This is a genomic window from Deltaproteobacteria bacterium (genome assembly GCA_016210045.1).
GTDB lineage: Bacteria > UBA10199 > UBA10199.
The window spans coordinates 57,672-115,342 of the sequence record JACQUX010000018.1; the positions used below are offsets into that span (position 1 = coordinate 57,672).

Annotated in this window: 53 protein-coding genes and 4 tRNA genes (2 of these 57 cut by a window edge); 11 read left to right on the forward strand and 46 right to left on the reverse strand. The window is 59.3% G+C overall.

The genetic code is table 11. The features are described 5' to 3' along the window. Positions 1-284: the start of an AI-2E family transporter gene (locus tag HY696_05585; GenBank protein MBI4237875.1), read on the reverse strand. It extends 763 nt beyond the left edge of the window; only the first 284 of its 1,047 coding nucleotides appear in the window; its start codon is at positions 282-284; its stop codon lies off the left edge, out of view. A gap of 109 nt (positions 285-393) precedes the next feature. On the opposite strand from HY696_05585, the gene HY696_05590 reads away from it, so the two are divergent. Next, positions 394-464 (forward strand) — tRNA-Gly (locus tag HY696_05590). A gap of 322 nt (positions 465-786) precedes the next feature. Here HY696_05590 and HY696_05595 read toward each other — a convergent pair. Continuing rightward, a complete protein-coding gene (locus HY696_05595; protein MBI4237876.1) occupies positions 787-1,203 on the reverse strand; it encodes a type II toxin-antitoxin system VapC family toxin in 417 nt (138 codons plus the stop codon). Continuing rightward, entirely contained in the window at positions 1,200-1,472 is a 273-nt protein-coding gene (locus HY696_05600) for a type II toxin-antitoxin system prevent-host-death family antitoxin (protein MBI4237877.1), read from the reverse strand. The genes HY696_05595 and HY696_05600 overlap by 4 nt, the downstream gene beginning before the upstream one ends. Before the next feature lie 96 nt (positions 1,473-1,568). Between HY696_05600 and HY696_05605 the strand changes: the two genes are divergently transcribed. Continuing rightward, positions 1,569-2,618, forward strand: a complete 1,050-nt coding sequence (locus HY696_05605; GenBank protein ID MBI4237878.1) for an FHA domain-containing protein — start codon at positions 1,569-1,571, stop codon at positions 2,616-2,618. 11 nt (positions 2,619-2,629) lie between these two features. Here the strand turns inward: HY696_05605 and HY696_05610 are convergent, their stop codons facing one another. Both HY696_05610 and polA read right to left on the reverse strand, forming a co-directional pair. Beyond that, positions 2,630-4,342: a hypothetical protein gene (locus HY696_05610; protein MBI4237879.1), complete on the reverse strand. Its 1,713-nt coding sequence runs from the start codon at positions 4,340-4,342 to the stop codon at positions 2,630-2,632. 99 nt (positions 4,343-4,441) lie between these two features. Further along, positions 4,442-7,120, reverse strand: coding sequence for a DNA polymerase I (polA, locus tag HY696_05615; GenBank protein ID MBI4237880.1), 2,679 nt, complete (start codon positions 7,118-7,120; stop codon positions 4,442-4,444). 99 nt (positions 7,121-7,219) lie between these two features. On the opposite strand from polA, the gene HY696_05620 reads away from it, so the two are divergent. After that, positions 7,220-9,175 (forward strand): zinc-dependent metalloprotease, encoded by a 1,956-nt coding sequence (locus HY696_05620; protein MBI4237881.1) that lies wholly within the window; start codon positions 7,220-7,222, stop codon positions 9,173-9,175. Here HY696_05620 and HY696_05625 read toward each other — a convergent pair. The 6 genes from HY696_05625 to icd all read right to left on the reverse strand — a co-directional run bounded on the left by HY696_05625 (position 9,135) and on the right by icd (position 16,922). Next, the gene (locus HY696_05625) at positions 9,135-11,405 is read right to left on the reverse strand and encodes a hypothetical protein (protein ID MBI4237882.1); all 2,271 of its coding nucleotides are present in this window, start codon (positions 11,403-11,405) and stop codon (positions 9,135-9,137) included. The genes HY696_05620 and HY696_05625 overlap by 41 nt on opposite strands. A gap of 213 nt (positions 11,406-11,618) precedes the next feature. Then, positions 11,619-12,365, reverse strand: a complete 747-nt coding sequence (gene sdhB / locus HY696_05630; GenBank protein ID MBI4237883.1) for a succinate dehydrogenase iron-sulfur subunit — start codon at positions 12,363-12,365, stop codon at positions 11,619-11,621. 16 nt (positions 12,366-12,381) lie between these two features. After that, positions 12,382-14,118 (reverse strand): succinate dehydrogenase flavoprotein subunit, encoded by a 1,737-nt coding sequence (gene sdhA, locus HY696_05635; protein ID MBI4237884.1) that lies wholly within the window; start codon positions 14,116-14,118, stop codon positions 12,382-12,384. Next, complete coding sequence (locus HY696_05640; protein MBI4237885.1) at positions 14,118-14,744, reverse strand: succinate dehydrogenase; 627 nt, start codon at positions 14,742-14,744, stop codon at positions 14,118-14,120. The genes sdhA and HY696_05640 overlap by 1 nt, the downstream gene beginning before the upstream one ends. Beyond that, positions 14,725-15,657, reverse strand: a complete 933-nt coding sequence (gene mdh / locus HY696_05645; GenBank protein MBI4237886.1) for a malate dehydrogenase — start codon at positions 15,655-15,657, stop codon at positions 14,725-14,727. The genes HY696_05640 and mdh overlap by 20 nt, the downstream gene beginning before the upstream one ends. Before the next feature lie 11 nt (positions 15,658-15,668). Then, the gene (icd, locus tag HY696_05650; GenBank protein MBI4237887.1) at positions 15,669-16,922 is read right to left on the reverse strand and encodes an NADP-dependent isocitrate dehydrogenase; all 1,254 of its coding nucleotides are present in this window, start codon (positions 16,920-16,922) and stop codon (positions 15,669-15,671) included. A gap of 243 nt (positions 16,923-17,165) precedes the next feature. Between icd and HY696_05655 the strand changes: the two genes are divergently transcribed. From HY696_05655 to HY696_05665, 3 genes are all read left to right on the forward strand, one after another. Continuing rightward, positions 17,166-18,668: a hypothetical protein gene (locus HY696_05655; protein MBI4237888.1), complete on the forward strand. Its 1,503-nt coding sequence runs from the start codon at positions 17,166-17,168 to the stop codon at positions 18,666-18,668. Positions 18,669-18,751: 83 nt separating this feature from the next. Then, a complete protein-coding gene (locus HY696_05660) occupies positions 18,752-18,994 on the forward strand; it encodes a CopG family transcriptional regulator (GenBank protein MBI4237889.1) in 243 nt (80 codons plus the stop codon). A 73-nt stretch (positions 18,995-19,067) separates the two neighbouring features. After that, positions 19,068-19,565: a PIN domain-containing protein gene (locus tag HY696_05665; GenBank protein MBI4237890.1), complete on the forward strand. Its 498-nt coding sequence runs from the start codon at positions 19,068-19,070 to the stop codon at positions 19,563-19,565. Here the strand turns inward: HY696_05665 and HY696_05670 are convergent. The 5 genes from HY696_05670 to HY696_05690 all read right to left on the reverse strand — a co-directional run bounded on the left by HY696_05670 (position 19,528) and on the right by HY696_05690 (position 25,480). Next, complete coding sequence (locus tag HY696_05670; GenBank protein ID MBI4237891.1) at positions 19,528-21,582, reverse strand: hypothetical protein; 2,055 nt, start codon at positions 21,580-21,582, stop codon at positions 19,528-19,530. The two genes, HY696_05665 and HY696_05670, sit on opposite strands and share 38 nt — an antisense overlap. 83 nt (positions 21,583-21,665) lie before the next feature. Then, positions 21,666-21,884: a hypothetical protein gene (locus HY696_05675; protein MBI4237892.1), complete on the reverse strand. Its 219-nt coding sequence runs from the start codon at positions 21,882-21,884 to the stop codon at positions 21,666-21,668. A gap of 19 nt (positions 21,885-21,903) precedes the next feature. After that, complete coding sequence (gene nadA, locus HY696_05680; protein ID MBI4237893.1) at positions 21,904-22,881, reverse strand: quinolinate synthase NadA; 978 nt, start codon at positions 22,879-22,881, stop codon at positions 21,904-21,906. After that, entirely contained in the window at positions 22,878-24,785 is a 1,908-nt protein-coding gene (ligA, locus tag HY696_05685; GenBank protein ID MBI4237894.1) for an NAD-dependent DNA ligase LigA, read from the reverse strand. Before ligA ends, nadA begins: the two co-directional genes overlap by 4 nt. A 44-nt stretch (positions 24,786-24,829) precedes the next feature. Beyond that, positions 24,830-25,480, reverse strand: coding sequence for a histidine phosphatase family protein (locus HY696_05690; GenBank protein MBI4237895.1), 651 nt, complete (start codon positions 25,478-25,480; stop codon positions 24,830-24,832). Between the two features lie 90 nt (positions 25,481-25,570). Here HY696_05690 and HY696_05695 point away from each other — a divergent pair, with 90 nt between their 5' ends. Beyond that, complete coding sequence (locus HY696_05695) at positions 25,571-28,132, forward strand: insulinase family protein (GenBank protein MBI4237896.1); 2,562 nt, start codon at positions 25,571-25,573, stop codon at positions 28,130-28,132. 355 nt (positions 28,133-28,487) lie between these two features. Here the strand turns inward: HY696_05695 and HY696_05700 are convergent, their stop codons facing one another. From HY696_05700 to HY696_05770, 15 genes are all read right to left on the reverse strand, one after another. Further along, a complete protein-coding gene (locus HY696_05700) occupies positions 28,488-29,567 on the reverse strand; it encodes a mechanosensitive ion channel family protein (GenBank protein MBI4237897.1) in 1,080 nt (359 codons plus the stop codon). A gap of 12 nt (positions 29,568-29,579) precedes the next feature. Beyond that, positions 29,580-30,713, reverse strand: coding sequence for an aminopeptidase (locus tag HY696_05705; protein ID MBI4237898.1), 1,134 nt, complete (start codon positions 30,711-30,713; stop codon positions 29,580-29,582). Between the two features lie 20 nt (positions 30,714-30,733). Further along, positions 30,734-32,302 (reverse strand): hypothetical protein, encoded by a 1,569-nt coding sequence (locus HY696_05710; protein MBI4237899.1) that lies wholly within the window; start codon positions 32,300-32,302, stop codon positions 30,734-30,736. Beyond that, complete coding sequence (locus HY696_05715; protein MBI4237900.1) at positions 32,299-32,664, reverse strand: hypothetical protein; 366 nt, start codon at positions 32,662-32,664, stop codon at positions 32,299-32,301. The genes HY696_05710 and HY696_05715 overlap by 4 nt, the downstream gene beginning before the upstream one ends. Then, positions 32,664-33,329, reverse strand: coding sequence for a type 4a pilus biogenesis protein PilO (gene pilO, locus HY696_05720; GenBank protein MBI4237901.1), 666 nt, complete (start codon positions 33,327-33,329; stop codon positions 32,664-32,666). The genes HY696_05715 and pilO overlap by 1 nt, the downstream gene beginning before the upstream one ends. Continuing rightward, positions 33,329-33,889: a PilN domain-containing protein gene (locus HY696_05725; GenBank protein MBI4237902.1), complete on the reverse strand. Its 561-nt coding sequence runs from the start codon at positions 33,887-33,889 to the stop codon at positions 33,329-33,331. The genes pilO and HY696_05725 overlap by 1 nt, the downstream gene beginning before the upstream one ends. A gap of 9 nt (positions 33,890-33,898) precedes the next feature. Further along, positions 33,899-34,933, reverse strand: a complete 1,035-nt coding sequence (gene pilM, locus HY696_05730) for a pilus assembly protein PilM (protein MBI4237903.1) — start codon at positions 34,931-34,933, stop codon at positions 33,899-33,901. Further along, the gene (locus HY696_05735) at positions 34,930-35,769 is read right to left on the reverse strand and encodes a tetratricopeptide repeat protein (protein MBI4237904.1); all 840 of its coding nucleotides are present in this window, start codon (positions 35,767-35,769) and stop codon (positions 34,930-34,932) included. The genes pilM and HY696_05735 overlap by 4 nt, the downstream gene beginning before the upstream one ends. A gap of 3 nt (positions 35,770-35,772) precedes the next feature. Next, positions 35,773-36,636: an AAA family ATPase gene (locus HY696_05740; GenBank protein MBI4237905.1), complete on the reverse strand. Its 864-nt coding sequence runs from the start codon at positions 36,634-36,636 to the stop codon at positions 35,773-35,775. A 157-nt stretch (positions 36,637-36,793) separates the two neighbouring features. After that, positions 36,794-37,207: a type II secretion system protein gene (locus HY696_05745; protein ID MBI4237906.1), complete on the reverse strand. Its 414-nt coding sequence runs from the start codon at positions 37,205-37,207 to the stop codon at positions 36,794-36,796. A 183-nt stretch (positions 37,208-37,390) separates the two neighbouring features. Next, the gene (locus tag HY696_05750; GenBank protein MBI4237907.1) at positions 37,391-37,810 is read right to left on the reverse strand and encodes a type II secretion system protein; all 420 of its coding nucleotides are present in this window, start codon (positions 37,808-37,810) and stop codon (positions 37,391-37,393) included. A gap of 6 nt (positions 37,811-37,816) precedes the next feature. After that, on the reverse strand, positions 37,817-39,007 hold the full coding sequence (locus HY696_05755; GenBank protein ID MBI4237908.1) for a type II secretion system F family protein: 1,191 nt from the start codon (positions 39,005-39,007) through the stop codon (positions 37,817-37,819). A 26-nt stretch (positions 39,008-39,033) separates the two neighbouring features. Then, complete coding sequence (locus HY696_05760) at positions 39,034-40,737, reverse strand: type II/IV secretion system protein (protein MBI4237909.1); 1,704 nt, start codon at positions 40,735-40,737, stop codon at positions 39,034-39,036. A 20-nt stretch (positions 40,738-40,757) separates the two neighbouring features. Continuing rightward, on the reverse strand, positions 40,758-42,071 hold the full coding sequence (locus HY696_05765) for a hypothetical protein (protein ID MBI4237910.1): 1,314 nt from the start codon (positions 42,069-42,071) through the stop codon (positions 40,758-40,760). After that, positions 42,068-43,549 (reverse strand): exo-alpha-sialidase, encoded by a 1,482-nt coding sequence (locus HY696_05770; protein ID MBI4237911.1) that lies wholly within the window; start codon positions 43,547-43,549, stop codon positions 42,068-42,070. Before HY696_05770 ends, HY696_05765 begins: the two co-directional genes overlap by 4 nt. Before the next feature lie 258 nt (positions 43,550-43,807). Between HY696_05770 and HY696_05775 the strand changes: the two genes are divergently transcribed. Continuing rightward, positions 43,808-44,596, forward strand: a complete 789-nt coding sequence (locus HY696_05775) for a hypothetical protein (GenBank protein ID MBI4237912.1) — start codon at positions 43,808-43,810, stop codon at positions 44,594-44,596. Positions 44,597-44,825: 229 nt separating this feature from the next. Here the strand turns inward: HY696_05775 and HY696_05780 are convergent. From HY696_05780 to rph, 4 genes are all read right to left on the reverse strand, one after another. After that, positions 44,826-44,910 (reverse strand) — tRNA-Ser (locus HY696_05780). 267 nt (positions 44,911-45,177) lie between these two features. Beyond that, positions 45,178-45,251: transfer RNA gene (locus HY696_05785), tRNA-Pro, on the reverse strand. Then, positions 45,242-45,880, reverse strand: coding sequence for an RdgB/HAM1 family non-canonical purine NTP pyrophosphatase (gene rdgB / locus HY696_05790; protein ID MBI4237913.1), 639 nt, complete (start codon positions 45,878-45,880; stop codon positions 45,242-45,244). Before rdgB ends, HY696_05785 begins: the two co-directional genes overlap by 10 nt. Positions 45,881-45,889: 9 nt before the next feature. Continuing rightward, positions 45,890-46,609 carry a ribonuclease PH gene (rph, locus tag HY696_05795; GenBank protein ID MBI4237914.1) on the reverse strand — a complete coding sequence of 240 codons (720 nt, stop codon included), beginning with the start codon at positions 46,607-46,609 and terminating at the stop codon, positions 45,890-45,892. A 125-nt stretch (positions 46,610-46,734) separates the two neighbouring features. On the opposite strand from rph, the gene HY696_05800 reads away from it, so the two are divergent. From HY696_05800 to HY696_05810, 3 genes are all read left to right on the forward strand, one after another. Continuing rightward, positions 46,735-47,334 carry a hypothetical protein gene (locus HY696_05800; GenBank protein ID MBI4237915.1) on the forward strand — a complete coding sequence of 200 codons (600 nt, stop codon included), beginning with the start codon at positions 46,735-46,737 and terminating at the stop codon, positions 47,332-47,334. Between the two features lie 95 nt (positions 47,335-47,429). Beyond that, the gene (locus tag HY696_05805; protein MBI4237916.1) at positions 47,430-48,239 is read left to right on the forward strand and encodes a hypothetical protein; all 810 of its coding nucleotides are present in this window, start codon (positions 47,430-47,432) and stop codon (positions 48,237-48,239) included. A 42-nt stretch (positions 48,240-48,281) separates the two neighbouring features. Then, entirely contained in the window at positions 48,282-49,430 is a 1,149-nt protein-coding gene (locus tag HY696_05810; protein MBI4237917.1) for a hypothetical protein, read from the forward strand. A gap of 21 nt (positions 49,431-49,451) precedes the next feature. On the opposite strand, the gene dnaB is transcribed toward HY696_05810, so the two are convergent. From dnaB to lon, 11 genes are all read right to left on the reverse strand, one after another. Beyond that, a complete protein-coding gene (gene dnaB, locus HY696_05815; GenBank protein MBI4237918.1) occupies positions 49,452-50,783 on the reverse strand; it encodes a replicative DNA helicase in 1,332 nt (443 codons plus the stop codon). Positions 50,784-50,788: 5 nt separating this feature from the next. Further along, the gene (locus tag HY696_05820) at positions 50,789-51,235 is read right to left on the reverse strand and encodes a 50S ribosomal protein L9 (protein MBI4237919.1); all 447 of its coding nucleotides are present in this window, start codon (positions 51,233-51,235) and stop codon (positions 50,789-50,791) included. Between the two features lie 26 nt (positions 51,236-51,261). Beyond that, a complete protein-coding gene (locus HY696_05825) occupies positions 51,262-51,600 on the reverse strand; it encodes a 30S ribosomal protein S18 (protein ID MBI4237920.1) in 339 nt (112 codons plus the stop codon). 6 nt (positions 51,601-51,606) lie between these two features. Beyond that, entirely contained in the window at positions 51,607-52,044 is a 438-nt protein-coding gene (rpsF, locus tag HY696_05830; protein ID MBI4237921.1) for a 30S ribosomal protein S6, read from the reverse strand. Then, on the reverse strand, positions 52,031-52,630 hold the full coding sequence (locus HY696_05835) for an aminoacyl-tRNA hydrolase (GenBank protein MBI4237922.1): 600 nt from the start codon (positions 52,628-52,630) through the stop codon (positions 52,031-52,033). Before HY696_05835 ends, rpsF begins: the two co-directional genes overlap by 14 nt. Beyond that, positions 52,627-53,310 (reverse strand): 50S ribosomal protein L25, encoded by a 684-nt coding sequence (locus tag HY696_05840; protein MBI4237923.1) that lies wholly within the window; start codon positions 53,308-53,310, stop codon positions 52,627-52,629. The genes HY696_05835 and HY696_05840 overlap by 4 nt, the downstream gene beginning before the upstream one ends. A 26-nt stretch (positions 53,311-53,336) precedes the next feature. Then, a complete protein-coding gene (locus HY696_05845) occupies positions 53,337-54,287 on the reverse strand; it encodes a ribose-phosphate pyrophosphokinase (GenBank protein ID MBI4237924.1) in 951 nt (316 codons plus the stop codon). An 18-nt stretch (positions 54,288-54,305) separates the two neighbouring features. Next, positions 54,306-54,377, reverse strand: a tRNA-Gln gene (locus HY696_05850). Between the two features lie 21 nt (positions 54,378-54,398). Next, positions 54,399-55,262, reverse strand: coding sequence for a 4-(cytidine 5'-diphospho)-2-C-methyl-D-erythritol kinase (locus tag HY696_05855; protein MBI4237925.1), 864 nt, complete (start codon positions 55,260-55,262; stop codon positions 54,399-54,401). A 134-nt stretch (positions 55,263-55,396) separates the two neighbouring features. After that, positions 55,397-55,615, reverse strand: coding sequence for a cold shock domain-containing protein (locus HY696_05860; protein MBI4237926.1), 219 nt, complete (start codon positions 55,613-55,615; stop codon positions 55,397-55,399). A 106-nt stretch (positions 55,616-55,721) separates the two neighbouring features. Then, positions 55,722-57,671 carry the 3' portion of an endopeptidase La gene (lon, locus tag HY696_05865; protein ID MBI4237927.1) on the reverse strand. The gene runs 492 nt beyond the window's last position, so the window shows 1,950 of its 2,442 coding nt (coding positions 493-2,442); its start codon lies beyond the right edge, outside the window — the gene reads right to left on this strand; the stop codon is at positions 55,722-55,724.

Genomic DNA, 57,671 nt, shown 5'->3' on the forward strand with positions numbered 1-57,671 from the left:
TCGCTCAAATTTTGGGAGAAGTGGATCACTTCCACGGTGATCGTCGCGACGATCCCACCGAGTGGGATCATGATCAGGCCGCACGTCGCCCCCACCGCGACGGCCGCGGCAAGATAGCGCCGCCCCCGCAACCACTGCTCGATCCGCACGTAGTACGGCTGCAGGACCATGACCACGACTAACGCCAACGCGGCCGGCTTCCAAAAGCGCTGCATCATGACCGCACCGCCGACCAGCAGGGCGATCAGGAAGAGGAGGAAAATCGTTTGTGGATTGCGGCGCATGGACGACCTCATTACCGAACTGGGTTCCAGCCCGCAAGTGGGAAGGCACTCCGGCCACTCCTCCTTGACAGCCCTCGGGGGACGTTCTAGGAACGCCGCAATTGAACGCGCGGGCGTAATTCAATGGTAGAATGACAGCTTCCCAAGCTGTATACGTGGGTTCGATTCCCATCGCCCGCTCCCAATACAAATGGGGCCTCTCGGAGGCCCCATTTGTATTGGGATTGGATAGGGGAATCGAACATATAAACTATTCGACGACCGAGGCGGGCACCGACCGCCGCAGGCGGTTGGTCGCCGAGGAAGTACCCGCAGCGCGCCAGCGCGGAGGGTACGACCGAGCCGGGGCACCCGCGCAGCGGGTCGGCGACCAAGTACCCGGAGGCCGCCAGTGGCGGCCGCAGGGTATTCCCATCGCCCGCTCAGAAATTTGCCCCGCAAATTTCTCCTCCATTCTCCATTTTCGAAAATAGAAAATAGAGGGAATTCGCCTACGGCGAATTCACACGCCAATCACCTTCAATCCATGCGCATGCGCGGCAGTGGCCAGTTGCGTGTCGTGGGTGGCGAGGAACAGATCGGGGCGGCGATAATTTTTCCAGGCCATCGCACTCGCTAAATGGATGGCATCGAGCGATCCGACCGGTGACAAGAACTGTTGTTCGGCGCGCTGCAACACTAATTCGGTGACGGGGAGGATTCCGATTTGCTGAAGTAACCGCCGACACCGCGCCAGGAGATCAATCGACTCTGCGTATGTCAATTGGCCTGTGATTTGACCTCGATGAATGACCCGAAAGCACTCCAGTTGTAACAACCGACTCGACACCGCCTCGGCAATCCGTCCCCACTCCACGAGCGGCTTCGGCTCCTCAAACAACACCCGGAGCAACACGGAGCTGTCAACATAACAATTCATCGTCGCCGTCGATCTTTGATCAGTTCCTCCACAGGATCGAAACGCTTTTGCAACTTCAGTGGGGGGAATTTGAGTTTGGCGAGTCCGGCATAACCCCCCGGAGGCGGCACTACATCGAACGGTTCCGTATCCTTGGCCTCGCCCTGATACGGAACCACGCGCCCGATCGGCGTTTCTCGATCCATCACGACGATTTCCGCGCCCTTCCGCACTTTGCGTAAGTACGCGCTGAGGTTGTTGCGCAATTCACCGATCTTGACCTTGATCATAGCCATATTTAGCCAAATTACGCCATTCGTGTCAACACCTGGGATTTCCTTGACGTCCATTGACAGCGGCCGTTCCTGCCAGGTAGGCTAGTGTGTATGGAATTTCCGATGAACGAACGGTTAGTCCAAGAAACGCTGCGACTGAAAGAAGAGCGGCGCGTCGTCCGCGAGCGCATTGCCAAAATCCAGGCCCAACGCAGCGAAGTGCGACCGGCCGTGTACGATCGCGTGCATGGCGATTACACGGCGCGGGATCGGGAAATTTCTGCGGGTTTGCAGGCCAAAAAAGTGGAAGTCGATCACGAACTCGCGGGGCTGTACGAAACACGCGCCAAATTGAGTGGCAACGTTGATAGTCATCGGGAACAGCTGGAAGAAATCCATTTCCGCCACGGTCTGGGCGAATACGACGACACGGCCTTCCAAGAAAAAGCGGATACGGTGGGAGAAAAGCTCGCGAAGTTTGAAACGTTGCTGAACGCGGCCGACACCAACATTCGCAGCTATGAACGGCTGTTTGCTGATGAGCCGGATCTGGCCGGTGTAACCGATCAGGCGACACGACCGCTGACCGCGCCGCCCGAAACGCCGCTGACCGATCTACTGGCAGATGTCGTGGCAGACGACGACGTCATGCCCGATCCACTGGAAGCGGAGGAATCCGCCGATCCGGTCGAAGGGACGGTCGAAGAGCCGGATTACCGGCTCGACGCGTCGGCCGGAAACTATTTCGGACACGGCGCCGCCGAAGCCTCCGACCCGCCGCGCGGCTCCACCAGCGAAACATCCGTCTTCCGCGTGGGCGGCGCCGAGGCCGACACCGAGGCCGGCACGGAACGGACGCCCCAGCTGCAACACACCGGTCCGCTATTGCGCGTGGCACAAGGTGCTGGGGTCGGCGGTTCGTATCCGGTATTACGCGAAACGACGATCGGCCGCACCGACGCGAATACGGTGGTCCTCAAAGAAGCGAAGGTGTCGCGCCAACACGCGAAGATCACGGCCAAAGGGAAACAGTGGATCCTCACGGACTTGCAAAGCTCCAACGGCGTCTTCGTGAACGGCGAGCAAATCACAGCACCCGTCACACTCAAAGACGGCGACCAAATCCAAATCGGCGACTCGACGCTTGAATTTATGGTGTAGAGCGGGCTGCCCTATTGGCAAATGCCCTCATCGCAGGAAGTTCCGCCGGGACAATACGTAGGCGCACTGGCGCTGAACACGCCGTCAGGACCGCAATCGACTTGGATCAGCTGCGGCCCAACGCAATAATCGGGAATCGTCTGCCCCGCGCTATCGGTAACATAGCCGAGAGTCTCGACAGCATTCGTCGCATCGGAATCCGTGCATGGATGACAGTGATCGGTAATGCAAAATGTCCCGTCCGGACACGCCACGGGCTTGTAGCTGGCGAAACCACCCTCTTTCAAGCAATACGTTTCCGCGCTAGTCCAGGGATCGGCGCATTGATCGACAAAGATACCGGAGTTTGGCACTGGCTTTCCCTGGTACAGAAACTGGACATAGTCGTGCGTCGTGGGATCGTTACTGCCTCCATCCGTCTCTTCACACGTCTGTTGCCCCGATTGACAGGCATCTGCGACGCACACCGTGCCCGGCGGACATGCACTGGGTGCCCCCTGGAGGTCTCCCGCATCGCACCAATACTGCCAAATGGATGTCGTCAACGGTTGACCGTACAGTGCGCTGACATCGCCTTCCAGCAGCGCAATGCACCAATCGGCCGCATCTCCGAGCGGCAACATGACGGTGCCTGGCAGTAGTGGATCTTGGTCGGGGTCCGTCTCGCCGGTGCACTGCAGTGGACCACTCTCGCTACACGCACCTGCAGCGCAGGTGGTCCCATCAGGGCAATCCGTGACAATCGCATTGTCTTCAATCCGTTGCTGTTCCTCAATCACATTGTCCGTGAGCATCGTGGGACATTGATATTGTTTGACCTGCGTTGCGCTGACACACTGGTCGGGAAAGGTGCTGCTATCGCCATTGGAAAACGCGAAAAACATATGTCCGGCATCGGAAGCGATGGCCCCGGGATCGGAATCCAGACAACGCGCGTCTCCACAAATGCCCGCTACACAAGTTTCTCCGGACGGACAGGGGAGCACATCGTGCTGTTCCTGTCCGAAATGATCGCAGGTAATGAATTCTATGTTCGTCGCGCCGACACAGAGACTCATGGACGTACTCTGTTCCCACGTCCAGAGATGCGCTCCCGCCGGCACGGTCTCGGGAGTCGGATCCTCACACCCATCGATCGGGGGTTCAGTGCAGCGGCCTTCGGCACAAGGACACGTCACAAATTTCACCAGATCCGTCTCCGCCGTGTCGCCGCCCCGATAATACGTACACACACTTTCTTGCAGCAGGTTCGGCGTTTTGCAGGTGTCCGGCACGATCTCCCAATGATCTTGCTTCCAATAACTGAGACTTCCCTTGTGCAAATAGTCGCGCTCGTCGGTGTCAATGCACTGGAACTGCTCGGGCGGAATGTTGACCTCCGGCGGCGGTGCCGATTGCACTACTTGGGTATCGGGCAGCGAGGCATCGGTCGGCACAACGAATCCGGTGTCGACAAAGTCGCCATCGAGTCGTCCACTGCAACCACTGGTCAAGAGTTGAAATTGGATACGCCACTGACGGGCCGTTGCATCCGGACACAGCCGGAAAGGCCGCTCGGCACCAGCCGCTGGGGACAATGCGACATCCAGACACGGCTGCGCTGCCACCGGCATCACGGTAATCGGGCCATCAATGTGCGTCCGATAGTCGCTGCGCGCTAAAACGTCGACCGCGCGCATACCAAGGTCTGCGGCCGCTCCGCGCGTGAGTGGCAATTCAGACATATAGTGCCTCCTGCACCTATATCGGCACCACGTCGCGAAAGTTGCGAAAAAAATCCACCGGCACTCCTCAGGCCACCGACTCAGCCCAACACGGAACGCTTAGGAAATCCCCCCCCAATTGGGGCCGGTGGCGAGGTTGACTTGGAGGGGGACGCGCCAGACGGCGCCGGACGGGAGGCGGACGTCTTCCATCGCGGTGCGGACGACGGGGATCAGGCAATCGAGGTCGGCCTGCGGGACTTCGAAGACGAGTTCGTCATGGACTTGGAGCAGCAGGCGGGCGTTCGCGCATGCGGTGGGGAGGCGGCGGGCGATCGCGACCATCGCCACTTTAATGATGTCGGCGGCAGTGCCTTGGATCACGGTGTTGAAGGCCATCCGTTCGGCGTTGGCGCGGACGGCGGCGTTGTGGCTGCCGAGTTCGGGGAGGAAGCGGCGGCGACCGTACAACGTGCTCACTTTTCCGGCGTGGCGGGCATCCGCCAACACTTGTTCCCGATAGGCCGCGACGCCCGGATATTGGGTGAAATATTGGTCGATGTATTGTTGCGCCGCGGCCGGTGCTAGGCCCAACTGCTGCGCCAGTCCGTACGCGGTCTGGCCGTAGATCACGGCGAAGTTGATCGTCTTCCCGACCATCCGTTGGACACTACTGACTTGGTCCGGCGCGACGCCGAACAACGACGCGGCCGTTTCGGCATGGACGTCGCGATCCGCAGCAAACGCCGCAACGAGGCGCTGATCTTCGCACGTATGCGCCAACACGCGCAGTTCGATTTGCGAATAATCGGCCGCCAGCAACACGTGGTTCGGCGCGGCCACGAAGGCCTCGCGGATTTGGCGCCCTTCGTCGGAACGGATCGGGATGTTTTGCAAGTTCGGGTCACTCGATGAGAGTCGTCCGGTCGCGGCCACTGTCTGATTGAATGACGTATGAATACGGCCGGTCGTCGGATCGATCAGTTTCGGTAACGCGTCTAAATAGGTGGAGAGGAGTTTTGCCAACGAGCGGTGTTCCAGGATCAAGCGCGGCAGCGGATGTTGTGCAGCGAGGCGTTCCAACACATCCGCGTGGGTGGCGTAGCCGGTCTTGGTCCGCTTGGCGCCGGGGAGTTGCAGTTTTTCGAACAAGATCACGCCCAACTGTTTCGGCGACGCGATGTTGAAGGCCTCTCCGGCGGCGCTGAAAATTTCCGCCTCGACGCGGCTCAGGCGTTCGCGCAAGCCTTTGGCCAATTGTGCGAGTTTGGTCGCGTCCACCGCCACGCCGACGGTTTCCATGGCCATCAACACGTGCAGCAGCGGCATTTCCACTTCGCGAAACAGCCATGCCAATCCCTCTTGTTCCAACTCCGGCAGGAAGCGGATGGCCAATTGCCACGTCGCGTCTGCGTCTTCGGCAGCGTAACGGCACGCATCGTCGAGCGGGACATCGGTAAAATCTTTGCGCTCGCCCTCCCCGCTCGCCAGCACATCGCGAAACGTGATCATCGTGTGGTCGAGGTATTGTTGCGCCATCGCGTCGAGTCCATGCGGACCGCCAGGGTTTAACAAATACGCGGCGATCATCGTGTCGCAGACGACTCCGGCCACCGGCAGGCCGTGGCGCGCCAGGATCGGGAGATCGAACTTCGCATTTTGCAGATATTTGGCGACCTGCGCGTCCCGTAACACCGGCCCGAGCATCGCGACGACGGCTTCCAGCGGCAGTTGCGGCGGCACGCCGAGGTATTGGTGGCGCAGCGGGATATAAACCGCTTCGCCGGGCGCGACGGCCATCGAGATCCCGACCAGTCCCGCGTGGCGCGGATTCAAACTCGTCGTCTCGGTATCGAGCGCGCACTGGCCGACGGAGCGGACGCGCTCGACCCACTGGGCCAGCGCGGCGGGTTCTGTGAGGCATTGATAGCCCGCCCGTTCCAACGAGACATGCGGCGCCAGCTCTTTCTGCAAGCTCGTGAATTCGAATTGTTTGAAGAGTGCGCGGAGTTGTTCGGTGTCGCTCGGCGCGACGCGAAGCGCGGCGTCGCTGTAGGTCAACGGGACATCCAACCGAATCGTTACCAGCTGCTTCGACAGCCGCGCCGCCGCGCCGCTCGCCTGGAGTCGTTCTCCCAACTTACCTTTAATCTCCGTCGCGTGGGCCAATACCCCTTCGACATCGCCCCATTCCTGAATCAGTTTGATCGCGGTCTTTTCGCCGATCCCGGCGACGCCGGGCACATTGTCGACTGCGTCGCCCGCCAAGCCCAGCACATCGGTCACTTGCGCAGGCGTCACGCCGAACCGGTCGCGCACGCCGGCGGCGTCGGTGCGCTTGTCGCGCATCGTGTCCCAGAGCGCGACGCGGTCATCGACCAATTGCATGAAGTCTTTGTCGCCAGTGATGATCACGACGTCATGTCCCGCCGCCGTGGCGTGGCGCGCCAACGTCCCGATCAGGTCGTCGGCCTCGAATCCCGGTTGGACGAATTGCGGCAGGCCGAGGCCTGCGACGATCTGCGAAAAAAACGGGAACTGCGGCACTAAGTCGTCGGGCGGTTCAGGACGGTTCGCTTTGTAGGCCGGAAACAACGCTTCGCGGAAACTCGGTTCTTTCGCGTCGAACACCACGGCTGCATAAGTCGGGCGACAGGTCTGGAGAAACTTCCACAGCATTTGGGTAAAGCCATAAAGGGCGTTGGTCGGAAAACCGTGGCTGTTGGAGAGATTGCGAATGGCGTAATAGGCGCGAAAGATGTAGCCGGAGCCGTCGATTAAGTAGAGAGGCGTGTCCATAGTGGGCGTATGCGCACGGGCCTATACTCAAATGAGACTCCATTGACAATCCCAGGATCGATCGCCTAGACGCATTGGCGGGGGAAGAAAGGTCGTCGTATGGCGCGAAGCCGCTTCCTTCACATGTTTGGAGTCGCATTGGGCTTAATGTTGTTGCTGTTTGTGGGATCGGCGCGCGCCGCGACAACAAACGCGCCATTTCTCCGCATCGAGGGCCAGCAACTGGTGCTCGACAAGCGATTCCTCGGACGTTCACTGGTTTTCCTCCCAGGACAGATCGAGAGTAGTCGGCCGGCAATCCCCGCGTTTTCGTCAGCATCTGTGCCGATCGTGCATTTCCAGCGCGGCAATGGCGTAGTGTATTTAGTCGAGGAACCACGCGCCACCGCGTGGCTACACAGCAGTGTGACAACACAACACCTGGCCACGTTTCCGCTGTTGCGCGAAACGGCGACGGCACTGGCGTTCGACTTTCACAGCGGGGCGCTCCACGATTTCTTCCGATCGCCGCTGTCGCAACAAACGGCGACAGACACCAACGCCATGCTGCTCGCAACGCCGACGCCCGCCCTCGATGGGGCGTATTTTCGGAGCCATGCCGCCGGTCCCGGATGGTTCACGATGGAGCATGTGGTCGGCAACGCCGGCGCCGTGTTTCGGTACACGTTTTGGTTGGCCGATCACTCCACACTGACGCCGCTCCGCGACGATCGCGACGACGCCATCGGACTCTTTCCGCCGCAGGCCTGGCTTGGAATGCAGCGCACGCCGCCGATCGTCTGGCGCGTGCATCCGGAACGGCCCTTCACGTTCCATCTCTCCGCCAATATGCCGCAACACGTCCGCGCAGCCGTGCGCGACGGGGCGTTGGCGTGGAATACAATTTTTCATCGCGATGTCATCCATGTTGCAGACGCACCGGCCAGCCTGGCGCCCGGCGATCCGCGTTACCCGATGATCTACTGGTCAGAGCTCCCGCATCGCAACGCCATTGCGCAGATGCAGGCACACCCGCTTACTGGAGAGATTTTGAACGCGGTGATCGTCGTGCAAGCCGGGTGGGCCGAAGTGACACCGGTCGATTTCACCGAGATCCCGGCCACGCCTTCGGCGTTCCGCTTTGCGCCCACCACGGCACTCTGTGACTATCGGGCCATGTCGCCACACGCGGCGATGTACGGCACGGCCTTCGACGATGCCACGCTACAACATCTGGGATTGCTGCAGCTGCGCGCCGTCGTGATGCACGAAGTCGGACACGTCTTGGGATTGCGCCACAACTTCGCGGGGAACTTAGGCACGGAAATCCCGCCTGATGCCGACGCCGCGGACTTCGCGCAGTTAGTGGAAGGGACACGCCCCGCCGACACGCCGCTCCCCTCCAGCTCGATTATGGACTACCTCCCACTCGCCGATGATGTGCGGATGACACACCCGGGCCGGTATGACGCCGCCGCGATCGCTGCGGCCTATCCGGAATTCCAGCTCGACACACCGCGCGATGCAGACTCGGTCCGCTTCTGCACCGATGAACAAGTCGGGGCGATTGCCGACTGTGCACGCCGCGACGGCGGCGCGGAGCCGATTGCGTGGTGGGCGGGGGTCGTCGAATCCGGGATCGAGGCCTATAATCAGTGGATCATTGATAACGTCATTATCCCCGCCGACCAATTCGATCGCTTCCAACCGGATGAGCAGTTGCGTACCGAATTGGCGGAGGGGCGCATCGGGGAAGGGCTCCGCGCACTGCAGCGCTATGCTGAAGGGCGTCACACCTGGGTGCTGCACGGCCACTATCCGTTTGAGCGGGCCACGCAGGCGCGGGCGACGTTGGCGCGCTTAGGTCTCGGCCTGTTCCCCAATCGCCATCCGGCCGTCCGCGAAGACCTCGCCGCGCAACTCGCAACGCTGGAAACAGCTGCGCCCAGCGACACCCCCCATGGCCGCTGGGCGCAACAAGTCTTGATCAATATCCAAGCCGCGCTCGATGCGCTGCCTCTGGGGGCGCGGGAGGTTACTGCAACACGCCACCCACCACAGCCGGATCGTCTGTAACGGTCGGAGCGGTATCCATCTCCGGATCCTCGAACGTCCCGGTCGGCTCTCCAAGATCCTCAGCCGTCAACCCACTGCACGCGCTGAGATCCACGACTTGCATCGTCTGCTCAATCTCCATCGGCCGCACGTAGTAGGTCGTACCGTCGCACACGACTTCGCTCCCATTGGAAATCGCAAATTCCGGCACCCAGTGGCTGAAACCGCTCTCTTCGTCCGCGATCTCTGTCCACGGAATTCCGTGTAACTGACCTTCGCCTTGGTAGTCCAAGAGGAACTTCTCCGACGACCCTTCGCTTGCCTCACTGGCCGGAATCACATGCGTATAAAGACATTGCCACGGCTGATCAAAGCTCACGATCGCTCCATCGCTATCCAACAACGCCGAGTACCGGTTCCACTGATTGGGCCCACTCTCCCACATATACGTCACATCCTGGCTCCAGACGTCCCAGACGTTCGCGAGCGTCGCGGCCACATCGCTGAGCAGCATGGCACCACCATGGATGCCCCATGAAAACATCGTGCCGGTCAGATCGGCGCCGGCGACGACTTGCACCGGCTCGCCGTTATAGCGCAGCACATAGTCATCGGCGCTAAAGGTGTACTCATGGGGAGCGTTCACATCTTCCACTTCCGGCAAATAAATGTCGCCACTGCTCGCCTCGTCTTGGGTGATATTCGCTTTGAGACATTGCGTGTAGCACTTGAGCGTGATCGGTCCGGCCGCCAAGATTGCATCCGTCGGGGCCACGAAGTCGTTCGTGTAATAGGGGATCTCCATTTCATTCGTGATGATCCCGTTCTCCGGCACGACGAGGTCGAGACTGCCGAGGCCGTCTTTCCAGAGATTAAACTGATTGTTCGCGGCCAACACGACCGGTATCGGCTCCGCTTCCGCCGCAAAGGTGCACCCAGTCCCCTCCGAACAGGTCTCACGCCCAACAATTAAGAACTGACTCCCATCCCACTGGACGTGCAATTGACTCGCCGTCTCGCTATCCCATTTCTTGAAAGTCGCCCCGATAAAGTCGCCCAGCTGCAGGCTGTGTCGCACGCGGCTCACCAATCGACCTTCGCCGAGAAAGACGGTGAGGGGGACATCGTCCTCGCCGAGCACGGCCATACCCGACGTCACTGTAACCTCTTCCTCGGGAAACCAGACGCCATAATAACTGCCCCAACCCTGAACATCACCGTATTGCAGGCTCATGCCGCCGTTTAATTCGGCCCGCGCCCCATCGGCTCCGTACAGATTGTACGACCATGCGTGTTCGTCAAAGGCGTGCCGGTCGAGGCACTCTTGCTCACTGCCGTAATCGCTCAGATAGTGATTGGCATCGAACGCCACATGCACGGATTTTTCTTCAAACGTCAGTCCCTCCGCGCCCTTTCCCTGTCCGCCCCCGCCGCCAGACGGGACGGCGCGGTGCATCGAGGCCCTTCCCGTCGAGCCATCCGGCGACACGACCGCATAGAGCATTTCCTGCATGAAGCCCTCTTCCCCCATATTCATCTGCAGGATGATCTGACCGTCGTCGGCCCGGGAGGCCGACAAGAACGCATGCATCACTGGTATGCCGTCGGAGTATCCGACAAAGTTGAGCTGGAAGATTCCGTATTTGTTCGACGGGCTGACCCCTTCCGTGATTACCATCTCGCCACGGATTTCGTCAAAGAAGCCCATTTCGTCGTCGAACGGAATCCACGCCTGCATGATATGGGGACTTTCCGTATTCGCTCGCGAAGAATTCACAATCCATTTCTCGTATTCTACATCGTCCACAAGTGCCTGGTCGCTCGCCTCCCCACTCTGATTCGCGCTCTTCGAACAACCCTCCGCGTTCACCAGCGCAATGTAATTGCCCTGATTGACCATATCGGCATAGTGAGTATCGGCGATACTGCACATGATCTCATTGAATTGGTCCAACGCCTCCATCGAGCGGTCGTAGACAAAAATCTCGGCCTCGTCGGTCACGTAATCACCGCTCGTCGGCTCCGCTTTTAAACCGCGCAGCGACTTCGCGAGACTCGGACTCCCGCTTTCATTCGCGGAGACGAGCGCCATTTGCGAGGCCACTTCCAGCCCCGGCACGCTGGTGTCGCCGGTCGCGCCGCCGGTGCCGCCCGTACTCACGCTCCCGGTCACCCCGCCACTGCAACCCATCGCCAACGTCCAGGCCAATCCGAATGCGAGCGGTACCACCAAGAATAGCCGTCTTTGCATAGCCCCCCCTCGGTTGCGTTTCGAACCCGCGAATGCGCCAGAGACACACAGGGTCTGCAAGGGCAAGGCCAGCGTTGTGAAAAAAATGGCCGGCGGAATTCATGGACTTGCCACTGCGCAGCGCGGCAGCACGGGTGAAAGCCCACTCAAGAGGAGGGGGTATGATGGTGGAATTGACCCAGGGAAAGCGGGCGGCCAACGCCGCCCACCACCTTATTCTTTTAGTAACCGCTGAAAAGCGCGCTTGGTGGTCTCCCAGCCCAAGTGGCCGATCGCTTCGGTGAGCGGGATCTCTTTGGGGCACGCGCGCACGCAATTTTGTGCGTTTCCACAATCGGTCAGGCCGCCGACGCCCATGATCGCATCGAGGCGTTCATGTTTATTTAACGCACCGGTCGGATGACTGTTGAACAGCGTCACTTGGCCGAACGTGAACGGCCCGATGAACGGCGAATGGCTGTTGAATTGCGGACAGGCCTCCATGCAACAGCCGCAAGTCATGCAGCGGGAAAAGAGATAGGCCTTTTCCTGCACCGCCGGCGCGACTTTCGGGCCGGGGCCGAGATGGTGCGAGCCGTCGATCGGGACCCAGGCACGGACTTTTTTCAACGTGTCGAACATTGCGCCGCGATCGACGATTAAATCGCGGACCGGCGGAAACTTCGACATCGGCTCCAACGTGATCGGCTGCTCGAGTTGATCGATCAACGCACTGCACGCTTGGCGCACCTTGCCATTGATCAGCATGGTGCACGCGCCGCAGACCTCTTCGAGACAATTCGAGTCCCAGACCACCGGCTTGACCGTGCGTCCCGCCGCGTCGACCGGATGGCGCTGGATTTCAATCAGCGCCGAAATGACGTTCATCCCCGCCCGATACGGCACCGCAAACTCCTGCCAATACCGCGGGCTATGGACATTATCGCGGCGCGCAATTTTTAGACGGACGGTCTTGGCCATGGGACGGCATCCTCAGTTATGCATAATTCCGCAACTTCGGTTCGACGTATTTAATGTCTACCGGTTCGTACGACAGCTCCGGTCCGGCCGGCGTAAAGCGCGCCTGCGTAGTTTTCATCCATTCGCCATCGTTGCGATCCGGGAAGGCCGGCTTGAAATGCGCCCCGCGACTCTCGTTGCGCTGCAACGCGCCTTTGACGATCACTTTCGCCAAGTGGAGCATGTTATCGAGATGGCGGAGGAACAGCAGCTCCGCATTGGCCCAGCCGGAGGTGTCGAGCGCCTTCGCGTGCGACCAACGGTCGTGCAGCGCACCCACCTGTTCGTACGCGGCCGCCAATTTGTCGTTATGACGGACCACCGAGACGTCGCGGATCATTAATTCAGCGAGTTCGTCGTGCAGACGATGCGGATTCTCCGCGCCGTTCATTGCCAAATGGGCCTTGATTTTTTCCGTCTCCCGCAACTTCGCCGCTTCAAACAGGCTGGACGGCGCGGCGGCAGACGATTTGGCGGCATCTTGCACATAGTGCGCCGCATTCGGCCCCGCGACCATTCCGGCGTAAACGCAAGAAAGGAGCGAGTTGGCGCCGAGTCGATTCGCGCCGTGATATTGATATTCGCATTCTCCCGCTGCAAACAGGCCGGGGATATTGGTCATATGGCGATCGTCGACCCACAGCCCGCCCATCGTGTAGTGCATCGATGGGAAGACCTCCATCGGGACCTTCAAGGGATCGCCCCCGGCGAATTTTTCGTAGATTTCGACGATCCCGGCCAACTTGCCCTTCAGAATTTCTTTCGGGATATGGGTGACGTCGAGATAGACTTTCGGCTTCCCTTCCACGCCGAGTCCCAATTCGAACACAATCTTGTAAATAGCGCGCGACGCCACATCCCGCGGGACCAAGTTGCCGTATTTTGGATACCATTCTTCCAAAAAGTACCAACGTTTCCCGTCGCGCGGGACCCAGACGCGACCGCCGTCGCCACGCACCCCTTCGCTGATCAGCCGATTCTTATCTTCGCCCGGGATCGCGGTGGGATGGAATTGGATCATCTCACCGTTGGCGTAGATCGCGCCTTGTTGATACAACGACGACTGCGTGGAGCCGGTGCAATTACGCGAATTGGTGGAGCGCCCGTAAATCAAGCCAACGCCGCCGGTCGCGATAATGACCGCATCCGCAGGAAAGGTCGCGACTTCCATGGAAGTGAGCGAACACGCCACGATCCCGCGACAGACGCCGTGGTCGTCCAGCACTGCGGAGAGGAATTCCCAGCCTTCGAAGCGTTCGACCAGACCGGCCACTTCGAAGCGGCGCACTTGTTCATCGAGCGCGTAGATCAGTTGCTGGCCGGTCGTCGATCCGGCGAACGCGGTGCGGTGAAACAGCGTCCCGCCGAAGCGGCGGAAATCGAGATTGCCTTCCGGCGTCCGGTTAAACTGCACGCCCATGCGATCGAACATATAGACGATCGCCGGCGCCGCTTCGCACATCCCCTTCGGCAGTTCCTGATTCGCAAGGAAGTCGCCGCCTAACACCGTTTCGTAAAAATGTTGCTGCGGCGAATCGCCTTCCCCTTTGTTATTGACCGACGCGTTGATCCCGCCTTGCGCGCATACGGAATGCGACCGCCGACACGGGACGGTGGAGAAAATTTTTACCGACTGGCCGGCCTCGGCGAGTTTGATCGTCGCCATCAGCCCAGCCAGTCCACCACCTACGACAATGAAATTCGGTTTTGCCATTAGCCAAACACCCGCATGATCGCGAGCCCCCACGTTGCCATGCCGACGAACACGAACCACGAGACTGCCGACGCCCGCCGCTGCGCCGCCGGACTGACGGTGATCCCCCACGTGATCAGCGACGTCGCAAGGCCGTTGGCGAAGTGGAAGGTCACGGACAAGATGCCGATTGCATAGAGCCACTGGGCCCATTCCGGCGCCAACAGTTGCTGCATATCCCGATAGGTGAAATGCCGGTTGCTCATCGCTGCGGCAATCCGCGTCGTCCAGACGTGATACGCAATGAACAACAGCGCGAACCCGCCGGTGACTCGTTGGAGAAAATACATCCAATTGCGATAGTAGTTGTAGCGCAGGAAATTGTTCGCGCCCGTCGCCGTAATCACGATCCCGAGCGCGACGTGGAAGAAAATCGGCAATCCGATCAGGCCGATCTCGAGGCCGACGACCAACGGCAGGCCTTGCAAATCGACGACCATCCGATCGAACGCCTCGGGACCTTGGAACGCGTACGAGTTCGAAAAGAAGTGTTCGAGGACAAATGCCCCGATCGGCACCACACCGAGCAATGAATGTAAGCGGCGCAACCAGAAATACTGGAGCCCTTTAGGACCACTGGATGCCATCGACCGTCTCTTTCACATGTTGAACCGATGCGTCAAACAGCGTCCGCTCGTCGGAGTTCAACGGCAGTTCCACGATTTTTTCCACACCGTGCGCGCCGATAATGGTCGGTACGCCGATGTAGTAGCCTTGCACGCCATATTCGCCGCGACACATCGCCGCACTGACCAACAGTCGCCGTTGTCCGGTCAGATAACTTTCCGCCATTTCCAACGCCGCGATCGCCGGCGAGACAAACGCCGAACCGGTCTTCAACAGACCGACAATTTCGCCGCCGGCCTGCTTGGTCCGATCCACGATTAGTTGCAGTTGTTGCGGCGTCAGGAAGTTGGTCACGGGGACGCCGCCGACCGTGCAGTAGCGCAGCAATGGGACCATCGTGTCGCCATGCCCACCGAGCACCATCGCGCTGACATCGCGCACGCTGACGCCAACCACCTCCGCAACGAACGCCCGGAACCGCGCGGAGTCGAGCACGCCGGCCATCCCGCAGACCATTTGTGGTTGAAAGCCGCTCAATTTCTGGAACGCATAGACCATCACGTCGAGCGGGTTGGAGACGACGATCACGAACGCGCCGGGGGCGTATTCGCGGACGTTGGTCGCGACGGTGCGCATGATGCCGAGATTGGTCTTCAGCAAGTCGTCGCGGCTCATCCCCGGTTTGCGCGGGATGCCGGCCGTGACGATCACGACGTCCGCACCGGCGATGTCAGCATATTGCGTCGTGCCGCTGACGCGGCAATCGCTGTCCAGCAACGGAGCACATTCCCAAATATCGAGCGACTTCCCTTGCGGGACCCCGTCGACGACATCGAACAGCACGACGTCGCCCAAGCGCCGCTGCACGGCTTGTTGCGCCAACACGCCGCCGATATTTCCACCGCCGATCAGAGCAATTTTCTGGTTCGCCATATCCCGTCTCCTTACATCTGCGCGACAATCGCCTTCCCGAACTCCGAACATTTAATTTCGGTCGCGCCCGGAATCTGGCGCGCGAAATCGTAGGTCACGGTCTTGGCCGCTATCGCACGTTCGAGGCCGCGTTCAATGAGCGCCGTCACCTCCGGCCACCCGAGATGCTCAAACATCATCCCGCCGGAGAGGATCACCGAACTCGGATTGACTTTATCAAGGTTGGTATATTTCGGCGCGGTGCCGTGCGTGGCCTCGAAGACCGCGCGCCCGGTGACGTAATTGATGTTGGCGCCCGGCGCGATCCCGATCCCGCCCACTTGCGCCGCGAGCGCGTCGGACATGTAGTCGCCGTTCAAGTTCAACGTCGCCACGACCTCGAAGTTTTCCGGTCGGAGTAAAATCTGTTGCAGGAAATTGTCGGCAATCACATCTTGGACCAGGATCTTGTCGCCCGGCTTTCCTTGGCATTCTTCCCAACCCACCAATTTGCCGGCGAACTCGTCGCGTGCCAGTTCGTACCCCCACTCGCGGAAACCACCTTCGGTGAACTTCATGATGTTGCCTTTATGGACCAACGCCACGTTCTTGCGCCCGTGCTGGATCGCGTATTCGAACGCAGCGCGGATCAGGCGTTTGGAGCCCTCGCTGGAGACCGGCTTGATCCCGATCGCGCTCGTCTCCGGGAAGCGGATTTTTTTCACGCCCATCTCGTCTTGGAGAAAGTGGATGACTTTTTTCACTTCCGGCGTCCCGGCCTGCCATTCGATCCCGGCGTAGATGTCTTCCGTGTTCTCGCGGAAGATGACCATATTGACCTTGGTCGGATCCTTCAGCGGCGACGGGACGCCTTGATAATACCGGACCGGCCGCAGACAGGTATAAAGATCCAGCTCCTGGCGCAGCGCCACATTAATGCTGCGGATCCCCTTCCCCACCGGTGTGGTGAGCGGGCCTTTAATCGCAATGAGATATTGTTTAATGACGTCGAGCGTCTCTTCCGGCAAATAATTCGGCGGACAGGCGTCGCCGTAGACGGTCTTGGCCTTCTCCCCGGCGTAACATTCGAACCACGTTATTTTCCGCTTCCCGCCGTACGCCTTCTCTACGGCCGCGTCGAAGACATATTGCGACGCCCGCCAAATGTCCGGGCCGGTCCCGTCGCCTTCGATGAACGGAAGGATCGGATGATCCGAAACTTGCAGCTTGCCATTCTTGATCGTGACCGTGTCGCCCTGAGTGGGGCGCTGAAGTGGCGATGCCATACGTGCTCCTAACCGTGGGTGAGATAGATTTTGGCGGCGTGATAGATGACGGAGCGGGAAAACGCAAGGATCTTGGTGCAGTGTTCTCGGTACGGTGTTCGACCTGTTCAAACGGAAGTGTTCGGGATTGCAACACTCCCACGCCCGAGCACCTGCATGTTCCCCCACAAGCACGCTGGCACAGCAATTGAACTTCCACGGCGCACGGGCCACGGACGGCTCGGCCAACCTAAGGAGCGCACCGTGGAAACAATTGCTGCAATCCTCCCCCGAGTCCTCACGGCGCTCCACGAGTGGGCGTTCGCGGCCGCACCACCCCCGAAACTCCCGCGCGACGCGCGCCCGCCACCGCACCGCGCCCGGGTCGCGCTCACCATGTCCGCACGTTCGGCGCCGCGGCGTTGGGGCGACTGTTACCATGACGCCGATTGTTGGCAGCCGCACGCGCTGTGCGTGAAGCACCAGTGCGTCCCGCATTGTCACGACACCGACGCGACCAACTTCACTGCGGACCTAAACGACGTGGCCGAACAGGCCTTCACGCCCGGACGCACCACCGCCTATCTGCCGCATGCCGGGCCGGGAAAGACATTGCTGTGGCAACCGATCGACCAAGTCGATGGCTGCAAGACTTCATCGCTGTTACTGGAATATAGCTGCATGGCACCGGATGGCGGGGCCCAAGGGTCACCGCAATTCCAATTTCATTACATCTTCTGTCCGCCCCAAACGCTCTGCCAAAGCACGACCGACGCCACGAGCGGCGTCACTGCCGCCGCATGTGTGCCACTGCCACCTCCGCCCCCTGAACTAACGCCCGATTGCGTGACAGGTGCCGGTCCGTATTGGATGCCGCTCGGCCTGGCTACGAATACCAGTCCCACATACGCCCTCCAAGTCCATGGCGGCACCCTGTTTGCCGGCGGCACGACCGGCGTACGGCGTTGGGAATCCAACACAGGCCTCTGGCAGGCAATCAATGATGGATTCCCGCTCCCGGCATGGGGTTCCGCGCCGCTGATTGTCGATCTCGCTACCGCCGGAGGCGACCTCTTTGCCGTAATGCACAACGCCGCCGTGGATTCTTTTTTCCGCCGCAATCCCTCCACCGCGGCATGGGAACCCGCAGGGCCCACACCGCTCGCGGCTCACGTGTTACTGCCGCACAACGACACGCTCTTCCTCGGCACCGACGACGGCCTTGCATGGTACGACCCGCTATTGAACACCTGCAGCCCACTCGACGCGAGCACCGACGCCTCCATTTACAGCCTCCTCCAAGTCGGCACCCAACTCCTTTACGGCACCGGAACCGGCCTCGTGCGCGGTATCGACCTCGATACCAACGCGACCACGCCGTTCGATGCGTTCTCCCCCACCGGTATCGTCACCGCGCTCGGCGTCTTCGGTGAGTATCTGTATATCGGCGCCCAAGCGGGGCTCACGCGGTGCTGGACCGAAGATGGGGTTTGGGGCAGCGCTGAGACGTACTGCGAACCGATCGAACCCGAGACCGGATTCCCACTCGGGGAATTCGTGCAAGCGATCACGGCATTCAACGACACCTTGTATCTCGCCTCCAGCCTCGGTGTCGTTCGCTTTCAGGCCGACAACGACACGTGGCATCTGGCCAACGCCGGGCTGTTACCGGGCGACAGTGGCGATCTCACGACGCATGCCTTCGCCATCTACCAAGACATGCTGCTGGTCGGGACGCAACAGGGAGTCTCGCAGCAATGTCCGTAAAATAACACGCCGACACTGGGCTCCCGCAGAACCAACCAATATATGCTTGACAGGTGACATATATGACATCTACTGTATGGAATATGTTTCGCACGATGGTCTATCTCGACACGCAAGACCGAGACTCGCTATTGCAACGCGCGAAGTCTGCCGGCACCTCCATGGCTCAACTGATCCGCGACGCGATTCGCCAGTATCTGCAACAGCCGCAACGCGCTGCCACTTGGGCCACCGACCCGATCTGGCGCTGCGCCGCACTCGCCGCCGACGGCCCCGCCCGCTCGGACGCCGAACACCACGACGCGGTCTTGTACAGGGGTTGTTAAAAATGTTCAATGGCGAGGCTGTTCAAAAAGGTCCAGATGCTAGGCGGCCCGCCCGTCCGCGACCGGAGCGTACATGGTCGTACGTGAGGATCGCGGGCGGGCGGGCCAACAACGCAGATGGGCCTTTTTCAACAGCCTCGTACGGAGCCAATCAGTGAGCCGCGGCCTCTTCGTCGACACGAGCGCGTGGAAGGCACTCGTCGACGCGAAAGAAAAATCGCACGATCGCGTCCGGCGAGAATTCGAACGCTGTCAGCGCGAACGCGTCGGCCTGGTCACGACCGACTACGTGCTCTCTGAGACCTTCACACTGTTGCGCTTGCGTTGCAGCCACGACGTCGCGGTCCAATTCGGCGACATGTTGTTTGCCAGCCACGTCACGAAGGTGCAGCCGATCACCGCAGACCAGTTCCGGCAAGCCTGGGCGGTCTTCGGCCGCTACGCCGACAAGGCGTTTTCCTTCGTCGATTGCACGTCGTTTGTGGTCATGGAGCAGCAGAAACTCCGCGAGGCCCTCGCGCTCGACGCCCACTTCACCCAATACGGCTTCCGCACCCGGCCGGGGAAGTAACGTCCTGGAGCACGGACTGCCAATAGCGGATGACGAATTGCAACCGCCAGGCGTCACGCGCGGAGAGTGCGAATTGTTGCACAGCGTGTGCAATATCGCGCCGCGTGAGCCCGGGGAGCGGGCGGCGGACCAGTGCCCGCAGCGCCTGGCCGAGCGGATGACGAGTAAAGACTTCGGAAAAACTGCTGCCGCGCGCTAACTGCCAAAAGAGACCCTCCAAATCGTCGCGCGGAAACGCCAGCGCCTCGATGAGTGGCTCGATCAGCGGAGCCGTCGCCACCTCGGCAGGCCCCAACGCGAACAGGCGGGAAATCGCATCGCCAGGCACAACTGCGAGACAATGGGTGCCGCGCGCCGTCACGATCGTCCGCGCCGCGGGATCCAGCGGACACGCCCGCAGCCCTCGCCGCAACTGATGCAAGGTTCTCGCAATGCCTTCCGGTGCATCTGGGGCACGGATCGCATGTTCCAACAGATTCGACATATACACCACTTGCACCGTCTCGCCGCGGGCTCGCAGCGTTCGTCCGATCCGTGCCAGCACCTCGCCGCGCCAATCGGCAGCAACGCCGGTAACCCGATCTTCCAGCCAAAGCCGGCGCACGGCTGCATAGGCAGCGCGGCTGCTCAAGAAACCACCTCGGCCGGCGGCATTCGTCCGCAGCATTTCCGCGACAAAGGCCTGCCGCGTGGAGGTTTCGGGATCGCGCAACGCCGTGAAGAACTCGATGAGAGCCTGCCCGAGTCGTTCACGATCTGCGGCCGGCCAGTGCGGTCGCAACAAACGCAGCAGATCCGTGATCACCGCATCGTGCCAGCGCTTATCGGCAGCACAACGTTGCACATCTTGTACGCGATGGGCGAACGACTTCCGGTTCCCCTGCGCCGCCGCGCGCTCGTTCAGCGGGACGCCCAGACAAGCGCCGAGCCACACTTCCGCCCGTTCCGCCGCGAGGAATAAACACGCCAACGCCGGGAGCACGGCCTCGGTCACGAACGGGTTATAGTCGACAACATAGCCATGCGTGGCGTCTTGATACGCCATATGCGTCAAACAGAGTCCGGCCCCGGTCCCCAGATAGACGCCGCCACGCCCCACAATCGACTGCGGCCCATCGGCTAATGGCGCCAGCCAATTGCCTTCATTCGTCGGACAATCGATCTGTGAAGAGAGATGCACATTCGCCGGAGGATCCGACAGCTCACGTAGCCGAGTAAAGTAGCGTTCAAGATGTGCACGCATCAACGGGGCCGCAGCGGTCAGCACCGACAGATCAGAGGCTGCACTCGCGGTCAATAACTCCTCCCGCTGTCGCCGCAGGATCCACGCCTGCCCCAGCTGTGGCGCACAACGCAAAATGAGCCCTATCACCAGCTCCGCTTCGTGCTGCCGCCCTTGACGCTCCAAGGTATGGGCCAGCGCGACCCACTCATCGAAGCGCCACGGCGCGCTGCGCAGCGCTCGCTTGTGACGTTCCGACTGCGGATCCCCCTCGCATCGCCAGAGCAACTGCATGACGCGCTCTTCTTCCGCCCGCAATACACATGGGATCGCCGCCGTGCGACGCATCACGCCGTCATTGACCGGAAACGATTGCCCCCGCGCTACGAATGGCTCACTCTCGTGGAAGATCATCGCGCCGCTACCGAAACGTTCGATCATCCATTGTTCGGTCCAATACACCGATGCCGCTCCGCGCCACATCTGGAGATATTGGTCCGCCGCCGCGATCACATCCCGGTCATCGCTCCACCATACCAGCCCCGTCCCACGACGTAACGCTTCGGCCTTTGGAGACAACCGATCGGCACCACACGCCACGGCTTGGCGATAACTGTCGCGCGCCGCCGCCGCATACCCGGCGTGCAGATACGCATCGCCCAAGGCCTCCCACGCAGCGGGCGCGGCCGGTGTCCGACGCGCCGACATCGTAGCGCGGCGGACCACTTGGTCGCGCGGGTGTCCCGGCGACAGTCCGCGCAAGATCCGCAACCCCTGTGGTCGTAATGTCGGCATGCGCTCAACTCATCGGCAGCCCGCCAAAAAAGTTGCGCACCGGCAACAAACGAGTCCGAGAAGAACGCGGCACACGAGACCGCCTACTCAATCTCCGCTCCCATGCGGTCCACGGCGAGCAGACAGGCTCGGATGTCGTTCTCCACGGCCCCGATCGGATGGGTGATGTTTTTGCAGTCGACATGGTGATGCATCATGAGTTGGCGACGCAACTCGAGCTTGTGCAGCCTGACGACTTGATGCAGTTCATACGCCACCAACAGCACTAGTGCGGCGCCACCCAGAATGAGAACTCGTTTCATATTCACTCCCGATTTTTTTCTACGCCCCGATTGCCAGCATGCGCTCAATCGCGTGACGGGCGCGGATTTGGACTGCGGGCGGGACGTCGATTTCGAAAACGCCCTCGCGGAAACTGCGCACGACTTTCTCCAACGTGATGCGTTTCATATGGGGACAGAGCGTGCACGGCATTTGAAAATCGACCGCGGGGACTTGTGATTGGATATTCGCGGCCATGCTGCATTCGGTGATCAGCATCGCGTGTTGCGGTTTCGCCTGTTGGAGCGCGGCCACCATTTGACTGGTGCTCCCCGCATAATCGGATGCCGCCACCACCGATGGATCACATTCCGGATGCGCAACGACGTAAATGCCGGGGAATTGTTCACGATACGCGGCGATGTCGTCGGCACGGAATTGTTCATGTACCATGCAGCGTCCCGGATGCGTGTACACGCGTTTGCCGGTCTCGCGCGCGACGTTCCGACCGAGATATTCATCCGGGATAAACACCACGGCATCGCCGGGGAGACTGTTAACGACTTTTGCGGCATTCGCGGACGTGCAACAGACATCGCTCTCCGCCTTGATCGCGGCCGGCGTATTCACGTAGCAAACTACAGGAACGCCGGGATAAGCGGCCTTCAACGCGCGGACATCATCGACCGTGATGCTTTCGGACAGCGAACAGCCGGCCTCGAGATCGGGAAGCAGCACCGTTTTTTCCGGACTGATGATTTTTGCCGTCTCGGCCATGAAATGCACACCACAAAAAATGATCCGCTGCGCCGGCGTCTTCGCCGCGGCGTAACTGAGGCCGAGCGAATCGCCGGTGTAATCGGCGACACCGTGATAGATCGCCGGGATTTGGTAATTGTGGACCAAAATCACGGCATGTTGTTCCGCCTTCAGCGCGTTGATCTCGTCGATCAGCGGAATGGCGAGTGCGAATTCCGGCTCCGGCAGCAGGCCTCGCAAGCGTTCCAACCGTGTGCTGGTGGTGTCTTGTCCCGTCATGGTTGCACCAGTCGGAAAAATGCCTCTTCGGTAAGAATTGTGAGCGGCGCGCCTTGCTCGACCAACGCGTGCGCCTTTTTCAGTTTACTCCCAGCGCCGCCGGCACTGCCGACCACGAGATAATCCAACGTCGTCGAGACGCCGCTGGCGATCCGTCCACCTCGCGACTCGACCAGTTGGTGCGCGGCATTGCGCGCCATCGCCTGTAAACTGCCGGTAAACAAGACCGTCCGGCCGGACAACGGTCCTGTGAGCTCCGCAGACGCCGCCGCCACTATGGTCACATGCCGTTGCAGCTTGTCAATCAGCGGGCGGCGGGCCTTGAGGCCTTGGACAATGGCGGTTGCAATGATCGGCCCGATGCCATGTTGCGCGGCCAATACGTCTTCCGTCAACGCAAGCACGTGCGACAACGTGCCAAAGCTTGCCAAGATCCGCGCCGTCTGTCGCGCCAGATCCGGAATGCCGAGCGACCGGAGTAACACGTCGAGCGGGAGTTCCCGACGCGCATGCAGATGCGCCACGAGTTTGTGCGCCAAGACCTCGCCCATCCGCTCCAACGACAACAAATCTCCGGCTGTCAACGCAAAGAGGTCCGCCGGATCGGCCGCGAGCCCTTGCTCCACGAGTTGTTGCAACACTTTCGGTCCGAAGCCGTCGCAATCGATCGCCTCGAGAAAGTGCTTCAACGCCCCGACCACGGCCTGGCTGCAGCCCGTTGGATTGGTGCAGTAGACGAAATCGCCCTCGACGCGCGTGGCCGCCGCACACGACGGGCAGCGCGGCGGCGGCACGAGCGCATGGGCGCCCGGTTCGACGACCGATTCCAAATGTGGAATGACGCCGCCCCGCCGCCGCACGATTACGGCTGCGCCGGGACCAACGCCGTTGCGCAATGCCAGCCCGTAGTTGTGCAGCGTCACGCGGCTGACCGTGGCACCGGACAGCTCAACCGGCTCGACCAATCCGATCGGCGTGATGATTTGGTTGCGCGAAACATTCCAGACGATTTCCCGCAGCGTGGTCGTCGCCGCATCGCCGGCGAATTTGTACGCGATCGCGAAACGCGGATGGTGCGCCGTGGCACCTAACCGTTGTTGCCGACCGACATCGTCGATTTTGAAAACGATCCCATCGGTCTCAAAGTCGCTCTCCGCGCTTATTTGCTGTGCCAGCGCGCACTGCGCGGCCAGTTGCGCCGTCGTCACGAGCACTGTGGTGACACAAGAGAACCCGGCCTGTTGCAACGCCCGCCGTTTTTCCTGCTCGGTCGCCGCATCGCTGCCCAGCAAATCATACGCGAAAAATCGCAGCCCGCATTCGCCGGTCCGGCCAGGATCTTTTTGTTTCAGTGCGCCGGCCGCCAAGTTGCGCGGACTCATGAACGACGCGGCAAACCGCTCCCGGAACGTGGAGAGCGGAAGATACACCTCGCCGCGCACTTCGACATCGTGGAGCGGCAGTTGGGTCGGAATCCCGGCAATGACGCGCGCGTTCGGCGTCACGTCCTCGCCGAGCTGTCCGTTGCCGCGCGTGGCCGCCAACACAAGCTGACCGCGCATATCGTAGCGCAGCGCGCACGCCACGCCATCGACCTTGGGCGACACCACAAACGGTCCGTCGAGCTTCTCCGCCCAGGCGTTGAGATCTTCCACCTGATAACATTTATCGAGCGACAGCATCGGGACGGCGTGCCGCACCGGCGCACGTTCGCCGACGGCGTCGGAACCGATGGCTTGCAGCGCCGCTGAATCGGGGAAACGCCGCCGCAACACCTCGACCATGCGGTCGAACTCGGCATCGCTGATCTCGGGACGCCCCGCAACGAAATAGAGTTGATTATGCCGCTGCACTTCGCGTTCGAGCCGTGCTTGCGGCCACTTTTCATATGCAGCTGAAGTCATAGCATCCCAAGACGTACGCACTTACGCCCGTACGCACGCATCTGTCATTCCCCGTCGTGCACATGCGGCAACGTGTCATGCGCGAAGAGATGATCCGCGCCGGGATGCCAATTCACACCGACGACGCGGACACCACCCGGATAGAAACGGAGCCACGTTAACGAGCCATTGTCGATTTTGAATTGTTGCCAGCGATCGAGCGGCATCCCGAGATAATGGACCAGCACGACTTTAATCACATCGGCATGCGACACGACAGCCACGCGTCCGCTAGGATGCGCACTCCGCATCCGCTCCACGGCCGCGACCGCGCGGGCCTGCACCTCCGTCGGGCGCTCGCCTCCGGGGATTTGCATCTGGCTGGGACGGACTAAATACTCCGTAAAGCTCGGTTGCGGTTCAACGGCTTCGAACGGGAGATTGACCCAATCGCCGTAGTCGATCTCGACCAATCCCGGATCCTCCTGCAACGGCGCATCCCCGCGATGTCCATCCAACAAGAGTTCCGCCGATTCCATCGTGCGCCGCGTGGGACTCGCGTAGATGGCGACCACGTTGCACTCCGCCAGCGCGCCCGCCAACGCGGCCACTTGCGCCCGGCCTGTGGCATTGAGACCGATCGGTTGCCGCCCCATCACCCGGCGCCCGGCATTCCAATCCGTTTGGCCGTGTCTGACTAACAAAACCTCGAACATTTTACTTCCTTTCTCCGGAGCGCAATGTTACCCGGCTGGGCACATTTCTGACCATCCGGTTAACGAAAAACACACACCACTGCAACCACTATGAAACCAACCATCACACGTCACACATTGCCGAACGGCCTCACGGTCTTGCTCGAAGAAAACCGCAGTGCCCCGGTGATTTCGCTGAATCTCCTCGTCAAGGTCGGGAGTGCGATGGAGACCGCGCCCGAGGCCGGCATCTGCCACTTCATCGAACATATGTTGTTCAAAGGCACGCCCACCCGTCCGGTGGGCCGGATCGCGCGGGATGTCGAAGCCGCCGGCGGCGAGATCAACGCCTACACCTCGTTCGATCATACGGTCTATTATATCAACATGGCCTCGCGGTATGCCGACGAAGGCCTGAAGATCCTCGCCGATGCGGTGCAACACCCGCTGTTCGACGCGCGCGAAGTGGAACGCGAGGCGGAAGTGATCTGCGAAGAGATCCGACGCGGCTTGGACAACCCTCAACATGTGCTGATGGAGCACTTGTTCGCCGGCGCGTACGGCACGCACCCGTATGGCCGCCCGATTATCGGATCGGCCGTCACCGTCAAATCGTTCCAGCACACGGACCTGCGCCACTTCTGGCAGCGCTGGTACACGGCATCACAAATGGCCGTCGTCGTCGTCGGGGATTTCGAGACCACACAACTGTTGCGCCGCATCGAAGAGGAATTTTGCGATCTCTCCACGACGCCGGCACCCGTGATGCCGGACTTGCTCACGCTGAACGATACCATCGGCCCGCAATGTTTGACCGAGCGCCTCAACATCCAGACCAGCTACTTCGCGCTCGCAGTGCCGACGCCAGAAATCACGGCCGCGGCCGTGCCCGCACTCGACATCCTCTCGCATTTGCTCGGCGGCGGCGAAAGCTCCCGGTTGGAACAGATCGTGAAAGAACGGAAGCGCTTAGTCCAATCGATTTACACCTATGCCTTCACCGCGCGAGGACTCGGCTTGTTCGTGATCGGCGGCTCGGCTACGTCGGCACAAATGAAGCGGGCGTTGCCCGCGATCTGGGACGTGGTCGGCGACGTGTTGCGGCCCGGCGCGATCAGCATGGCGGAATTGGAACGCGCCAAACTCAACATCCAATGCTCCGAAATCTACGAACGCGAAACGGTCGGCGGACAAGCGGGCAAGCACGCGTATTTTCTCTCCACCGCCAACGACCACCAATTCGAGCGGAAATACTACGACGCCGTGGCCCGCACCACCTTGGAACAACTCCACGATACGGCGCATACCTATCTCCGGCCCGACCGCAGCACACTGATGTGGGTCGCCCCGAAACGGGACAAGATCGTACCAGCCACCCAGGCCGCGGCATGGTGTCGTCTCCCGGCCCCGCGCCCCGTCACGACGGTGCCCGGCCCGCGCGCCGTCGCACGTCCCGTGTTGCTCAAATTTCCCAACGGACTCCGTTGCGTCGTCCGTCCCGAACATCGGCTCCCACTCGTCTCGATTCAGGCCGTGATGCACGGCGGCACACGATACGAAACAGCGGCCATCAACGGCATTAACGCGCTCCTCACCAACACGCTGACCAAAGGGACGCGTTCCCGCGACGCCGCAACGGTCGCCGAAACCATCGACGCGATCGGCGGCGGGCTCAATGCCGGCGCCGGACGCAACAGCGTGGCAATCCGCAGCGAATTCTTGAGCGCTAAACTGACCGAAGGCTTCACCCTCTTTGCCGAAACACTCCGCGAACCGGCCTTTGCCCCCGAAGAAGTCGCCAAAGAACGCAATCTGCTGCTCGAAGCCATCCGCAATCAAGAAGACAATCTCCCGGGGTTGGCGATGAAGCACTTCTGTCGCGCATTGTACGGAAAACATCCGTACGCGCTCGCTGCGATCGGCGAAAAGGAAAGTGTGCGCCGTTTAGGTCCAGCCCAGCTGACTCGCTACTATGAGATGATCGCCCACCCGTCCCAAATCGTACTGGGCGTATCAGGCGACATCGAACCGGCGTTCGTCGAAGAACTCGTGCGCCGCCACATCTGGTGGCCCGCACGGCGCTTGGCCGCGCGGCCGAAGCTGCCGAAATTGGCAGCTGTCAAACCACAGACCGTCACGACGCGCCGCGCGGAGAAACAACAGGCCCATATCTTCTACGGCGTGCGCGGCACGACCGTGACGGCGCCGGATCGGTACGCCTTTTCCGTGCTCAATCAAATCCTCTCCGGCCAAGGCGGTCGCCTCTTCCTCACCTTGCGCGACCAAATGAGTCTGGCCTATTCCGTCAGCGCGTCACTCCAACTCGGAATCGAACCGGGCTATTTTGCCGTCTACATCGGCACCGAACCGGCCAAGGTCCATACGGCAATTGAAGGAATCGAACAACAACTGCGCCAACTCACGGACGAACCGGTCACGGACGAAGAATTTTCCCGCGCCCGCGAACACTTGGTCGGCACGTATGAACTCGATCTGCAGCGCAACAGCGCCATCGCCGGTATGCATGCGTTGAATCTGCTGTACGGACTCGGGCTCGATGAACTCGCGCGCTATCCCGCAAAGATCCTCGCCGTCACGCCGCGAGATCTGCTCCGCGTGGCGAAAAAATATTTCCGCAAAGACGCCGTAGTCTGCTCCATCGTCACGCCATAACGCCGGTGGGACGTGCTTGGGAAATCGATGAAAGAGTGCAGGTCCTGCGGTGCATTCCACACTGCAGCGGTTGGTGCTCGTTCCGAGGGCCGGGTGGAGGGGCCAGGGGCCCCCAGGGTACGCTATCGCGGCGGCATCGAGCCGCCGCGCGCTCGCCCTCGCCGTTTTCGGCGTTAGATTTCGCAAGGAGAAAACGGCTGCGAGAGCCCCTGGGGCCCCTGGCCCCTCCACCCGGCGGGAGCACGGGCAAGTCACCTGCGCTCGTTCAGCAGGTTTTCAAACACGCGCTATGCCAAACATCCAGATTGGAACGCGGTCCCGGGAGGGGCACTGAAATCAATTTTGCCAACACGCCCTAGCGATTTCCCGACACGGCGGGCCGGACCTCTTCTGCACCGGCCGCCGCAGATGTCCCCAACTCCACGCCGGCTTGCCGAAACCGCGTATGGACGCGTTTGAGGAATTCATGGATTACCAACGCGCGATCCGCGAAACTTTTGGCCTGCAGCGCAACTTGCAACACGACGCCACCCTGCGGAAACCCTTGGAAACGGACCGTTGGTTCGAAGGACACAATCGCCCCAGTGACCGTCTGCTGCACGTCACGTGCGACCTCGAGCGTGAGCGTTTCAACCGCAGCTAAATCGTTGTGAAGACCGATCCGCACTTCAACGGAGGCCGCCTGTTCTTGCACCGGCAAGTCGTAGTTGGTGACGATCGTCTGCATCAGCTTAGCATTCGGGACCAGGATGATGTTGTTCTGCGGCGTGCGAATCCGCGTCGTTCGCCAACCGATGTCCGTAATAAATCCCCGATGTCCGCCGTCGAACTCGACAAAATCGCCAACCCGTAGATGACGCGCCATCGTGGTGTAGAGACCGGCGACGAGATTCGACAATGTGTCTTGCAGTCCGAGCGCTAACGCCAACGATCCGACACCGAGTGCCGTGACCAGCGGCGTAATGCTGATCCCGAGATTGCTCAAAATCAGCAGACCGCCGACGGCCCAGACACTGAGCCGCACTAACGTCTCCAACGCGCTGGTGAGCGGAAGCTCCACGGCAGAGCGGGCCGCGACGGCACGAATAAACACAATCGCCGTCCGCGCCGCCGCAAACGACGCCGATGTAATGAATAAGGCCGCCGCCACATGTTGAAAATGGATCCGCATTGCGGAACCGAACTGAATTACTTGCGGTGCGAGCCAAATCCCGCCGGCCATCGTCCACCAAATGATGTGCCGACGCAGCACCCGCAACAAGCCTTCATCCCAGCGCACGCGATTACGGGACGCCGCGCGCAACAGCGGACAGAGGAGGAGTCGGCACAACCACCCCACGACCACGGCGCTCCCGACTACCGAACACGCCGCCAACAACGGCCGTGCCTGCGCGAGAGCGGAAAACCCCGTTTCATTCAGCCACGAAAAATCCATAGCAAATTCCCATCAACACGCGGGGGCGCCGAAGGCCTCCGGATTCAGGCCGGCCAGTTCGGGCAATACAAAATGCCCATCCTTCCGCACCAGGCGATCGTCGAAATAGAGTTCACCGCCGCCGTACTCTTTCCGTTGGATCAACACCAAATCCCAATGCACGGCGGATTGATTGCCGTTCGGGGCCTCGTCGTAACACTGGCCCGGCGTTAGATGAATGCTTCCGGCGATTTTCTCGTCGAACAGGATGTCTTTGATCGGTTCGCGAATCCACGGATGGAACCCAACCGCAAATTCACCGACGTAGCGCGCGCCCGGATCGGTATCGAGGACGCGCTGCAGAGCCGCTTGATCGCCCTCGCAACTCGCCTCGACGATTTGCCCATTCCGAAACGTAAAACCGACGCGCTGGAAGAGTCGTCCTTGATACGGCGACGGCGTATTGTAACGGATCGTCCCCTGAATCGAATCACGCACCGGCGCGGTAAAGACCTCGCCATCGGGGAGATTCATCGTCCCGTCGCATTCCATCGCCGGAATGCCTTTAATGGAAAACGTCAGATCCGTTCCGGGGGCCGTAATGCGCACCCGATCGGTCTGTTGCATCAGCGCCTGCAGTGGCCGCATCGCTTCACGGAAGCGCGCGTAGTCGAAGAGGACGGCCTTGAAGTAATGGTCGGCGAAACGTTCGCACGACGTCTCGGCCAACTGGGCCATCGCCGCGTTCGGGTAGCGCAACACGCACCAACGCGTATGCTTCACCCGCTGTTCGAGATGCACCGGCTTTTGGACATGTTGCAGATACCACTGCCGGCGCTCCGGCGGCACATCGCTCATTTCGAAGATGTTGTCGGAGCCGCGAAACGCCACATAGGCGTCGAATTGTTTCATCTGTTGGAGCTGCAACGCGCCGAAGGCCTTCACTTGCGCCTCGGTCCCCTCCAGCAACAGGGTGCGGACGAAACGATCGTCACCGTGTTGCCACACCGGGACGGCTCCGCGCCGCGTCGCGGCCGCGACCATCGCATGCACCAATGCCGCCGGCTCCGTGCCGAACCATTCGATCAATACGCGTTGACCCGGCTGCAGATCGAGCGAGTAATTCGCCAACAACTGCGCCAATTCCGTCAGTCGAGGATCGTTCATATGGACCTCCGAAGGTGCGATTACCGAGAGAGCGTCGTGGTTTCAAGACTGCTTGCGTCAGCCGGATAGGGTCCGACATCGTGCATGACCGCGGGAGCGCCACGCGAGTAGCGCGAATTCCAGCGGCGCGCCGAGGCTTTATTGCCCGACCGATATTCCACGGGTTTGCGCGCCTTCGGCAAATGCGGATAGTCCGACTCGGTAATATCGCGCTTCACATCCTCTTGATGTGGCAACTGCGCTTGCAATTCGGACGGAATTTCTTCGCGCACGATCCGCGGACGAATGAAGATCATCAAATCGTTGTTGGTTTTAGCTCGCAACCGATTCTGAAAGAGATATCCCAGGAGCGGGACCTCGGCCAAATACGGCACTTTGCGCCGACTCTCCTGACCACGGAAACGAATCAGACCGCCGATGATCGTCATTTCGCCGTCGCGCACTAACACCGTCGTCGTGGCCGTGTTGTCGACGATCGCCGGAATGCCGTCCACCGTCCGCGTAAAATCGGGCGCCGAGGTCACGGCATCGATCTTCAATTTAACATAATCCCCGACGGAAATTTGCGGCGTCACGCCCAACTCCACGCCCGTCTTGATCGACTGCAACCCGCTCGATCCCCCGCCGCTCGCCGACGTCCCGCCGATACTCACCGAACCCGCCGTCTTGACATAAATCGTCTCGCCGCTCCGGATCCGCGCCGCCACGCCGTTCGACGTCACGATCGACGGTTCCGAAATGACGTGGAGATCGCCTTTCTGTTCCGCCGCGGTAATCGCGATATCGATATTCGTCCCTCCCCCCAATGTCCCGATGATCATCCCCAGCCCGCTGCTCGGCGCCAATGCCGGCAAATTGACCATCAGTCGGCGGCCGGCGTCGGAGGTGCCAACTTGCGTCACGCCTTGAACATTCGCGGTCGGCGCGGTGGTCGTGTTGACCCCCCATTGGATACCAAGATTGCGGCTCCAGTCGCGCGTCGCCTCGATGATCTTCGCCTCGATCAAGACTTGCGAGTCGCGGACATCCACGTTTTCCACAAACCGTTTCACATGCTCGATATTCGCCAACGTCTCCCGAATCACTAACGAATTGGTCCGTTCATCGGCCAACACGGACCCGCGCGTGGTCAGCAGCTGCTTCGCTTGATCGACCATGTCCTTTGCAATCGCATACCGCAGCCGGATGGTCTCCGTTTTCAAGTCCTCTCCGCTGGTCGTGAATTGATCGGCCTTGCCGACGCGCAAGATTCCGCGTTCCAACGCATAGTCGAGCCCATTCGATTTGGTCAGCGCATTGATCGCATCGAGAATCGGCGTGTCGCGCAGCGACACATTGACCGTGCCTTTGATCTCATCCGGGATCACGAGATTCATCCCCGCGATGCGGGCCAAAAAGCGCAGCGCCTCGCGCAGATCCGCATTGCGGAACTCGATGCGAAAAATTTCCCCACCTCCGGTGGGGACCCCACGTTTCGCTGCGGTGCCCGCCAAATGCCCGGTGTCGAGCGCCCAGGCGCCGGTCACGATCCCGCAGAGGAGCAGCATGAGTCCCCACCACACATGCCCGCCAAACAGCATGCGCTTCATAAGCCCCCCTGCATGCGCAACACGACCTGTTCATCCAGACGCTGCAACACGACTTGATCATCACCGATATAGCGCACGCGATACCCTGCCAAGCGATCGCCCATCCGCACCACATGCCCGCTGATCAGCGCGTATCCTGTGCTTTGGCCCAACGCCACACCGTTTAATTGGAGGTCCTGCACTAACAATTCCTCTTTCGCGACGGACTTCGGCACGAACGGACTCTCCGGCGTGGTTTCCTTAACCTCGAACTTCTGATCGAATTGCTCACGATTCAGATCGGAGAGAGAACCCGCGGATACGGTTCCAAACACCCAACCACAGAGCATCAACACACTGCCGGCACGCAGTACGGTTTTCATTAGTGTCCCCCTCCCCCACCCGCCGCCGGCGCGATCGGCACGGCTCCACTCGGCGCCAACGCCGCCGCAGACTTCACGACGAACAACAACCCACGAATCGCCGTCGACAATTGCGCCCGGTTTTCCGGCGGCGACGCAATCACCGCCTGATCCAACACCGCCATCAGTGGCAATTTTTCGATCCGCTCCAAATACCCCACCGTGGCGGAGAACGGCCCTTTTACCCGCAAATCAAACGGCACCGTCACATAGTGCCCTTCATCTTTTTCTTGGCTGAACGAGAAACCCGTGAGTTCCACCCCTTGCAAACTACTCGGCGCGGTGAGTCCGGTGACCACTTCTTTCATCACCTCTTCCCGCGTCTTGATCTCGCCACGCAAATACGGGGCAAATCGTGCGTCCTCGGCCACGGAGACTGTCCCTGCCGGCACGACGGGTTTTTGCTGCACGACGGTCGGCTGTGCCGCCAACAGTTTTTGCATCGCCTCGACTTGCATCTTGACGGTATCAATCTGCCCCTGGAGCTCTTTCTTCTTGGCCCACTGCACACCCCAGACGTACGTCCCGAAGACATACAACACCGCGAGCAAGAGGACCGCGACCATCACCTTCTCGCGGGAGTTCGCCTCTTGCGTCCAATCGACTTTGCTGCCGCCCCACGCCATCAGCCCTCGGGAGTAAAATCCAACGTGGCATTAATCAGAAATTTGAGTCGTCCCTCCCCTTTTTCTTCGCGACTCGATTCCACCAATACCACATGTTTGTACATCGGTACGTGACTTAAATGATCGACAAATTCCGCCATCGCCTCGGCATTACTGGAATAGCCCTCCAACTGGACCGTGCGCGCCGCCGCCCCTTCCGCCTGCGCACTGGCAAACCGCACCAAATCCACCTGCGCCGGCCGCGCCTTCAGCAAGGCTTGCAACACGCCGGACCAGCGCGGCAGGTTTTGAAAGCGCGCCGTCAGACTTTGGATCGCCGTGCCAGTCTGCTCTTGTGTCTTCGACAAGGCCAAAAGTTGTAGTTGTTGTTCTTGCTGCTTCTGCAGGATCTTGATCCGTTCTTGCATGGTTTCCAGACGTTTTTCCACTAACCACGCGTACCCGATCAACCCAGCCTCCACCACCACGCAGAGCCCGACCCAAACGCCGAAGACGATCATGATATTGCGATACGTCAGCGCGTACGGCCCTTTGTCGAGAAAATTAACCCGCTGTGTCATATCGCCCCATCACTTCGGTGGTGGAATCGCTAAGCCGACGGCCACACTATATAAAGGACCGTTTTCGACACGATCGCCTCCCTCAATTTTGCGAAACGGATTGAACGTGGCGGTTGTCACGCCTAAATTCTTTTCCAAATAGCCCTTCAAGCGGGGGAACAGGGCCCCGCCACCGCTTAAATACAACCGCTGGATCCCTTCCCCCACTTCCAATCCGGCCTGACCGAGGAATCCGGCCGTGATCCGTTCGATCTCCAATAATATCTGGCGATAAAAGTCGTCGACCCCCGGCACGGCCTCGTCGCCTTCGGAGCCGGCCATGAAATGACGAATCGCCTCCCGACGCTCCGCCGGGCTAGTTGCTGCAGGCGCCACTAACTGCCCCAACCGATCCAGGCCGACACTGTTGAGTGGCCGCGCATAGTGGAGCACGCGATCTGCCGCGATCAACAAGTTCCCACTACCGAATCCGAGGTCGAGGATGCCCACTCGCTCCCCCTCCACCCAATCCAGGTTATATTCGGCGGCCGCCATCAGCGCGGAAATATCCGGCTCGATCGCCAACAGCTTCAACCCGACTTTGTCCGAACGCTCTTGCAGCCGTTTCACGACCGCCTTCGAGATGCCATACGCCATCAAATGGCGGCGATTACCGTCCGCACTCTTGCGCACTTCCGTATATGCGACTTGAAAATTTTCGAGCGGCCCATCGATCCCTTCACGGAAATTCCAGCGGATCGCCATCAGCAAGTCCCGCTCCGGCATCTTGGCCAATTCCATTTCACGAATTTGCAGATTCGGATCGGTCAAATTAATGACCGCATGCGCCAAATTGACCCGATGTTCGCGCAGAAAGACTTGCAAGCGCCGCACCGCAGCCTCTTCATCGCTGCCCCATTCGATCACGGTCATCCCACAGGCCCCCAGCTGAAGCGCTGCGCCGCGCTTCGTCAGTTGGACCACTTTGAACGTGTCGGTACCGAAATCGCAGCCGACGCGATCCTGACTGCGAAACCGATTGAGTAATCCCCCGAGATCGATCACGGAACGATCTCCTCCACATGTTGCTCGATCCGCTGCCGGAAGGCCACATCGCTGAATTGGGCATGGACTAAGTAGGCCTTATATTCTTCGACCGCGCTGCGCCAATTGCCTTCTTCTTCCATCAGCAGCGCCAAATTGAAGTGCGCATCCGGATATTTCGCATCGGCCTCGATCGCCTTCCGAAACAGCAATGCCGCGGCCAAACGATCGCCCATCGCGATCTTCAACGCCCCGAGGTTATTCAACGCCTCTGGATACGCGGCGTTCAGCTCAATCGCTTTATTGTACGCCGCTTCCGCCGCTTCATGATTGTCTTGCTTCTTGTGCGCCAGACCTAAGTCGTTCCACGCCAGCGCCACGCTCGGCTCTTTTTCCGTGGCCAACTTGAATTGCTCCAACGCCTCCGGAAATTTCCCGGCTGCGAATAAGGTCTCCCCTTCCTGAATCACGGACGCGATCGACTCGGGCACATCGGTGGGAGTGGTTGTGGCCGGCACCGGGGTCACAGCCGGCACCGCGGCCGTGGGCGACGGTAGCGGTGTTTGCTCCACGACTGGCGGTGGCGGGAGGTCCGTGGTCGCCACGGGCGGTATTTCTTGAGGACCGGATCGTTTCGGCATCAGGAACTTCCAATAGGCCACGCTGCCGAGCGCCACCCACAGTAAGACCAACAGCGCCACCCGCGACCAACTCGCGCGGCGCGGAAATGTTGAGCCACCGGTACTTCCACCCCCACCTCCCTCACCGCCCCCGACAAAATGTTCCTCCGGGACTTGTGGTGGTTGGGGATTGCGTTCGCCTTCCGCCTTCTTCAGTGCCTTATGAATGAGTGACATGGGTTAGAATCCTAGGTTCACGACTTGGCGGCGCCAAAATTGCCACACCGGAGCCAACGGACGACGTGGCCGAAGGTCATAGTACGCGTGCCGCACGACGCGTTTGGTCAAGATCGGCGTGTCGAGCGTATATGCGGCCGTCAACGCGCGATCGCACAAAACGTTAATCAGTCGCGGATACCCGTGCGTCAAGCGATAGATCGACCGATACGCCCCCGGCTCGAAATAGACCCGCCCCTGACCACCCGCTAACGTAATGCGATGCGTGATGTACCGAACCATTTGTAAAAACGGCAGCGGTTCCAATCGCACATGTACACCAATGCGCTGCCGCAACTGCCGCAACTCGTGACTCATTAATTTCCGTTCCAGTTCCGGCTGCCCCACTAAGAGGATTTGCAACAATTTGGCATTCTCCGTCTCCAAATTCGACAGCATCCGGACCATTTCCAACGCCTCGATGGAGAGATTTTGACTCTCGTCCACCACCACGAGCGCCGTGCGACCGCTCTTCTGCAGTGTCAGTAGAAATTTATTCAGCGATTCGATCAGACGCTGCGGGGAATAGACCCGCACCGCGAGCCCGAAATCGCGATTGATCGCCGTGAGCAGTTCCGGCACCGACAACAGCGGATTCACCAGCAGTGCCGACGCGACATCCGGTTCCAAACGAGCCAACAGTTGCCGCGTCAGCAACGTCTTGCCGGTTCCCACTTCGCCGGTGAGTACTAGAAAGCCCATGCGCTCCTGAATGGCGTAGGCCAACGAGTCGAGCGCCGACTCGTATTGTTGGGTCAGGAAGAGAAACTTGGTGTCCGGGGTAATCCGGAACGGCGGCTCCTGGAGGCCAAAGTAGGCCAAGTACATACACTCCCCCAAATGGATAACAGTTTCGAGGGAGTATATGGAAATGTTGTGCAAGGGCAAGCAAAAGCGTGCGGAAGCCCCCGAATATCATGCGCAACAAAAAACTACGGGGGCGATATCGCCCCCGTAGTGATCAGCACACTTGGTTACGCGAACGTTATGGCGCCGTCGGCGACACAAACGTCCCAGTAGCCACCGTATAGGTATAGACGAAGTTCGCAGTCCCATCGTTATAGGTATACTGCGTGTTCGTATTCTTCGTCCAACCTGCGGCGGCCACACCACCCGTCACTACGTTCCCGAAGCAAGGATTCGCAGCACTGCAGGCCGTGGCGTTGGCGACTGCGTCTAACGTCGCCGGATAAACGCCCGGAGGCCCGTTGACTACTAAGTCGTTGGCGCGAAAGAGCGCCACGCCCGCCCTCACGGATCCTGTCACGCCATCTCGAGACGACTGCCGCGCTTGCGTTGCCACGTTAATGAAGTTCGGCAACGCCGCGACGGCGAGGATCCCGAGGATGGTGATGACGAGGACCAACTCGATTAGGGTAAAACCCCGTTGGTTCTTCATCGTCCCCCCTCCTATATAAAGACACTACATTCGCGGCCCCACGGACCCCCGTGGGACCCACCAAGCGCTACAATAATTGGGTTTTATTCAACACAGTGACAAAATTGTGCAATAACATGAAATTGTTGTAAATGGGTATAAATTACCACCGATATTTGCCAAAGAAATTTAGACACTTGGCAATTAGGGGGCGGTCGGAGAAACGAAGGAGCCGGTGGCGGGCGTGTACGTATAGGTGAAATTCGCTTGGCCGTCGAAGAATCGATACTGCGTGGCGGTCAGCTTGGTCCAACTTCCATTGCGAATCCCGGTGGCCCCGACGACGACCGTGAAGCACGGCGTCGCTACGCCACACGTGGTATTGTCCGGCAACGCATCCAACGGATTCGGATACACCCCCGGAGGGCCATTCACGACCACGTCGTTCGCACGCCAGATAGAAACCCCGGTTCGCACCGCCCCCACCACGCCGTCGCGTCCCGCATTCGCCGCTTGCGTTGTCAGCGCCATGTAGTTGGGCAGCGCCGCGACGGCCAATATCCCAAGAATCGTGATCGTGAGCACCACTTCAACCAACGTAAATCCTCGCATGTCTCTTTGCATTCCCCGCTACCCCCCCTTCACTGCCGCTGACATTCCCCAGATCGGGAGAAAGATCGCCAATGCCACGAGCGTGACCATACCGAAAATCACGACCAACAAGATCGGCTCTAACAATGTCGTGAGGTTCTTGATGGTATGGGTCACTTCCAATTCAAAGTGCTCCGACACCGCGAGCAGCATCTCATCTAGTGAGCCCGTCCGCTCACCGACGGCCGTCGTCTCGATCACCACAGGCGGAAAATACAGCCGCTGCTGCATCGCATCGGCCATCCCCATGCCGCGCTGGATATCATCCCGCATCAGACGCACTTCCAGCGCGAAGGCCTCGTTGCCGATCACGTTCGCAACCACATCCAGACTGCGCGACATCGCGAGTCCGCTCTTGTACAACGCGGAGAGGATATGCCCGAAGCGGGCATTCGCGACTTTCATCGTCAGCGGGCCGAAAATCGGCATTTGGAAACGGATCCGATCGAGATTGTAACGTCCGCTCTTCGTCGAGGCATAGCGGTGGAACAGAAAGACACCCACCCCGATAATGACGGGGATCAGAAACCAGAAGTTGACGAAAAAATCGCTCACTTGAATCAGGATCTTGGTCGGCATCGGGAGTTCGGCCTTGTAATGTCCGAAGAACTCCTTGAACTTCGGCACCACCATCGTCATCAAAACGCTGATGGCGCCGACCAACACGAAGATGACGATCTTCGGATAAAACATCGCCGATTTGATCGCGCGCTTGATGGCGTGATCTTTCTCGATCAGCTTCACCAACTCGAACAATGTCTGCTCGAGAATACCCGCCTCCTCGCCGGCCTGCATCATGGAGATGTAGAGCTCATCGAAGACGTGCGGATGTTGGCGAAAGGCTTGCGAGAGACTCGCCCCTTTGCCGATGTCGGAACGAATGCGTTCGATCGCGGTCCGGAGCGTCTTCCCCATCGCCTGCCGCGCCAGCGTCGCAAGAATCGTGTCGATACTCACACCGGCCTTGAAGAGGGTGTAGAACTGGCGCGTGAAGACCATCAACTCTTCGGCCTTCACTTTGTTGAACCATCGCTCGATCGCGGCCATGGTCACCGCGCCGGGCTTCAGTTCGCGGATCGAGATCGGAATCAGGCCTTGTTCCGTCAATTGCGACTGCATCGCACGGAGATCGGGGGCCTCCACCTCGCCGGTGATTAGCGCGCCTTGCATGTCACGAGCTCGAAACGCAAATTGCATTATTCCTCCGACGTCGCACGTAAGACTTCATCGAGCGTCGTGATACCGGCCTTTACCTTGTCGAGACCGTCGGTCCGCATGTCGCGCCACCCCTGCGCAATGCAGTATTGCTGAATCGCGTGTTCCGAATCCCCTTTCGTGATCATTTGGCGCATTTCATTATCGACCGTCATCAGTTCGAAAATTCCGCACCGCCCGCGGAACCCCGTCATCCGGCACTCGCGACATCCGCGCCCCCGATACATCGGGCCGGCCCACGTCAGGTCGCCCACCAACTTCCGCGTTTCGTCATCGATCTCCACCTCCGCGCGACAGGCCGGACAGATTTTTCGCACTAAGCGTTGTGCCAACACGCCGATCAACGCGGACGCAATTAAGAATCGCTCGACGCCCATATCGCACAGCCGCTCCACGACCCCTGCGGCGGTATTGGTGTGCAGCGTTGACAATACTAAGTGACCGGTCAGCGCGGCCCGCACCGCCATTTCCGCGGTTTCGCGATCCCGCACCTCGCCGACCATGATGATATCGGGGTCCTGGCGCAAAATTGAACGCAGCGCGGACGCGAACGTCATCCCTGCCTTCACATTGACTTGCGCCTGATTCACGCCGGGGATTTCATTTTCCACCGGGTCCTCGATGGAGACGATGTTCGTCTCCTGCGAATTGAGGCGCTGTAACACGGCATACAATGTGCTCGACTTCCCCGACCCAGTCGGACCGGTGACAAGAAAGATCCCGTGCGGATGGGCGATCAGTTCCGTAAATCGCTGCTTGTCATCGGGCGCGAAGCCTAAGTGATCCAACGTGAAGATCTTCGATTTGATCAACAACCGCATCACCATCTTCTCGCCGAACATCGTCGGATACGTCGACAGCCGCAGATCGACGTTATTGCCTTTCACTTTGAGACGCACGCGTCCGTCCTGCGGGATGCGGCGCTCCGCGATATCCATCGATCCCATCACTTTCAGCCGACTCACGAGCGGCAGATGGAGCGCCTTCGGAAAGACGAACATCTCTTGCAGCATCCCATCCATCCGACAGCGCACGCGCGTGGCATCGCCTTGCGGTTCGATATGGATATCGCTGGCGCCGTATTTCACGGCGCGCGTAATGATCGTGTTCACAATGGCAACGACGCGTTCGCGCGCGGCCTGTTCCTCGAGGTTCTGTTTTTCCTCTTGGTCCTGATCCGTTTCGCGCACAATGTGAATGCTTTCCTCTTGGGCGCTATTAATCGATGTCTCGTTCGCGGATTGATAATGGAGTTTGATCGCTTGATCGATCTCCTCCTGCGTGGCCAGGATCGGATGGATCGCGCTGCTCAACACACCTTGCAACTCCGCGATCGAAAAGAGCGCGAGCGGATCGCTCACCGCGATCGTGAGGATATCCTCGACGCGATACAGCGGCATAAAGTGGTATTTCTCGGCGATGCTCAGCGGCACACTTTTGACTGCCGCGCCGTCGATCGGGAGATCGGCCAACGCGACTTGCTCTAATTCGAGTTGCTGCTGCAGAAACTGACGGATCTGGTCCGTCGTAATGAATCCCTTCTTAATGAGGATATTGCCGAGATCGCCGCCTAATGTCTGCTTCGTGACCTTCGCCACCTCGAGCTGATCGCCCGTGATGAGGCCTTGCTGCACAAGCTGCTCCGTAATTTCTCCGAGCAACTCACTGGCAAATCCTTGCGCCACGCCATCCCCCTGGTCACTACTTAAAACGTCGGCAACGCCGTATCGGTCGGAACCGGCAACGCCACAACGGGTTCCGTCACCTGCCAGGCTGCCGGACATCCGATCGTCTGATATCCGGTACTGATCGCCAAACAGATATCCTCTAAACTCCCCAACACCTGTGTCACGTCCCCGTGCGTCCGCTGCATCGCGACTGAAGTGCGCAACAGATCACCATCGCGCCGCCACCGGCCACGCACTTGGACACCGAGCTGCATCGCCTCGGTCGCCGCCGGCCCTGTCTGCGTCAGCATCTGCGCATTGAGTTGCACAGCAGCGACGTCCATACTGGGCCCGGTCTCCCGCAACGCGACATGCAACCCACGGAGCGTCGCATCGGCCGCCTGCATATCCGCCGACGCGCCCAAGTCCCCAGTCATGAACGCTTCTAACCGTCGATCCGTTGGGTCGGATTGGTCGTACCGCCAACCGGAGGCCAGATCTTCGGTGGCAAACAGTGCGGCCTCGGTCACCACAACGCCTTCGGCGATTGGCACCAGGACCGCGGCGGACACCGCACGGAAACATCCCGCCCCTTGATCCGTCGCCCCAGGGAGACGCAGAAATTTTCCCATCATGAAACGCCGCCACGCCGCGGCCCCGCCGGCCGGCTGCACCCAGACCCGATAACAGAGCGGCGTACCCGCCTCGAACTCGCCGAGCGTCCGCGCACAACCGGTGCCACAGGACAGTTCCATCGCGTTCCCGGAAAAGGTGCCGAGACCGACTTCGCTCGCAGCATCGAGTGGAACAAAGTCGACTTTCACTTTTCCCCCCTCAGGCGTCGCCCGCTCGATCGTCGGAATCGCCGCATCCGCTGCCAAATATTGCAACTCCACGCGCACGCCGCTGACCACAGCCAAATATCGCTCCAATAATCCGTTCACCGCCGACACCATCTCGCTCGGTCCGTCGACCAGGAATCCCGGCCGCGCGCCCGGCAACACAGACGGGGGGCTGAGCAGCGGCGACGGCGCGGGAGTTTGCAGCGACTTACCGAGCGATGCCGTCGCGACAGCCGTCTTCGCTTCGCCCCCGCCGAGCTTCGTCATTTCCTCCACAGAGATTGCTAATTGGTCCGGGAAACGGATCGCGAGATTCTTCGTGGGCGCAGGACCATCCGGCGTCGCGGCCGGCAACTCGATCGGCACCGGCAATTGCGTGCCTCCGACCGGGACGACTTGCGTCCCTTCTTCGGCGGCCGGATTCGGCGCCACTTGTCCACTGGGCGCATTCGAGTTGCAGGCTGCGGCGCTCAGCCCCATCAGGACGAGACATGTAAGCCAGCGCTTCATTCCAGCACCCACAGGCGCAACGCCCATTGATTCGCTCCGGCACTATCCACCAAACCGAGCACGTAGAGTCGACCGCCGTCGTCATAGGCGATCGCCGGCGCGTGCGTGACCGATGCGGCAGTCGGCCACGTCTCGCTCTGCCCCGGCGCCCCTTGGTTGACCTTCACCGCATCACCCCACGTGGCCCCATGATCACGACTCTCACGGGCGACTAACCACGTCTTGCCCGCAACCCGGGCATAATAGGCGACCGCCACACGCCCCTCGAGATCGGTCGCAATCGCCGGACGGTAATGATTCAGCAGCAGCGTACCCACCGCCGGATCATCCAATTGCCGCCACGGCGTCTCCAGCGCGGCACAGGCATTGGCCGCTTGGACGTAACGACCATAGCGAAGACTGACTTCGGCCGTGGCATCTCCCGGCGTGGCATTGTGGAGCCACACCACATGGGTCTCCGTCTTCGAGTGGCTCTCGGTCTCCGTCTCGAACAGCAGCTGCCAATAGCGCGCGACCGCCGGCGCAAAGTCCGCGCCGCCGGCGCCCGGATTGGTGCTCATCGTATACATCATCGGCTCGGTGTCCTCTGCACACGACACTTGACTCCCCGCTGTTTCCCCATCGCCATCACTCCACCAAAGTGAAGTGCCGCTATCCAACACCTGATGCAGGACCGGGTCGTACCACGCGAGCGATGGATCCCCCTGCACGGCCACCGGCTGCCATGCCGTGCCATCGGACGCCCCGCGCAGGACACGAAGCTGACTATTTTCGCCGGATGTAAAGCTCAGGAGTATCTCATCTGCCGTCTCATCCAACTTCACTTGCAATGAAAGCCCATCGCTGTGGACGGCCTCTTCGACCAACGTCGGCGACTCAAACTGTTCGCCCCCGTCGAGACTCCGCGTGAAATACGTAGCCGCATCCCCTTCTCGCCACGCAACAAAGAGTTGATCGCTGAGCGTCGTCGCTAAGACCGGATCATGTGCCACTGCGCCCGCGTGGGAAAGGACCTTCGGCGCCTGCCAACTGACGCCACCATCGCGGCTTGCGGCATACACCACACGGCCGCCCTGCACGAAAACGACATGTAAATGCCCGCGCTGGGCACCGAGCGCCAAATTGAGATGCATCGGAGGGCTTTGTGCGCCCGTCGTCGTCGAGGCCGCCACCTCACGCGCTGCGGTCCATGGTGGTCCAACGGTCAGCGTAACCGGGACACAGCCAACCACGGCCGCATCGCGCGTATCGGTCGCACAGACCTCAATATGATTATCCGGAGGCAGCGACTTTGGCGCGGTAAAGAGCCCTTCATTGGTGATGACACCATTGATCGGACCGCCGCTGACCGTCCATTGAAGCGGCGTATCGCCGTTCCCACTGACGATGGCATGGAACGATTGGGTCGACCCGATCTCAACGCGCGGATTAAATGGGGCCACAGCCAGCCGATTGGCAGCCGTGGCAAACCTCGCCATCTCCACACAGAGAAGTAGGCTTACGCAGCAATAGACGCACCGCCATCCCGGTCGCATAATCGAGCTCTCCAACGGATGAAGAAGTTGCAAGTGAAGTGCCACTCGCCCGTGGCGCGCTTGCCAAAATTTCTTCAACGAGTTCAACGGGCTGCCGTACCGACACGCCATTGACGCCCTCCGCCCGGGTCTGCGCGCACCCGGTGTGATCATTCTGAGAGAGGCTTGACAGCGCCACGCCCTCCACGCATGGTCGCGACCATGAAAAAAATCGCGCATCTGTTTGGCTGTTGGGGACTGATCTACGGACTCTCGTTCGGGATCGCGCACAGCGCACGCGCCGCCGAGCACGCCTTCATTTTTTGGTACCCCGGCGGCGGCGGCAACACCGCACAAGCCCAACCGCTCCTTGACCAGTTCGCAGCCTATTTGGGGAGTAAGACCAGTAACGTGACATGGCACGCCAAATATTTCGGCAACGTCGAGAGCGGCTTACAATTCGCGCGCGCGGGGCGTCCCAGCTTCGGCATCGTCAGCTATTTAATGTACGCGCAATACGGACAAGCGCTCGGGATGCAACGCATCCTCACGGCCGTTCCACTGGCGCATGGTAAAGCGGAGGAGTCGTGGCATTTCGTCGAGGGACAGTGCGATGAGACCCCTGCACCGCTCATCATCTATATGAGCGAGCCGCTCACACTGGCCATGATCCACCAAGATTTCCCGAATCAGAAATTGGAGCGCGCGGGGCAACCCGCCAAACTGCAAACCACCGGCAACTTGCTCGGCATGCTCAAGCAGATCGCTGCCGGCAGTTGTCATGCCGCGATCGTGAGTGAACGCGAGTGGCACGGCGTCAGTCGCACCAGTTGGGCCAGGGACTTACACAGCACGGTATCCAACACAACCCATCCCGCAGCACTCGTCGTGCGATTCACCGGTGCGACCTCAGAAAGCGCGACAAAGACGGAGGAGACCTTGCGCGGAATGAGTGGGAACGTACAGGGGAAAGCGATTCTGACGGAGTTACAGCTCAAGGGGTTTGAGTAAAAACATGTGGCGTGCAGAGAGGGAGGGATTCCCTTCGGTCAATCCGCCGGCGGCGGAGAGGGAGGGATGAGCGGCAGCCGCCTTTGGCGGCTGCCGCTCTGAAAAAGTGGCTTCGCAACATCTACATTGTCTCCGCTATCGCTCCGACTGTCAGTCGAACCCTCTCGTCCGGGTTCGCATCCCACTTTTCACAAACACATCGGGCCCCTGTTGGGGCCCGATGTGTTTGCGGAGAGGGAGGGATTCGAACCCTCGATACCTTGCGGTATACGTGATTTCCAGTCACGCCAGTTCAGCCACTCCTGCACCTCTCCGTTCGCCGGAGGCGAACCCTCCATTTTCAATTTTCCATTTTCCACCCGGCGGTTCACCGCCCACCAAGATCGCAAGCCGACCGTCCGGCTTCGCCGGCGACGAGCGCGGGGGTATGGGGGGTATCCCCTTCGCGCTGCCGCGCTGCGGGTACTTCCTCGCCGACCCAGCCTTCGGCTGGGTGCCCGGCTCGGTCGTCGCAGGGCAGCACCAAATATTGATGATGCGAATAGCCTCCATTACTGCCCTGCGGACCCCCCATTCTAATGTCGGGGCGGCTGGATTTGAACCAGTGACTTCCTGCTCCCAAAGCAGGCGCTCTACCAGGCTGAGCTACGCCCCGTGCCCAAGACGGGCGGATGTTTCCGATTTCTCACGGCATAAATCAAGCAGCATCTTCCGCAAGGACCGCGCGGCCTGACCACGGTGGCTGATTGCGTGTTTTTCTTCTGCCGTCAACTCAGCCATGGTCCGGCGGAGTGCCGGCAGATAAAAAATCGGATCGTATCCAAATCCGCCCGCTCCGCGTGGGCACGTTGACACCACGCCGGAACACACGCCACACACCCACTGCGTCTCGACTCCTGGCCGCGCCAACGCCAGCACACAGACAAAATGCGCGCTCCGCTCCGGCGGTCCAACGTTAATCAAGTCCACCAACAAACGGGCAATGTTCTTCGCGTCATCGGTCGGCGTGCCACCATAACGCGCGGAAAAGATCCCCGGTGCGCCGCTCAACACATCGACCACCAACCCGCTGTCGTCACTGATCGCCCATTCCCCGGTCGCGACAGTCACGGCCTCCGCCTTGGCGCAGGCATTCGCGGAAAATGTGCTCCCCACTTCCGGCGGCAGCGTACACTGCGGATAGTCGCGCAACGACCGCAGCTGCCACGGCCCATCCCCCAGCAAGGATTGCAACTCAGAGACTTTATGAGGATTCGCAGAGGCTAAGACACAGGTCACAGTCATACCGATAATCTACACGCGGGCGCGCTGTAGCACGCGCCGCTGCAGGACAATGAGGTCTGCAATGCCTTGCTTCGCCAGGGCCAGCAACCGCAATAGCATGGATTGATCAAACGGGTTATGCTCCGCCGTGCCCTGCACCTCAATAAAGCGCCCGCCGCCCGCCATCACGATATTCATATCGACGTCGGCGCGGACATCGTCCGCATACTCGAGATCCAACAAAGGCTGCCCTTCAACCACTCCGACACTCACGGCCGCCACGTAATCAAGCAATGGCCATTCGGTCAGCAATCCACGCTTCCGCAGTTGGGCGCACGCACAAGCTAAGGCCACATAGCCCCCGGTGATCGCCGCGGTCCTGGTCCCACCATCGGCCTGTAAGACATCGCAATCGAGCGTAATGGTACGGGGACCGAGTCGCTGAAAATCGACCACGGCGCGCAGCGCACGGCCGATCAGACGTTGAATCTCCGCCGTTCGCCCTCCGACGCGCCCCTTGGCCGCCTCCCGACCGGTGCGCTCCGAGGTCGCGCGCGGCAGCATCCCATACTCTGCGGTGACCCAGCCGAGCTTTGACTTTTCGCGCCAGCGCGGCACAGACTCTTCAATCGACGCCGTGCAATGGACCTGTGTTCGCCCCATTTGAATCAAGGCCGATCCTTCTGCAAAGACGGAAACTGCCGGCTTAATCACCACCGGACGCATCCGCGCACTGGCTCGCCGTCGCATTGACATGCGGGCGGCGCTAGCATAGGGGCGGGACAAAAGGCAAAGGACAAAAGGCAAAGTGCAAAATGAAAAATAGTTGCAAATGCTCTCTCACATTTTGCATTTTGCACTTTGCACTTTGCATTTTGCATTCTGCTCCCACATTTGCCCGCCCACTCTCCGGATTTCACGAGGGGCCGTATCTGCAATTTGTTACGGGCATCCGTGACGCCAGCTTCGATACAGAGCAATCGACCAATACGGTGCACGGCCATGATCAAGAGGCCCTCTTTGGTTTCATCTTCGGTTGGAATCTGACAGATCCGTGGGCCGTCGAACTCAGCGGGCATTATAGTTCCCCCGGCCTCATCACGAACCAAGAACATTTAATCAATGTGCGCCTTGGGACAAAATGGTCATGGATCAACAACGCCCTGACTGATTTCCGATCGGTGCGCATTCTCCCTTACCTCAGCGCCGCTGGACTCGCGCAAGTCAACGTCCTGCCGACCGCGCCAACTGCCAGCGCGCCGCGTGCTCTACAGTGGGGGATCGGTCCGAGCGTGGGCGCCGGCGTGAGCGGCTTATTTTTCCACGATGCCGTGTACCTTTCGATCGGCGGTCTCGGCGATTTAGTCTGGCGACCGGAGCGCACTCAGACAATCGCCGGCATCACCACGACCGCGTATCGCTCCACACTCGACCTGGAGTGGACCGCTATTGCCGCGTTCGGTGTGCATTTCTAAGTCCATCTAGCCACGACAATTTCTTGACTTTTCTCCTTCACCCTTTTAGGGTGCCGCCAGTCTTTTGTATCCACACACCATTGGGGGATGGTTCCATGAACACGTTTCGCACTCTGCTCGGAATCTTGGCCGGTTCCTCATTACTCGTCGCCGTGGGATGTGGCGCTCCAGGTACCCAGTCCGCGTTAGAAGATGCGCGTTTCGCGCTGGATGCGGCTGATTACGCCACTGCTGTTACAAAGGCCACTGAGGCCTACGCAGCCAATCCCACTGATTTGCCGACGGCCTTGGTTCTTTCTTCGGCCTATGCAGGACGCGGTGGCATTTCGACCCTCGACATGGCCGAGTCCCTTTCAGAAACCGGTGCAACCTCCGACGCCTTCGATCGCGTGCACGACATTTTCGTCAGCACGTTGACCTCAACCGGATTAGCAGATCTCCGCCTGGCAATTGCCACGCTCACAGATTTTGCCGGGACCATCTCATCAGATCAACAAGGCAGCTACAGCTACCAACTTGGTGTCCTGCAAATGATCGAGGCCCTTGCGTTGCCGACCCTCACGGCCCAGCCGGCGGCGGGTGGCACCGTCACGGCGACGGCCATCACCTCCGCGCAAAAGGATTTTGTCCAGGCGGATTTTGTCGGTGCCGATAACAATTTGATCGCGGCCGGCCTTGCGTCAGACAATGCCCTCGTCACATTGATGCGGCAGAACTACTGCGCTTTGGCCGACGTCTCAGGCACGGCTGGTTTCACGTTAGCCGAGCTGCAAGACCTCACGCTTTGCGAATTGAACGACAATCTGGCCACACTAACCCAGGCCGCCGGCAGCTTCCAATCACCTGCTATTCTTACCTGTCTTTCATTCGACTTCAGTTGCACGGCCGTGGATACCACGGATTAACTCGACGCCTTGAAACACGCGGACGCTTAGGGGGACACAAGTATGAAATTTCAACGATGGGGGAAGTGGGTTGCCGGGGCGGTATGCGGCGTGGCGTTGGTTTGTGGAACAACGACTGATGCAAAAGAAACGAGTATCGCAGATGTATTTCCGAGTCTTGGACGGTCCGTCCGATCCCTCGGCATGGGCAACGTCGGATTGACCTTACCCGGCGATGATCCCATGGTCATGTTTTACAATCCGGCAGCACTGCAGGACTTGCCCCATTCCCCGCAATGGATGGCACCAAGCCTCACCGCTTCGATTAATAAAGACCTCATCGCCACAACAAAAGATGTCTTGAACATGCTGGATGATCTCGACAATTCCGGTACACAAACCGGGGACCTCGGTGTGTTTGAGACGTTCTTCAACAAACGCGTGGGACAATTCCAGCAAGTGGAAGTCAATACACCGCTGTTTGCGTTTGGCATGAAGGGCTGGGGCGCGGCGTTACTCCTCGATAGCCGGACCACCTTCTCTTTGCGGAATCGCGCCTTCCCCAATTTCGAAATGCGAACGCGCAACGACGGCGCGGTCGCGGTAGGCAAATCTATCGGCCTGTGGGGCGATGATCTGGCAATCGGCGTAATGGCCAAGGGGATTTATCGGGTCGAGCGCGATAAAATCATCACCACCAACGAGGTCATCGCCAACACGGTCAAAGATCAATTGCGTTGGAGTTCCTGGGGTAAGGGGATCGGATTCGGCGGCGACGTCGGTGTACGTTGGCGACTTCCTTTCTTGTGGGACCTCAAGCCAGTGGTTGCGGTTACGTACCAAGATATTGGAAATACACGATTCCGAAAGACGGCACTTACCGATACACCACAGAGCCTCAATGCAGCGATTGGCTTTCAACCGAAAATTGGCGATGTTGACGTCTTCATCGAAGCGTCCGCCACTCAACTCAATCAAAAACGTGACCTCATGACGCGCCTGCATGCCGGCGCAGAGGTCCGATTCCCACAGTGGGGCATCTTCCAACTCAGTCTCCGGGGTGGTACGAATCAGGGATATGCGAGTGGCGGCTTTACCGTAGATCTCAAGGCCGTGCGTATCGATGGAGCTTTCTTTGGCGAGGAGATCGGTGATCGGAAACGCCAAGGCTCGTCCTACAAATATGCCGTCGCCATCGGCACGCATTTCTAATACTAGCACCGGCTTAATGGCTTAGTGCGCCAGGTCTTCGAATCGGGTGTACTCATTAATAAACGCCAGCTTGACGAGCCCGGTCGGCCCGTTCCGTTGCTTACCAATGATGATCTCGGCGATCCCTTTATCAGGACTTTCGCGATTGTACATTTCGTCGCGATAGACAAAAACGATCACATCGGCATCTTGCTCAATCGCACCGGATTCACGTAAATCAGCCAATTGCGGGCGCTTGTCCTGCCGGTTTTCGACCGCTCGATTGAGCTGCGAGAGCGCCACAACCGGTACGTTCAATTCCTTGGCAAGCGCCTTGAGTGAGCGGGAGATTTCAGAAATTTCACGTTCCCGACTTTCCACCCGGCCTGATACGCGCATTAATTGCAAGTAATCTACCAACACGATCCCCAATCCCTTCTCCCGCTGCAGCCGGCGCGATTTTGCCCGCATCTCCAGCACGCTCAACGCCGGCGTATCATCGATGTAGATCGCCGTTTCAGAAAGTTGTCCGGCGGCTCGGGTTAATTTCGGCCAATCACTCTCCGACAAAAAACCACCGCGCAATTTAGAGGCGTCCACTCGGGCCGTGGAACAGAGCAAGCGCTGCACCACTTGCTCTTTGCTCATTTCCAGAGAAAAGAATGCCGCTGGTTTCCCTTCCGCGAGTGCCGCATTGACCATCATACAAGTCGCCAAACTGGTTTTCCCCATGCTCGGCCGTCCCGCCACAATCACGAGATCGGAGCGCTGAAGCCCTGACGTCATTCGGTCCAAATCACTAAATCCGGTGGGCACTCCAGTCACCGTCGCTTTTTGTTCGTACAACTGCTCAATGGTCTTGAACGTCTCCTTCACCACTTCGCGGAGCGAAAAAAAACTGCGGGTAATTTTCCGCTGTGCGATATCAAAAATCACGCGCTCCGCCTGATCCACCAGGTCATCCACAGCAGCTTGGTCTCCTTCGTACGCAAGCCGTGCAATGTCATTCGCACCCTGGATCAGGCGGCGCAAAATGCCTAATTGGCGCACGATACGGGCATAGTAGGCGATATTGGCCGTGGTCGGCACCTGATCGGCCAGCGATGCCAAGTAGGCGGCGCCACCCAACGACTCAAGTCGTTGCTGGTTGCGCAATGCACTGGTGACCGTGATAAGGTCCGCTGGCTCGTTGCGCTCGTAGAGGGAGAGAATGGTCTGGAAGATTTCACGATGGCCTTCTCGATAGAAGGCCTCGGCTTCGAGCAGCTCGACAACCCGATGAATGGCATCGGGATCAATTAACATCCCCCCTAAGACCGCACGCTCAGCGTCCAAGTCTTGGGGCGGGATACGCTCCGACAACGTTTGTGTCATGAAAATTACGCTGCCGCTTCGACGCGGACCGTCAGAGGGACATGCACTTCGGCATGCAACCGCACTTCAAACGAATATTCACCTACGGTTTTGATCGGTTCTTGGAGCCGAATTTTACGACGATCAATCGTCACACCCAGCTTGGCAATCAACTCACCAATGTCATGCGCGGTCACCGAACCGAACAACTTCCCCTCTTCTCCGACTTCGCGGCTGAACGCCAACGATAAACTTAACAGCTGTTTTGCCACGGCCTCTGCCGCTTGTTTCAACTGCGATTGCTTCGTGGAGATTTGCCGACGCTCGTGTTCCAACATGCGCATATTCTTGGTGTCCGCAAGAACCGCCAACTTGCGCGGCAGGAGATAATTGCGCGCATATCCATCTCGCACTTTGACAATCTCGCCCGGCTTTCCGAGGTTATAGACTTCATCACGTAAGATCACTTCCATAAGGTCTCCTCACACCTGAAGCGCATTCAGGACACTGCGGCCACCGCATGAATGGACGTAAACGGAATGAGCGACAATAGGCGCGCCCGCCGTACGGAAATCGTGACATCGCGTTGATGTCGCGCACAATTTCCAGAAATTCGCCGCGGCACAATCTTCCCGCGTTCGGTCACAAATTGCTGCATGACCCGTACATTCTTGTAATCGACGTCGAGGCCTTGCTCGGTACAAACACGACAGACCTTTTTCCGATTACTATGGCCACCGCTGCCGCCGCCACTTTGACGACGCCCTCCCGGGCCTTCTTTATCGCCGCGTCCACGACGCTCTCCCCGCTCAGGACTTTTCATGCGCATAATATATATCCCTTCCTAGGCATTGACCGCCGATTCCGCACTGGCAACGGGCTGCACCACCGGTTGCTCTGGTGGCCTTGCTCCACTTGCGGCACCAAAATAGAGTTGTAAACGCTTCACATCCGCTTCCTGCTGCGCCTGCCGCGCCGCCACATCAACGGTCGTGGCCAGTTGCACGGTCAAATAGCGCACCGTCATGTCATCCAAACGACAGAAGCGTTCAATTTCGGCGACAGTCGCCCCATCACCGGTATAATCAGCGTAGAGATAAAAACCGCGGGTCTGCTTTTCAATCGGGTATCCGAGACTACGGCGCCCCAGATCCAATAAGTGAAAGAACACCCCATTCCGCTGCTCCACAATCGCCTTGATCCGGTCCCGAGCATGCCGGACCTGCTCCTGTGAAGCGTCACCTCGGATAATAATCGTCGTTTCGTATTCACGCAGTGCCATTGCCATTCTCCTTCGCTTCAGCGCCCTTCCGATGAAACTGCCGCTGCACCACCTCGGGACCCTCCCGAATGAAGAGCAGCACGGCCTCTACCGCTTGTTGAACCATCTCGTCAACTAATTGTCGTTCCCGCTTCGGAAATACATGTAACACATACTCCGCAGCATCCGCCCCTCTCGGAGGCCGGCCAACTCCCACTCGTAAGCGCCAATAGGCCTGGCTGCCGAGGCATTCATGGGTTGAGATGATTCCCCGATGCCCGGCCGCCCCTCGATCGAAGGCCAGTTTCAACGCGCCCAACTCAAGATCGAGGTCGTCATGAACGACCAAGAGATCGTGAAGCGCGACGCCTTCGCGCTTCACTCCTCCCGCAACGGCTTCGCCACTCCGATTCATATACGTCATCGGCTTCATAAAGCCGATACGCAGCGGCCCTTCACTCGTACTGGTAAACAACGATTGATACAACCGTCGGGTCAGCCGCACGCCGAGCGCCTGTGCGGCCTCATCAACCACTCGAAATCCGATATTATGCCGCGTATGCCCGTATTCCTCGCCAGGGTTCCCGAGGCCGACAATCAACTTCACGCGCTCTTCTCACTCCCACCCTTCGCAGGCGCAGATGGCGCCGCCGCTCCTGGGACCGCCTCGCCCTTCTGCGCCATTGCCGGGACTTCGACCGGCGCCGCGGCAACGACGGCAGCCACTTCTTCCTTCTGCGGCGCCACAACTTGCACCACGCTGAAATTATCCGTGTGCGGAAATGTCACTCCCGGCGGCAACTGAATTTCGTTCGCATGGATATTGCCGCCGATCTTCAACGCGCTAATGTCCACGACGACAAATTCGGGTAGCGCATTCGGAAGGCACCGCAATGTTAAGGTCCGCCGACTGACCTCCAACACTCCACCTTCTTTCACCCCAGCGGCTTGACCTTCAAAGTGCAGCGGCACTTCGACTTCGATCTGCTCGTTCACATTAACTGCCAGCAAATCAACGTGCGTAATTTGTTGCTTGAGGGGATCGCGTTGGTATTCCTTGAGCAGTGCCAGCACGGAATCCTGGCCCTCGATCGCCAGATTGATCAGGACACTTCGTCCGGCCGCGCCCTTCAGCGTTTTACTCAAGAGTGCTTGGTTCACACTCAACGCCTTCGGCGCATATCCATGCCCATAGAGCACCGCGGGGATACTCCCCGCCACGCGCAACCGACGCGCCGGCCCCTTGCCCGTTTCCCGCTGTGCTGCTGTAATATTGACTCGTTCCATACCAACTCTCCTTATATGCGTTCGATTTATACAAACAGCGATGAAATCGAATCGGCTTGATAAATACGCCGGATCGCTTCGGCGAGCAGCGGGGCAATCGACATCACATGGATCTTCTTTGCCTCGGCAATTTCCGACCGCACTGCAATCGTATTCGTAACAACGACCGACTCCACACACGACGCCTCGATAGTGGCAATGGCTCCACCGGAGAAGATACCATGCGTACAATACGCATGCACCGCCCGTGCACCATGCGCCAAAAGGGCCTCGGCGGCCTTCACCAAGGTTCCGCCCGTATCGATCATGTCATCGACTAACACAGCCGTCCGACCTTCAACCGACCCGATCAAGTGCATCACTTCCGTTACATTCGGCGTCGGCCGCCGTTTGTCGATCATGGCCAGAGGGCAGCCGAGCCGTTTCGCATACGCACGGGCGCGTTCCGCTCCGCCCGCATCTGGGGCGACGATCACCAGACGTTCCACATCCAGCCCTTCGCGAATGTGGTCTAACAGAATCGGCATGGCATATAGATGATCAAAAGGAATATTAAAAAAGCCTTGGATCTGTCCCGCATGAAGATCCATGGACAGCATCCGATCCGTTCCAGCGGCCGTGAGTAAATCGGCCACTAATTTGGCACTGATCGGCACTCTCGGCTGCACTTTGCGTTCCTGGCGCGCATAGCCATAGTAGGGCACCACCGCCGTAATCCGATCGGCGCTGGCCCGCTTCAGCGCGTCGATCATGATCAGCAACTCCATGATATGTTCGTTAGCCGGCAAAGAAGTGGGTTGAATGACAAAGACATCCATCCCGCGGACATTTTCCAACACTTCAATCCACGTCTCGCCATCGCTAAATTTGCTGACCGTACATTTCCCGATAGAAAATCCCAGCTGTTCGGCAATTTCCGCCGCCAGTAACGGATTGGAGCTCCCGGAGAATATTTTGATATTCTTAAAGTTGCGCATGTTTCCTACTATTTCCTGCTGGGGCGCCAGGACTCGAACCTGGAGATGTCGGCTCCAAAGGCCGATGCCTTACCATTTGGCGACGCCCCATAGTCATTGGGGGCCCGCAGGTCAGCAAATGCTTTGAGTCGCCTGCAACCACCAACCACGAGGAGCCAGCTCGGCGGCCGCACGATCTCGTGCCTCCTCAGAGTTAAACAAACCGAACACCGTCGACCCGCTTCCACTCATTAAAGTGCCGACCGCCCCAGCGGCGTCGAGAGCCCACCGCATTTCTCGAACTACCGGCAATTGTTGAGTAGTCACCGCTTCGAGATCGTTGCGTAACTGCGCTGCCACTTCGCTCACCGACCGCAAAAGCGGCCGGACGCTAGCATCTGGGGGTACCGGCGTCAATTGGAAAGGGTGACTCTGCGCAAATGATCGAAAGATCGTGCTAGTGACTACGCCACAGCGTGGATTCACCAACAGAATTGGCAACTCAAGGAAATCATTAATACAATGCACAATCTCCCCAATACCTCGCACCCAGGCAGGGCGACCAAAACAAAAAAATGGGACATCCGCTCCTAATTGCACGCCAAGAGATGCCAAGTCAGTTTCCGAAAGCTGTAGGGCCCACAGCCGGTTCAAGGTCGCGATCACTGCTGCCGCATTACTGGATCCCCCACCGAGCCCCGCACCCACTGGGATGCGCTTGTCCAATTGGATCCGGACTCGATCGTTGCGATGCGCCGTGCGCTGCATTAACTGCGCAGCGCGCACGCAAAGATTGTGTTCATCCTGAGGAATCTCTCCACAATTGCTCTCGAACTCGATGCCCGCTTTCGCACTATCGACTGCAATCTGCATCTCATCGCCGAACGCCAGCGGGACCATCAACATGTCCAACCAATGGTACCCATCGGTTCGTCGCCCCACGACCGCCAATCGCAAATTCACTTTTGCGGGAGAAAACACCGTCATCTCGGGCATACGATCCTCAGCACGCTCTCACACCGCTGGCCTGCATACACCACAGCGTCCCCCACCGGAACGCCCCCTTTAAAAAACACAACCCCCATCAGCACATCGCACTGATGGGGGTCGGTTACATGAGAAATAGCTACTTATGCAACCTTGGAAACATCCATGGCGTGCGGGCCCTTGGGTCCTTCCGTTTGCGCGTATTCCACGACGTCGCCCTCCGCCAAGGATTTATACCCTTCCGCTTGAATCGCTGAATAGTGGACAAAGACATCGCGTCCATCGCCCTCTTGCGGCGTAATGAATCCGAAGCCTTTTTTGTCGTTAAACCATTTCACGGTCCCTCGTTTACGCTCGCCCATCTGCTTCTCCTTCTGCTCCGAAAGCCAGCCTCTATCTGTTGTACACCCGTACATCAGCAGCGTGGCTTGTGATGCGCCATTTCCCAAGCATACCCATTGAGAGCCGTCAATGTGGAGTTGCAACCGGATCAACCACGCCCGCAGGTACGGCGGCCGTGGTCTTTGCCAACACCGCACCCAACTCTTCTCCCGGACGACGTTTAAAAAGCTTGTCCGGGTCGTCGATGGCCAACGCATGCCGTAACACTTCGTCCATGTGCTCCACGGTTACGATCTCCAATTGTTTTAAAATATTCTGCGGAATCTCTTTCAGATCTTTTTCGTTCTCTTTTGGAATCAGCACTTTTTTGATCAAACCGCGGTGTGCGGCCAAGAGTTTTTCTTTGAGCCCACCAATGGGCAGCACACGCCCGCGCAACGTGATTTCGCCCGTCATCGCAATATCCTTGCGACATGGGATGCGGAGTAAGGCCGATGTAATGGTGGTCGCCATTGTAATACCGGCCGAGGGACCATCTTTGGGAATGGCACCTTCCGGCATATGGACGTGAAGATCGACTCGTTGGTAGAAGTTCTTATCCAGCCCCAATCGTTCCGCTCGTGATCGCACATAGGTCACTGCCGCTTGTGCGGATTCTTGCATGACTTCGCCTAACTTGCCCGTGACTGTGAGCTTCCCCTTCCCCGGCAACACTTGCACTTCCGTTTGTAACAGTTCTCCGCCGACTTCAGTCCACGCCAGGCCCGTACACACCCCGATCTGATCTTGCTCATCCGCGAGACCAAATCGATATTTCGGCACACCGAGCAACTTTTGTACTTTAGCCGGAGAAATTACGACATCAGTCGTCTCATGCGGTTCTGTCGCCACTTCTCTGGCCACTTTACGACAGATCGCGGCGATTTCCCGTTCCAAATTTCTCACCCCCGCCTCGCGCGTGTAGCGGCGGACGATCAATTTCAACGCGCTTTCAGCAAATTTGATATGTTCGATCTGCAGACCATTGGCTTCGCATTGCTTTTTGATCAGGTATTTCTGCGCAATCGAGACCTTCTCCTGTTCGGTATAGCCCGGCAGCCGAATAATCTCCATCCGATCTTGGAGCGGCAGTGGAATCGCCGGCAGCGTATTCGCGGTAGTAATAAACATGACATCGGAGAGATCGTAGTCGAGATCCAAATAATGATCGTTAAAAGAGACGTTTTGTTCCGGATCCAACACTTCCAACAACGCCGACGCCGGATCGCCACGAAAATCTGTGCTCATTTTGTCGATTTCATCGAGCAAAAAAACGGGATTTGACGTGCCCGCCTTTTTTATCGACTGGACCACTTTGCCGGGTAACGCGCCAATATACGTGCGACGGTGGCCCCGGATTTCCGCTTCATCGCGCACGCCGCCAAGCGAAATTCGAACGAATTTGCGCCCCATAGAACGCGCGATCGAGCGGCCAAGCGACGTCTTGCCAACGCCCGGAGGACCGACAAAACAGAGAATGGGCCCCTTCACCTTGCCGACTAATTTCTGCACCGCTAAATATTCGAGGATTCGTTCTTTTGGTTTTTCGAGTCCATAATGGTCCTCGTCCAGGATCCGCTCCGCCTCTTTGAGTTCCAATTTATCATCGGTCCGGTCAAACCACGGCAATGAAAGGATCCAATCAATATAGTTCCGCACCACGGTCGCTTCCGCGGACATCGGCGACATCATCTTGAGCTTCTTAAACTCGGCCTTTGCCTTTTGCGTCCCTTCGGCCGACATTTTCTTCGTCTTGATTCGCTCTTCCAGCTCATGCAGCTCACTCTTAAATTCATCTCGCTCCCCGAGCTCCTTCTGAATGGCCTGCATCTGCTCGTTGAGATAATATTCCTTTTGCGTCTTCTCCATCTGCTTCTTGACGCGCGTGCGAATCCGTCGTTCCACTTGGAGAATTTCGATCTCCGTCTTGATCATCCCGTACAGTTTTTCTAAACGTTCAGTCGGCGAGAAGATTTCCAGGATCTTTTGTTTGTCCGGAAGCTTCAACGTGAGATGCGCAACGATCGTGTCTCCCAG

Bases quoted from the DNA above. Each gene is read 5' to 3' on its own strand.
- HY696_05595 (MBI4237876.1), bottom strand. From the start codon at position 1,203: ATGAATTGTTATGTTGACAGCTCCGTGTTGCTCCGGGTGTTGTTTGAG.
- HY696_05600 (MBI4237877.1), bottom strand. From the start codon at position 1,472: ATGATCAAGGTCAAGATCGGTGAATTGCGCAACAACCTCAGCGCGTAC.
- HY696_05605 (MBI4237878.1), top strand. From the start codon at position 1,569: ATGGAATTTCCGATGAACGAACGGTTAGTCCAAGAAACGCTGCGACTG.
- HY696_05610 (MBI4237879.1), bottom strand. From the start codon at position 4,342: ATGTCTGAATTGCCACTCACGCGCGGAGCGGCCGCAGACCTTGGTATG.
- polA (MBI4237880.1), bottom strand. From the start codon at position 7,120: ATGGACACGCCTCTCTACTTAATCGACGGCTCCGGCTACATCTTTCGC.
- HY696_05620 (MBI4237881.1), top strand. From the start codon at position 7,220: ATGGCGCGAAGCCGCTTCCTTCACATGTTTGGAGTCGCATTGGGCTTA.
- HY696_05625 (MBI4237882.1), bottom strand. From the start codon at position 11,405: ATGCAAAGACGGCTATTCTTGGTGGTACCGCTCGCATTCGGATTGGCC.
- sdhB (MBI4237883.1), bottom strand. From the start codon at position 12,365: ATGGCCAAGACCGTCCGTCTAAAAATTGCGCGCCGCGATAATGTCCAT.
- sdhA (MBI4237884.1), bottom strand. From the start codon at position 14,118: ATGGCAAAACCGAATTTCATTGTCGTAGGTGGTGGACTGGCTGGGCTG.
- HY696_05640 (MBI4237885.1), bottom strand. From the start codon at position 14,744: ATGGCATCCAGTGGTCCTAAAGGGCTCCAGTATTTCTGGTTGCGCCGC.
- mdh (MBI4237886.1), bottom strand. From the start codon at position 15,657: ATGGCGAACCAGAAAATTGCTCTGATCGGCGGTGGAAATATCGGCGGC.
- icd (MBI4237887.1), bottom strand. From the start codon at position 16,922: ATGGCATCGCCACTTCAGCGCCCCACTCAGGGCGACACGGTCACGATC.
- HY696_05660 (MBI4237889.1), top strand. From the start codon at position 18,752: ATGTTTCGCACGATGGTCTATCTCGACACGCAAGACCGAGACTCGCTA.
- HY696_05665 (MBI4237890.1), top strand. From the start codon at position 19,068: ATGGTCGTACGTGAGGATCGCGGGCGGGCGGGCCAACAACGCAGATGG.
- HY696_05670 (MBI4237891.1), bottom strand. From the start codon at position 21,582: ATGCCGACATTACGACCACAGGGGTTGCGGATCTTGCGCGGACTGTCG.
- HY696_05675 (MBI4237892.1), bottom strand. From the start codon at position 21,884: ATGAAACGAGTTCTCATTCTGGGTGGCGCCGCACTAGTGCTGTTGGTG.
- nadA (MBI4237893.1), bottom strand. From the start codon at position 22,881: ATGACGGGACAAGACACCACCAGCACACGGTTGGAACGCTTGCGAGGC.
- ligA (MBI4237894.1), bottom strand. From the start codon at position 24,785: ATGACTTCAGCTGCATATGAAAAGTGGCCGCAAGCACGGCTCGAACGC.
- HY696_05690 (MBI4237895.1), bottom strand. From the start codon at position 25,480: ATGTTCGAGGTTTTGTTAGTCAGACACGGCCAAACGGATTGGAATGCC.
- HY696_05695 (MBI4237896.1), top strand. From the start codon at position 25,571: ATGAAACCAACCATCACACGTCACACATTGCCGAACGGCCTCACGGTC.
- HY696_05700 (MBI4237897.1), bottom strand. From the start codon at position 29,567: ATGGATTTTTCGTGGCTGAATGAAACGGGGTTTTCCGCTCTCGCGCAG.
- HY696_05705 (MBI4237898.1), bottom strand. From the start codon at position 30,713: ATGAACGATCCTCGACTGACGGAATTGGCGCAGTTGTTGGCGAATTAC.
- HY696_05710 (MBI4237899.1), bottom strand. From the start codon at position 32,302: ATGAAGCGCATGCTGTTTGGCGGGCATGTGTGGTGGGGACTCATGCTG.
- HY696_05715 (MBI4237900.1), bottom strand. From the start codon at position 32,664: ATGAAAACCGTACTGCGTGCCGGCAGTGTGTTGATGCTCTGTGGTTGG.
- pilO (MBI4237901.1), bottom strand. From the start codon at position 33,329: ATGGCGTGGGGCGGCAGCAAAGTCGATTGGACGCAAGAGGCGAACTCC.
- HY696_05725 (MBI4237902.1), bottom strand. From the start codon at position 33,889: ATGACACAGCGGGTTAATTTTCTCGACAAAGGGCCGTACGCGCTGACG.
- HY696_05735 (MBI4237904.1), bottom strand. From the start codon at position 35,769: ATGTCACTCATTCATAAGGCACTGAAGAAGGCGGAAGGCGAACGCAAT.
- HY696_05740 (MBI4237905.1), bottom strand. From the start codon at position 36,636: ATGTACTTGGCCTACTTTGGCCTCCAGGAGCCGCCGTTCCGGATTACC.
- HY696_05745 (MBI4237906.1), bottom strand. From the start codon at position 37,207: ATGAAGAACCAACGGGGTTTTACCCTAATCGAGTTGGTCCTCGTCATC.
- HY696_05750 (MBI4237907.1), bottom strand. From the start codon at position 37,810: ATGCAAAGAGACATGCGAGGATTTACGTTGGTTGAAGTGGTGCTCACG.
- HY696_05755 (MBI4237908.1), bottom strand. From the start codon at position 39,007: ATGCAAGGCGCGCTAATCACCGGCGAGGTGGAGGCCCCCGATCTCCGT.
- HY696_05765 (MBI4237910.1), bottom strand. From the start codon at position 42,071: ATGAAGCGCTGGCTTACATGTCTCGTCCTGATGGGGCTGAGCGCCGCA.
- HY696_05770 (MBI4237911.1), bottom strand. From the start codon at position 43,549: ATGGCGAGGTTTGCCACGGCTGCCAATCGGCTGGCTGTGGCCCCATTT.
- HY696_05775 (MBI4237912.1), top strand. From the start codon at position 43,808: ATGAAAAAAATCGCGCATCTGTTTGGCTGTTGGGGACTGATCTACGGA.
- rdgB (MBI4237913.1), bottom strand. From the start codon at position 45,880: ATGACTGTGACCTGTGTCTTAGCCTCTGCGAATCCTCATAAAGTCTCT.
- rph (MBI4237914.1), bottom strand. From the start codon at position 46,609: ATGCGACGGCGAGCCAGTGCGCGGATGCGTCCGGTGGTGATTAAGCCG.
- HY696_05805 (MBI4237916.1), top strand. From the start codon at position 47,430: ATGAACACGTTTCGCACTCTGCTCGGAATCTTGGCCGGTTCCTCATTA.
- HY696_05810 (MBI4237917.1), top strand. From the start codon at position 48,282: ATGAAATTTCAACGATGGGGGAAGTGGGTTGCCGGGGCGGTATGCGGC.
- dnaB (MBI4237918.1), bottom strand. From the start codon at position 50,783: ATGACACAAACGTTGTCGGAGCGTATCCCGCCCCAAGACTTGGACGCT.
- HY696_05820 (MBI4237919.1), bottom strand. From the start codon at position 51,235: ATGGAAGTGATCTTACGTGATGAAGTCTATAACCTCGGAAAGCCGGGC.
- rpsF (MBI4237921.1), bottom strand. From the start codon at position 52,044: ATGGCACTGCGTGAATACGAAACGACGATTATTATCCGAGGTGACGCT.
- HY696_05840 (MBI4237923.1), bottom strand. From the start codon at position 53,310: ATGGAACGAGTCAATATTACAGCAGCACAGCGGGAAACGGGCAAGGGG.
- HY696_05845 (MBI4237924.1), bottom strand. From the start codon at position 54,287: ATGCGCAACTTTAAGAATATCAAAATATTCTCCGGGAGCTCCAATCCG.
- HY696_05855 (MBI4237925.1), bottom strand. From the start codon at position 55,262: ATGCCCGAGATGACGGTGTTTTCTCCCGCAAAAGTGAATTTGCGATTG.
- HY696_05860 (MBI4237926.1), bottom strand. From the start codon at position 55,615: ATGGGCGAGCGTAAACGAGGGACCGTGAAATGGTTTAACGACAAAAAA.